The organism is Flavobacterium sp. (genome assembly GCF_004211145.1).
Lineage (GTDB): Bacteria > Bacteroidota > Bacteroidia > Flavobacteriales > Flavobacteriaceae > Flavobacterium.
In genome coordinates, this window is record NZ_SEBS01000031.1 from 1 (window position 1) to 41,143 (window position 41,143).

A 41,143-nucleotide genomic window follows, 5' to 3' on the forward strand; every position below is an offset into this window, starting at 1 on the left:
TGCCGAAGCAATTACAATTTTTCTTATTTTTGGAAAGTTCTTAGAAATGGTTACTAGCGCTTTGAAGAAACTCAAAGCCTAGTCAAAGGTATGGTTAGAGTATGAAAACTATGGGAAGGCGTATATGCATCACCACAAACGACGTAGAACTCGTTACTGGTCAAAGCTACCGCCAAAGTCTTAGACTATTGCATGAGATCGCAAACAGCCTAAATAAAGCCGTAAAGTTTGTTACTATACAAGAATTCTGTAATCACACAGGGTTAAATATTGAACAGGTTGAAAAGACAATATTTGGGTGATGCTGATAAATGCCAAAAGCGGAGAAAATAAACGTCTCCCGAACCTTTGAACGATTCGCAAACCCATTCATTTTTTAGTGTAGTTCTTGCCATTTCATTTGGATAATACCTTATTAATCAGTAAATTTACATCATAAGATTTAGTGATGTTTGCAGTTCGCTGAGGTGCAAAATCGAGACCCTTAGATTTTAAACTTTTCAATGTATTGATATAGGCGGGATTACAACAACGGTTCGAATCCCTCATCGCCCACAAGAAAAGCTTCACTTTTGTGAAGCTTTTTTTATTTCCAAAAATTGCGTCGAAAGCTTTTTTCAGCTTTCGTAAGTAAATTTTGGAAATAAAAAGAAAGCCACCTTTTCGGTGGGTTTTCTTGTGTAAAGCCAACCAACTTGGGCATCACCGGAGCAAAGCGTAGGTAACCCCTCATCGCCCACAAGAAAGTCATTTTGCTTCGGCTTTTTTTATTTGCGTAAAACCGCGCTCTTGTGAAACCTTCCTCTCCTATTTTTCTATCACAAATTTTGTGAGGATTATTTCAATTTCATTTTTCTCTCACAAATCTTGTTGCCCTTTTATAATTTCAAAAAAATTGCCACAAGATTTCATCTCAGCGGTAGACTCAATGCTACTTCATCGCCTCATCCAAAACCCTTCTTACTTTCCAGTTCAGGATCACCCATGAAATACCGCCTTTGACGTACCATCCGGAATTGAATTCCACGTCGGCGATCCGGTCGCGCGCGGGATCGTTGACTTCGACGAGTCGGCCCTTCATGGCATAACGGTAACCGCCTTGTACTGTAAGCAGAATCGATTTCGAAAAGAAAAGTTTGTCGTATCCGATGTTGGGCGTAATCTCATTGAACGCACTTTCATAGCTCGCCGATTGTCCCGGGACATTTCGGATGAAGAAACTCGGAGACACGAGATCGGCACCCGCTGAAACCCATCCTTTCCCGATATTGGAGCGACGGATCTTTGCAGTCTGCGGAAAGATGACGTCGAGTTCCCAACGCGGATCGTCGAAACGATGCCAATAGGTTGCCGCGGGAATTACCGGAAGCGGCGCCGACGGATCGATCAGCCCCGCAAGACCAACCGAATAAATCGTCCTCGGACTGTCTTTGAGTATCAGCAATCCATAAACGGAACCTGTGAGCTTCTGGTACTCGAACGCGGGCGACGTCCCCACGAACACCGATCCGTTCAACACCAATTGTTTCGAAAACAACTTGGTTCGGTAATTCACGTTAATCGAAGTGTTGAAATCCTCGAGCGTCTCGTTTCCATTCACGTAAACGCCTGATGGATTCACGACGTTGCGCAATGTGATGTCTTCGCGCGTATATGTTTCGGCGAGGCTTACGGTGATTTTCCTCTTTTGGATGATCGGAATCCACGCGTAAACCTGCATACGAGAACGTGTAAATTCGCCACTTTCATCGATGTCGGTGTCTTTGAAATCTACCTTATAGTCGCTCTTCCCTGCGTAATCATAGGAAACCGACAGTATTTTCAACAACGGATAACTCGGAAAGCGATCGTATTTGATCGTATCCTTTCGGACCGGATCGCCAAAAGTCTGCGATTGGCAAGGAGAAAAAATTGCCGCCAAAAGGATAAAGGTGATGGCAAAAATGTTTTTATTTGTATTTGTACAGGTCATATCGATTTAACGTGTTAAGTGCGAGGGACAATTTTATCCCAGTTAAAAATAGATTACCGATATCGCGTTCGCGTTATGCCGAAATTCAAAAAGATTGCAGGATTCACGTAACTTCTTTCCCGATTTCACCCTAACAATAATAGCAAGACATGAAAAGATTTATTCCGCTATCTCTCTTGTTCCTCTTCACCAATATTCTATTTGCCCAAAAAATTGACATGCCCAATGATTCCCTGAGCAGTTTACTTTGCAGGACATGGAAGATCAATTTTGCTTTCGCCGAAGGAATAAAACACGAACGCAATGAAATTCCGAAAAGCGGTATTTATGAAGTTGTCTTTAATCGTGATTCGACTTTCCAGATCATCGGCGAAAGGACAACCACGGGCCGATGGTGTCATGACCAAGAAAAAAAGTATGTCGAACTTGAGCTGAGAGGCCGAATCAACCTCGTGGTTTTTTCAATAAACAAAAACGAGATGATCATTACCTACATCGAAAATCTGAGAAAAAAGATTTCGAATTTACCCGATAGCTTCATTTATTTTGTTCCGAAATAATGAAACGCGACATTTTCCTTTTAATAGGAACGATCAAATTTCTAAAGAACGACCCATTTCCGCGTAAATTAGGCGCTCACGATTATATGGAATACGACGCGTCGGAAATCGACAACATAAAAGAAACGTAGTCCGCGGCAAAATTCGCGAACCTGACACTCAAAAATGACAAAACTCAAATTATATAAATCGGGTTGGAAAGGCATCAGGCTACTCGCGTTGACATTGCCTTTCGTCCTGATCGGGATTTTGATAATCTCTAAAGAACAAGCCGGAACATTCGATTACGCGATGGGTTGGTTTTGCGTCTCGTTCTTTGGCCTCGGAATCCCCTTAGGATTGTTCCTGCTGCTCGACCGCAGGCCTCAGATCGTAATCGACGAGGACGGCGTTTGGGATCGAAGCCTTAAGCAAGACGCGATAAAATGGGAACAGATCGTCGAAACGTACGCGATCGACATACACGGCCAAAAATTCATCTCGGTCGTCGTGGACGAATCATTCGAACCGAAGCGAAAAACCGTCAAATGGGCACGAAAATTAAATGAATTCGTCGGCGCGCAAACCACGAACCTCAACGTAAGCCAAATAAAAATCGACGCAAATAAATTGTCGGACTTACTGAACAAAATCAAGAATTCCGACAAACACGAACGCGCAAGCCACTTGAGGATTTTTTCGTCGGAACAACGGCTCACGCCCAATTTCGAATTCCAAAATTATGTGACGTATCTCATCATATTGGCGATTTTCATGCTGATTTCGTTAAGTGGGGAAATGGGTTTCATGTCGATCATGGTGATTATGGGAGTGTCGGCCGTGATCGCGCGTTGGCATGGCGGAACAAACAACAAATCGTCACTTTACAAATACGCGCGAATCACGACGTTTTTGGGTTTTGCAAACATGGTTGTGCTGTTCCTGATGTTCACGATCCACGACGCGGTTTCAGACAAATTGGGCGCCGAATTGACCCAAAAAATTGAAAAATATAAAAGCAAATTCGGAAAATATCCAACCAGCATTCAACCTATTCGCGAAAAAATGCATCTCAACCTTATTCAGGATCATATCTTCGACGAAATTGCCTACCGAAATCTTGGCGCGCGCTATGAATTGACACTGGAATTCCTGAACCGAAACCAAAAAGAATTCGACGTCGAATCGAATCGATGGAACTAAAATGAAAGTCATGAAAACATATTCGATTCTTTGCCTGTCGCTGATCGCGTTGATCACATCGTCTTTTTCCGAACCCGAGAATGGGGCCGTAAATTCGAATTCGTGGAGCATAAGCATCGGCAAAAAGGAAATTCTTGCGTCATACAAGGGCAACAAAATGGGTGATTTGGCGACTATTGAAACGGCATCGGTCAAGCCAACCGACGTTTTGGTCGCGAAACGATATCTGTGCGGAATGTCGGCCCAAGATGCGACTTCGACATTGATATTCAAAAATAGCAGCAACGATATCATTAACGAAACCCAAAATACAGATGACGGAATGACGTTTTTTGTACGACTGCCGATGGCTAAAATACTCGAATCACCTAATTTCGAAAAAGGAATCGTCGACGTCTATTTCGTAATCGACACGAAAGTGAAAACCGAAAAAAAGGACGCCGTTCTTCTCGGTCGATTGAACTTCAAATAACTCAACATCTAACTAATTACCCAAAGTTTAACCGAAAGTAGAATATCATGAAACCCGGTTCCCGCTTGATCAAAATTCTCATCGCGCTGGTTTCAATCGTGTTTTCGAGTTGTGATACGTTCGGGAAAAAGGAAATCGTCGGAACGTATCAAATCGATAAAACAAACGTAAACGAACGCGTAATTCCAAGTGACGATCGGATCGCGCGATTCGGAATTTCAACGATCGCGCTCGACGATAATTCCTTTATATTTACGTACCGAGACGCAATCAAAAAAGGAACATGGTCTCTCGGAACCCGAGATGGCGAAAATCAGTTCCTGAATTTCAAATTGCAAACACAAATTCAAAGCGCGAATGAATGGTTCAATCTTATATTTCGACGAGCCGAACGTGTTGTACGACGGTGTTTTCGCGACGGCTTTATTCGTTAAACTTCGAAAATCCGACAAACCATGAAACGCGCGGCATTCAGGGCCAGTATTTTCTTTTCGTTCGCCGTGCTTACGCTTTCGATAGCGGTGTTTTACTTCAGTTCGGCTTTCGTATTTTGCAAGCCGTGCTCGTTGCGAATCGATGCCTACGATCCCAATTTTGGAGAACTTTATGATTTTACGCTCATCGCCGATGCGAGCTACGTCTATCACGATGACGATCTTTGGATACTGAGTGGTCGCGTCGAAAACAAACAAAACAAACATTTGTTCAACATTCCATTTCACGCAATGATACGCGAGTAAGAACACTATTATGAGGACAACCAAAATGCGGATCGCGTTGATATTATTGGTGATGGCGACATCCCGATTATTCGCGCAATCGGCCCAAAAGGATACGACATTTATAGTCAACGAAACGATTGACGGTGAACGGCACGCGATTTTCATCGACAACAATCAAAAAAGCGAATACTACGCGGCGATTTCGAATTTTAATTTTCAGCAATTCGACGACGAAAGCTACAAACGATCGACTGATTATCTAAGCGAAAATAAACTGTCGTTGACCAAAGCAAAACCTGTCGTTCCTTGGCGAGATTGGGTCACGTTGAAACAATACGATTCGAAATTTTATGCGTATTATCCGTGTGATTTCCTGTTTCATTTCAGGCAATCCATAAATGATTCGACATTCATCGACTGGACCGGAGAAGGCCCGGAAGCCAATAAAATCATCCATCAGAGGAAAATCGACAAGAACACTTACGAGATGAAATTGTCGGGAATAAGTTACGCCGACAGGAAAATCACGATCCACATCATCGACCCGAAAAAGGGAATCGCGGTGTTCGAGCAAACATCAACCGGAACCGACAAAAAATACTACCTTATGATTTCGGCCCCCGACATAACGAGCGTCCCGATCATCGTAAACGTCTGCCCGACCCAAAAACAAATGGAACTTAAATTTGAAGATCCCGACTTCGAAAAACTGTTGGAAAAATGAGAAATACTAAAAAATGAGAGCCGAATTCCTAGTGCCGGTCGTATTCTTACTGACATTGTCGACATCATGTGAGCAATCGAAAAAAACCGAAAAATCACAAACGGAAAATGATTCGGCATCCACGATCGTTCAAGAAATCATAAAGCCAAAAAAATATTTCGACTTACATTCCACGATCAAAAATGGAGATACGCTGTCGTTTGTCACGTGTTCCGAATTCGTGTATTCGCCGTTTGGCGATCTGAAAAGTAAGGCTTCGGTCGAATCGGGGCTGCTCAAACGGTTTTCGGTGACAAACAGGATCGATACCGTTGACATCGGGCCGGTCGAGTTCCAAACCTTAACATCGGGGAACAGTCATTTGTTGATTTACTTGCCGACATCGCTTCTCAATACGAGCCGCGGAAAATTTTGGAAGTACTATAAAAGATTATCCACGAATGCACGAATTTAACCTAGTATTCGTGCATTCGTGGCTAAAAACATTTACAAAGTAAAATCCTCGAAATCCGTGTAAATCCGTGTATCCGTGGCTTTTAAAAAAAATTTCTTAAAAATTCAAAATTTTAAATCCGCGGCACAAAAGAATAGAACCTATCCGCAACCGGAAAGACTTTCTGAAACCTAAAAGGAGAAATCGTCGACAAAAACATAAAGCTTCTTTACGGAATCGAACTCGGCATGACGCGAGACGAATTCCTCTCGCGATTTTTCGACCGATATCCGATCATGCGTTTCAGTATCTACGATGTGATCTGTCTCGAATCCTGCGTCGCGGGTACGAAGCATTCCTATCGTTTCAAGGACAACCGATTGACTTCAATCCACTTTTCTATCGATACATATTGGAAAGTGGATTTCTAATGATTTCCAACTGGTTTTTTGCGTCCGAAAATCGCCTTCGCGCCCAACACGATGCCGACGACCAACATCCCGATAACCAATCCTGCCGCAAATTCCCTCAAGATCGAAGGAGCGTCAGGCAAAATGTGATGTAGGTAGTCGATGTTGTGTACGAAAATTCCGCCCGCGACGAGCAGCAACGCGATGGTTCCCACGAATGCCAATATCTTGATCAATATCGGAAGCGACTTCACGAGCGCGTTGCCCAGGCTGTACAAGATGCCTTTGTTGGGTGAGCGTTTGATCAGGCTCAAACCCGCGTCGTCCATGCGTACGATCAGCGCGACGATTCCGTAGACGCCTACTGTAGCCAATATCGCGACAATCGAAACCGTGACGATCTGCAAGGTCTGGCTTTGGTCGAGTACGCTGCCCAGAGCGATGATAACTATTTCGACCGACAGGATAAAATCAGTCATGACCGCCGACTTCACCTTCGCTTTCTCAGCCTCGCGGTCGTCTTTGATCTCCTCGACGACTTCATGCCCTTTTTTCTCTTTGTGAAACAGGAATTCGACGATTTTCTCAGCGCCTTCATACGCCAGATACAATCCGCCGAGCACGAGTATGAACTTTATCGCAACCGGAAAAAACGCGTTTAGCAGCAGCGCTATGGGAACGATGATCACCTTGTTCAGGAACGAACCTTTTGTGATCGCCCAAAGTACGGGCAGTTCGCGCGATGACAGAAAACCCGTGGCTTTCTCGGCATTCACGGCCAAATCGTCGCCCAAAATCCCCGCGGTCTTACGTGTTGCGAGTTTTGCGGTTACGGCGACATCGTCCATTAATGCTGCGATGTCGTCTAGAATTGCGAAAAAGCCTGATGCCATGTTTTGAGTGTTTGGAGGTGTAAAAGTACGAAAAGCCTTAGACAGTCTTAAGATCTTAAAAGTCTTAAAGTCGAAAAGCTGAGGCAAAATTGACGTGTCATTTGGTGAATCAGCGAAAAATCAAATCGCGATATCGATTCGCCGACCTTCGACTTTAAGACCGTACGACCTTCGACTAGACTAATTTGCGTCCTGCATATACATTTCGCGCGACAACACAAATTCGTTATCGCCTCTTTTCAAATCCATTTTCATCACGGTTTTCAATGCGTGCGTCAAATCCCAGAAACTGTTCGGTTTAACCAGAAACAGGTTCGCGCCCAACGCCTTTGATTTTTCAACGGTCGACTCATCCTGTGAGGTCGTAAACATGATAACGGGCAACTCGCTGGCCGAATATTGGTTTCGGATACTTTCGAGAATCTCAAAACCCGTGCGTTTCGGCATGTTGATGTCGAGGAAAACCACCGACTGTTTCGTCAAATGATCCTCGATGTTCTCGCCGCTGTAAAACACCTCGAATTCCTGTTTGAGGTCTTCCATGGCTTGGGCAAAAAGTAAAAGGTCATCTGGATCGTCGTCGGCAAAGAATATTTTGTTCATGGTGAAAAATTTTCTTCAAAGGTAGCTTCGACGTCGGCTTAACTTTTATACGATGGCGGTTATGGTTTGCAACTTATGAATGTGGCGCGGCCTAATTCGCCGGCATGACCAGATAGTCGGGATCGTCGGGTTCGACTTCTATGACGACTTCGGCGTTTTTTAGAAGTTGTATGCAATCGTTGCTCAGGTGCTTCAGCCGAACGATTTTGCCTTCGTTCCTGTACCGATTGGAGAGCGCGTTTACGGCATCTATCGCCGACATATCGGCAATGCGGCTATCCTTGAAATCGATGACAATCTGTGCGGGATCGCCAACGACGTCGAACTTCTCCATGAATCCCGCTACCGAACCAAAAAACAACGGCCCGTAGATCTCATAATGTTTCACGCCTTGCGCGTCGATGAATTTGCGCGCACGGATTCGTTTTGCGTTGTCCCAAGCGAACACCAAAGCTGAAATTATGACGCCGATAAAGACCGCGAGCGCCAAATTGTGCAGCACGATCGTGATCAGCGTGACGGCAATCATTACGAATACGTCGGATCCCGGCATGCGACGAAACGTCTTGAAACTCGCCCATTCGAACGTGCCGATCGCGACCATGATCATCACGCCCGTGAGTGCGGCCAGCGGCAACATTTCGATTACAGGCGCTCCGAAAAGGATTATGCACGAAATCGTCAATGCCGCGATGATTCCCGACAGTCGCGCCCTTGAACCCGCCGAAAGATTCACCAACGTCTGCGCGATCATCGGGCAACCGCCCATGCCCGAGAAAAATCCGTTGAGCATGTTCGCGCTTCCCTGGGCGATACATTCACGGTTGCTTTTGCCTTTCGTGCCCGTGATTTCGTCGACGAGATTGAGCGTGAGCAACCCTTCGGTCAACCCGACGGCCGCCATGACCAAAGCATACGGAAATATGATCTGGAGATTTTCGAGAGTGAATGCGAAATCCGGGATGTGGAACGGCGGCAAACCTCCGCTCACCGATGCGATGTCGATTACTTTTTTGGTTTCGATCCCGAATGCCGAAACTAAAGCGAAAACGACCAGAATCGCCACGAGCGATGCGGGAACGGCCTTTGTGATTTTCGGAAAAAGCAATACGATTGCGATCGTCAATGCGGCCAATCCGGCCATGATCAGCAGCGGCAACCCTGAAAGCCATTGGGATTCTCCGTTGACGACTGTTTTGAATTGTTCGATCTGCGACATGAAAATAATCACGGCCAACCCGTTTACGAACCCGAACATTACGGGTTGCGGCACCAATCGGATGAATTTCCCGAGCTTGAACAAACCGACGATAATCTGGATCACACCCGCCAATGCCACGGCGCCGAACACGAATTCGAGACCGTGCGATTTCATGAGCGCGATCAAAACGATCACGGTCGCACCCGCGCCTCCTGAGATCAATCCGGGACGTCCGCCGAAAATCGCCGTCACCAAACCCATGATGAACGCGCCATACAGCCCGACGAGAGGCGGAAAACCCGCGAGGATCGCGAACGAAAGCGATTCGGGAATCATCGTCATGGCGACGGTCAATCCCGCAAATATTTCGGTTCTATAGTTTACTTTTTGGGTGAGGTCGAAAAGGTTTAGCACTTGCTTCATGATGGAAAACCGACTTTTTTTGGGTCGTCGGATCGAAGCGGCAAAAATACGGTTCCTTAATTTGTCTTCGTGAAATAAAAAAACCGCTTTTTCAAGCGGCTTCTTTACACAGTATCATTGGATAATCAATCAGGGATTCGTAGACCAAAGCCCGATTTCCTTCACGAACGCGCGTTGCGGCAACTTTAAATTATTGACCACGAGAAATGCCAGATCCTCAGGTTGCAGCACTTTTTCGACGTTTCCATCGGTGAATCCTGCGGTCAATGTCATGTCGGTGGCGATCGTGCTTGGGTTTACGGTCGTGACCCTGATGTTCGACTTTCGGACTTCCTGCATCAACGATTCGGTGAGGTTGATCACGGCAGCTTTGGAAGCTCCATATGCGCTCATCTTGGCCGCGCCTTTCAAGCCCGCCGTCGACGCGATGTTTATGATGTCGCCCTTTCCCTGCGCGAGGATGAACGGCAGTGTTTCGTGGATCGTGTAATAGGTTCCCAACACGTTGATCTGGAATATTTGTTCCCATTCTTCAACGGGTAATTCCAGGAAACCGCCGACTTTGAGCACTCCCGCGTTGTTTACGAGAATGTCGATTGTTTTCAATGTTTCCGCAACCGACGCGATCGCCGTCCTGACTTCGTGATAATTCCCGATGTTGGCCGTTGCAACCGCCACGATGATTTCGGGGTTGGATTGCTTGATCGTTTGCGCCAGGTTTTCGAGGTCCGAAGTGGTCCGACCTACAAGGCCAAGATTCACGCCTTCAGCAGCCAACGCCAACGCGATCGCCTTCCCAAGACCTTTACCGGCTCCCGTTATTATTGCTGTTTTTCCTTTTAGTGATTGCATTTTGTTTTTATTAAGTCGTTGCAAAGGTCAATACAATTTGTTCAAATCCAAGATTCTCTAAAAAGAAAATATGACAATCAAAAAAATCAAAATGGAATTGTAGCAACTTATTCGGGCGACGGTACTTCTATTTATCGAATCTCGAAATTCGAAGTTGCTGAACCAGATCGGCTAAAATCATTTATTGCTCACAACGACCAAATCCATAGGCTTTACTTCGACATTTTTTACGCTTTTATTCGTAAACGCGTCCTTGAATTTACCTTTAGCGAACAGCTCGTTCGTGAACGTCACGGGCTTGTCGGAGCGATTTATGATGACGATGATTTCCTCTCCATTCAATTTCCGACTGAACACGTACAGCTTTTTCGCATCGTCTTTTTCGATTGTCGTGTAATCGCCGAGCCGGATCGCTTTGAATTTATGGCGCAGCGTCATGAACTTTTGGTACCAGTCGAACAAATCCTTGTTGAACGCCACGACATCGGGGTCGTGTTTGGTTTGGTCGGGATTGAAGGTTTCGGCTTCGTATTTCTTGTCGGCCCAGATCATCGGTTTGCGGCAATCGGGATCGTTCGCGCCCCAGATTCCGGCTTCGTCCCCGTAGAAAATCATCGGAGAACCCAGATACAGAATTTGGAAAGCGGCGATAAGTTTTTGTTTTTGGACTTGTTCCGCATTCGGTTTCCGGGCGTTGTAGTTCTTGTTGTTGCTTTTTTGGCTCCAGTTGAAATACTTGCCCCAATCCCCGAATTTGGTTCCGTCAGGATTCGCGACCGCACTCGCCAATCGCGTCGCATCGTGGCTGTTCATCAAATTTTGCATGTTCAAGGCGACATCGTTTCCGAAAGCGTCGCGCAGTTCCTTGAGCCTTGCATCGAATTGCGTCACCGTCGCCGCCGACTTTTCCTGGATGAAGAAATCGTGTACGATGAACGCGAAATTGTAGTTCATCGTCGCATCGAATTCGTCGCCTTGCAGGTATAGTTTTGTCTTTTCGATCGGGTCGACGAGTTCGGCCGTCATGTACGCCTCGGCATTTATCGAACGCACCCATTTGCGCCAGTCTTTCCAGAACGGATGCGCGACGTCATACGCAACGTCGAGTCGCCAACCGTCGATTCCGTCTTTCGTGCCTTTGTCCATCGGGTTCATCCAGCGTTTGGTCGCATTGAAAATGTATTGCTTCGGCCCCGAAACGATTCCGCCCGCGTCTTCCTTGAATTCAGGCAATGTCTTTACGCCGAACCAGCCTTTGTACTCGAACTTCATCCCTTTCGCGGCATCGTCCCAGCTCTTGATGTCGAACCAATCGGCGTAAGGCGACGCTTGCTGGTTCTTTTCAACGTCCTGAAACGCGAAACTCTTCACGCCCATGTGGTTGAAAACGCCATCGAAAATGATGCGCATGTTTCTCGCGTGGGCTTCTTTTATCAATTTGAGCGCGAGCAGGTCGGCTTTGGTCCAAACCCAGGTTTTGGCATCGAGTGGATTCTCTTTTTTCATCATTTCGACGTCGCCGGCGGGATCGGGCCCGAATGTCGGATCGACGTGATGATAGCAAAGCGCATCGTATTTGTGCGATGAAGGCGACCAGAAAATCGGAGTCAGGTAAATCGCATCGACTCCGAGCGACTTTATATAATCGAGCTTGTCGATGATTCCCTGCAAATCGCCACCGTAACGACGGCGTTGGATGTTGTAGTAAATGTCTTTCCCATTTTGCTTTTCGTACGGCTGCAGTTCATACCAGTCGCTCATCCACGGATGAATTTGGAATGCCGACGTGTCGTCAAATGGATATGCGCCGTTCTGATCGGCGACTTTCGGGTCGTTCGATGGATCGCCGTTGTTGAAGCGTTCGGGAAAAATCTGGTACCAGACGATTCCTTTGCTCCAATCGGGCGTGAATTGTTGGGCTGTTGCCGAAATAGAAACTAGAAAAAGCGTGAGGAAAACTAATTTGGATATACGCAGCATAGATTGTCTGTTCAGGATTTGCAATAGTGCAGCGTAAAGATAAGCAGTAGTCTCTAACGAATACTTGTATTTTTTTCTATCGCAACAGCCGCGCTATTGCTTACAGAATCACGGTTTAACATTATCAAACAAAATAATTTAAAATTTAGGAACGATTATTCCAGAATAGTTTTTACATTTGCGGAACGTTCATTCCAAAATTAATATTTAATAAGAATCAAAATGAAATTATCAAATAAAGTCGCGATAATAACCGGAGCATCTAAAGGAATCGGAGCCGGAATCGCCATAAGTTTAGCCGCCGAAGGCGCAGCCGTCGTCGTAAATTATGCATCGTCGAAAGAAGGCGCTGAAAAAGTCGTCGCCGAAATCACGAAGAACGGAGGCCGTGCCGTCGCAATAAAAGGCGATGTATCGAATCCCGAAGACGTGAACCAGATTTTCGCCGCGACGCAAGAAGCGTTCGGAGGCGTCGACATTCTCGTCAACAACGCCGGAGTTTACGCATTCGGAGCGATCGAAGACATCACGCCCGAAGAATTTCACCGCCAATTCAACACCAACGTTCTAGGTTTACTGCTGACTACGCAAGGCGCCGTGAAAGCGTTTGGTGACAAAGGCGGAAGCATTATCAACATCAGCTCGACGGTGACGCGCATCACACCGCCCGCAAGCTCGGTTTACACGGGAACAAAGGGCGCGGTCGATTCGATCACGCAGGTATTGTCGAAAGAATTGGGTCCGAAAAAGATTCGTGTAAACGCCATCAATCCCGGAATGGTGGAAACCGAAGGAACGCACACGGCGGGATTCATCGGCAGCGATTTCCATCACGAAGCTGAGAAAACCGCTCCGCTCGGACGCATCGGACAACCTGAAGACATTGCGCTCGTGGCCGTATTTTTGGCTTCGGAAGATTCACGTTGGCTAACCGGTGAAACCATTATCGCAAGCGGCGGGATCAGGTAACGATTCGTTAAATCTATGCCTTATCGGGCGTGACATCGAATAATAAAATTTAAAATGAATAGCTTTGCCGTACTGGTAAAGCTATTCTCGCATTATGGCAAGGACGAAGGATTTTGATGAAAGTGACGTATTGGGTAAGGCCGTTTGTCTTTTTTGGCATAAGGGCTACAACGGCACGTCAATGCAGGAACTCGTCGACCATCTTGGAATCAGCAGGTCAAGTTTGTACGACACGTTTACCGACAAACACAATCTGTACTTGAAATCCCTGGAACACTACCAACAATCTTCGAGCGGCCGGATGTGCACGATCGTGAACAACGCGACGTCATTCAAAGACGCGATTAAACAATTGTTGGAACTCCTGACGAGTGACTTGCTCAAAGACGAACAAAGCAAAGGCTGTTTCCTTGTCAATGCCGAAGTCGAAGTCGCGGCCCACGACGAAAAAGTAAAAGAGATCATCGCCAAAAACGAACAGGGAATCGAGGACGCGTTCCATTGCGCCATCAAGAAAGGACAGGATAACGGTGAAATCCCGAAAAGACAGGAAGCACGAGCTCTCGCCCGTTTCATCATGAATAACGTCAAAGGAATTCAAGTCTCGTCGAAATCAGTTGCCGACAAGCAGTTTTTTGCCGACATCATCGATACTACACTCTCGGTACTGGACTAATCCCGATTCGTTTACGGTTGCGCGAAGGATCGCAGCGGACATCCTGTTGCGAAAAAATCGTGACGGCGCGCGGTTTTTTGGGCGACCGAAGGAAGCCGAAAAAACCGCAGCGACAGCCGATTTTTTAAGACAGATGGAAGCGCAGAGCCTGACGGCGGCTACGAATTTTACCACTTATCGAAAATGCTGTTGCCGCCGGCGCGCCATAAAAAAACTCCCAATTACGGGAGTTCTTCACAAATATATCTAACTAACAAATTAATTGGTCTTGAACTGGAACACCGGAGATGTCGAGGAATTTCCGGCCGCGTCGGTCGTGACGATTTTCCAATAGAACGTCGTGTTTCCGGTCACGGCCACGCCCGCGAGTTCAGGTGCGGAGACCGTCGCCTTGAGCGTAGTCGGATTGGCGTTGGTATCCATGTAGATTTTGTAGCTCGCGATGTCGTTGTCGATATCGCTGGCTTCCCATTGCAAGGTGATGCTCGGTCCGGTTACCGTGGCGCTCATGCCCGGAAAAGTCGCCTCGGCGGGGAATGGCGCGTAATTGGTCACGCCTTCGCCTGCGTTATAGAATTTCCAGGTCGCGCTGTTCATCGAACCGCCGCCTTCGTTTTTGGCCGAAACGTACCATGAATACGGAACGCCTTTCTGTAGCGTGACTTCAAGCGTTACGGCATCGCCTGCATTGAATTGCTGGACGGCGCTTTGGGTGAGCAGGTTCTTTACGTAGACGAAATAGGTGTCGGCGTTTTCAGCGGGATTCCATTCGAACGTGACCTTGCTTTGCGTAGTCGAGACGCTCGTTCCCGTGATACATTCGGAATTGTTTATCGGGGCGATGAGCGCCGCTTCACCCGGATTTCCCGAGCCGCCGCCGTTGTCGCTGTCACCGCAGGATATCGCAAGTGCCGCGAGTGCGATCGTCAAATATCGTGCTTTCATTGTTTGATGAATTTAGTGTTGTAGGTTCCGGTTTCTGAAACGATTTTGAGCGCGTATGTACCTGACGCCAACGAGGAAGTGTTGAGCGCAACGGTGCGTTCCTGTGACATTCCGGTTTCAGAAATCACTTTCTTTCCCAAAAGCGAAAACACTTCGAGGGAAACGAGTTCGCTCTTCGCGTTCGGAAGCGCGACGTAGATCATGTCTTGGTGTACGGGATTCGGATAAACCGTGATCGTGTCGTCCATGACGATGGTTTCGCGGTAAATGCCTTGACATTCTTTGTCGGTTTTGACGACAAGATCGTTTTTGCCCGCAACCAAGTCGAATGAAATCGCATTCTGGTCAGTCAAATATTGGACGCCGTTAAGCTCGATGCGATATTGGTCGCTGCCTTCGAGGTTCAGCTTCAATTTATAGTCGTCGTTGGTCGCGCGCGAGAATACCGCCAAGTCTTCAGGTTGTTGGATCGTGACTTCGAAACACTGTGAATACGCGGGCGCTTCCGGCAATGTGATGCAAACTTGGTACGTTCCCGATTGCAAATTCGCTAGTGTCGCAGATGTCGTGAACGCAGATGTCTGGTTTGTGCCGTTTCCTGAAATCGTCGCGACGTAATCGTGATTGGCCGACGCGTTGATGGTCACGCTTCCGTTGCTCGAGTTGCGACAGGTTTCGCCCGTTCCCATAACCGTGAAATTGTTCGCGGGAAGGCTGAAGATCGTGCAGCCAGTAAAATCGACGACGTCGTTGGCGGGCGTGTTGGCGCAAAGGTCGGTGCCGTCGGCTACGTTATCGCCATCGGAATCGGGAATCGCATACGTGAACCGGATGTAATTCATGTTGAATCCGCCGCTCAGGATATTGACGCGCAGAATGTAACGACCTGCAGGCAAAGTTCCCTGGGCCGTTACGGTTTGCCAGGTTTGCCAGCCACCCGATGGAGGCAGGCTCACGCTCGAAATGGTTTCGGTCGTTTCGTTTATCAATTGCAGGCTCACGGCTCCGGTTTGGCTTTCGCCTGAAACACGGTATTCGATCGTGTAATCGCCCGTGGCTTGCACATTTACTAAATAATCGAGTGAATCGCCAGCATCGGTGTAGCCGATGTTTTGGCCGCCGCCTGTGTCGGACGTGGTTTCAAGTTGGAGACCGTTGTTCACGTAAAAGTTCTCCGCCTGGATCGTGCCCGAAATCCCGAGGATATTTCCCGTGCGGTTCGTGACGGGCATACTCGTGAATGTGGGTTGAACCGTCGCGTCGGTTGCGATGACGTTCGTTCCGGCGTAGGTCAATGTGACGACATCGGACGGATTGATAGCCGTTGCGGGAACCAGGACCAAAGTGCTGTTGTCGGCCGATGAATAACTGATCGTCGCGGCAATGTTCGTTCCGTTTACTTTTAGCGTGAACGCGCTCGATGCGAAGTCAATTCCGGTTTGCAGTTGCTTGTTGAAGACCACGTTTACCTTGTCGCCCAAAACAGATGTTGCCGCGTCAATCACCTTAAAAGCCGCCGATGATGAAGCGTGTGGATTTTTGAGTTCGAACCAGTTCAGGTTGTAGCCCGCGGTTTCGAAATAGATTTTCACGTGGTTTACGCCAGCGTTCAGCAAGACATCGGTGACGGTTGCGGTTTGGAAGGTCGTGAGGTTTCCGGTGCTTGGAAGTGTGATGGTTTCGGAAATTTTCCCGTCAGCGTCCTCGAAATAGAGCTTTCCTCCTGTTCCGCTATATCGGATGTCGATGTCGTAGGCCATGAGCGACGGAGCGGTCAACGAATACGAAAGCCATTCGCTGGGTTCGATCCATCCGACCTGGAAACCGTTGCTGACCGCGTCGGAACATCCCTGGATATCGACGCCGTCGTTGCGCATCGCCCAACCGTTGTTCCAGGCTTCGAAAGTTCCAGTGTCAGTGCGGTAGTTCGCGACGTTCTTGTCGTAATATGCGACTCCGTTTCGGCCCATATCGAATTCGGTCGCGAAGACTTTTCCGGGCAGCGGATGGTTTTTGTATGTCTTGGTGTCGGCAGTTTGAACCTGTCGGAACATCGCGTCCATCACGTCGTAACGAAGCGTCACGTTCTGCATTTTGTAGTTTTCGGCAATCAGCATGAGCGCGTTGAATGCGAACGTCTGCGTGGGTTGCGTTCCTCCGTTCTGCCAGTAATTGAGCAAGGTTTGGTAGTCGGCGGTTTTTGTTACCGACGCCGGGCCTGCGATGTTGTCGATTTTTTTCATCGGCCACCATGCCCATCCGATGTTGTTCGATTCGCACAACGCAATCGCATCCTTGAACCAGACGTTCGAATTTTCGCCGCTTTCTCCGAGCCAAATCGGCAAGTTGTACGTCGAACGTAAATTTAAAATTCCCTGGATCGAACCTTGGGTGTTGTAGTTCCAATATTTATGGAAACTCAGCGCCATGTTCGTGTCCCATGGCTGATTGGTCGCCGAAAGGATTCCGTTGTAGTTGTTGCCCCAACAGTTGCCTTCGATGATGATCATGTGATTGATATCGACCTCGCGGATCGCGTTCGTGATCTGGATGTAGAGCGAACGAAGCGGCCCGTTCGAATTCTCGTCGCAACCGTTTTGGTTGGTTCCCGAAAACGCCCAGTTCGGTTCGTTGATCAAATCGTAACCGCCGATCCATGGGTTGTTTTTGTAACGGTCGGCGAGTTTCCTCCAGAGTGCGATGAGTTTGGTCCTGTTGGCCTCGCTTTCCCAAAGTGATGGTTTCGTCGCGTCGTAATCAGAGATGTTCGCGTCTTTCCCTTGGCCTCCGGGCGTGGCGTGCATGTCGAGGATCAGGTACATTTGATTGTCGGTACACCATTGCAAGAGTTCGTCGGTTCGGTTGAAACCTTCGTCGAGCCAGGTGTTCGTGGTTTGGTTCGGCTCCTGCTCGATCGGCAAGGTGTAAAGGTTGTAATGCATCGGCAATCGGATCGAATTGAATCCCCAGGCTTTGAGCGAGTCGATGTCGCGTTTGGTGATGCCGTTGTCGCGATATGCCTGATAGAATGTTTCGGTATTCGTAGCCCCGACGAGCTGCGTGATTTTTTCGCGGATCTTATGTTGCGGCCCGGCAAAAGCGTCGGTCTGCAACATATAACCTTCCTGGACCATCCAACCGCCAAGCCCAAGTCCTCGCAGTAGTATGGGCTGGCCGTTGTGATCGATGATGTTTTGCCCGTCGCGATGCATGTATTGGCCGAAAGCCGTTACTGAAAGCGATAGCAACAACAGGTTAAAGAGTTTTCTCATTGATGTCTTGTTGTGTTGTTTTTTTGAGGTTTTCAAGCGTTAGTACACGACCGTCTGTATAGCGTGCGCGGGAATCTTGATCGTGGTTTTCGACGATTCGACGATCAGGTTGTACGTGACTTCCTTGTCGCTTTGGTTCATTACGACCGTCGCGATTTTCCCGTCTTTGTTGATGTATGACGTGCTCAACATTTGGCTGCGGCTTACGACGGTGCTCACGCGTTTCGCTTCAGGTCGGATGAATTTCGAGAAATGCCCGATGTAGTAATACGATGGCGTGTAGATGACTTCGCCTGTCTTGCTGTCGGCATGGATAGGTGAAAAGCAGAAATTGCCTACGTGGTTCGGCCCGCCTTTTTCGTCGAGAAGGATGTTCCAGTCGGTCCAGGCTACCGTTCCATTGTTGAAGTCGTGGATCATCGATTGGCCGTAACGTTCGCCGTTCGCCCAGAATTGGTATCTCGATGCATCGAATTTTTCTACGCAGCCTTCAGTGAAAATGAGGTTCTTGTCAGGATAGGCTTCGTGGACTTTTTGGACGTTCTCGAACATCGGAGCGCCGCCTGTCCATGTTTCATACCAGTGGAATCCCATTCCCCATGCGTATTTTGAAGCTTCGGGGTCGCCGAAAATGATGTTCGCCCTGTAGTTCATCAAGTCACGATTGTGATCCCAAACGATGATCTTCTTGTCGCCCAATTCTTTTTTGATCGTCGGCCCGAGGTAATTTTTGAGGAAGTCGCGCTCGTCTTCAGCCGTGTAAATACACGATTCCCAGGTTTGCGTGGCCATCGGTTCGTTTTGTACGCTCAATCCCCAAACCGGGACGCCTTCTTTTTCAAGCGCCTGAATGTATTTCACGTAGTAATTCGCCCACGGTTGCATGAATTCAGAAAGCAATTTCCCTCCTTTAAGCATGTTTTTACTGTCTTTCATAAAAGCCGGCGGACTCCACGGGCTTACGTACAACGGGATTTTTCCGGCTGTCGCCAATGCCTTTTTAAGCAACGGCAAGCGATATTTCCTGTCGTGATCGATACTGAATGTCTTTAAGTCTTTGTCACCTTCTTTGATGTAGGTATAACTTCCGCTTGAAAAGTCGGAACTGTGGATCGTCGTTCTGATAAGAGAATATCCGATCCCGTTTTCAGTACTGTAATAAGCGTCGATGAATTCTTTTTGTTTCTGTGGAGAAAGTCGGGCGAAAACTTCGGCACTGGCGTCGGTGATCGCACCGCCGATTCCCATCATCGATTGGAATGTCTTTTTAGGTTCCACGAATACGCAGATTTCAGTTTCAAGTGGTTGTTTCGATGGTACGAACGTTACATCGTCGGTTTTTGAAAGGCGTAATTTTGTGTTTTCGGCAGTCGTGTAGACGGTTGCGCTTTTTGGCTGGCTCTGTTGAGAAAAGGCAATGGAATACACTACTGACAACATCAGTATGGTGATAGGTTTCTTCATATTGATAATAAATTTGGTTCCGGAGAGAGTTCCCCGATTGTGGCTTGCGATGGCAATACCGAAAGAAATTGGAATGTACTTTTTAAAAAATAGCCTGTAATCGCAATGAATACAGGCTATTTAAAACTAACCCAAACAAAATTTTAGTCGATACGACGTACTTCTACGTTATCGATTGTAACTGAAAATGGTGTGTTTGACGCCTGTCCACTCGCTGAGCGAAGTACTACGTAAACTGTTCCGCTTGTAGGGAACGTTTTGAGTCCGAGAGACGTATCGCCTCCGCACCCGACAACTGAAAGCTGACCTTCGAATGGCCCAATGGCGCATCCGGCCCAAGTGTTCAGGGCAAGAATTTGTCCACCTTCGTTGTAATCGTTGCTAACAGGCGGATTGTATCCTGCATACCACTCCATGTACGTTTCCATAGTGTTGCCAAGACCTTTGACCTTCATATCGAACTTGTACGTCTTACCTGCTTCAACCTGGATCGCTTGATACAAGTGTTGGTGATTCCAGTTGACACTTCCTGTCATCGTAGCTTCACCGTTGGCGAATGTCCAGGCAGAACCTGCGATCGTCTCCGGGAAAACTTGCCATTCCGCGATGTCTTCAGCAGTTTCGAATTTACCACCACGGATAATATTTCCGGCAACCGGATCCGCAACCGTGACTTCGACTGTTTGTGAACTGCTGTAAGCTACGCCTCCAACTCCGGTCACCGTGTGCGTGATCGTGTAGGTCCCGACATCCGGAAGGAAAATTTCCTTTGTCGGTTGGCCTTTAACAGAGCCCGTTCCACTATCCCATTTGTGTGTGATAGTATTTGCATTGCTCATGGCAGTAACCGTAAATCGGTTGGCTGATACGGGAGTGACTGTGAACGACGCGTCAAGTTCTTGTGGTGTGGTGCCGTTTCCTGTGCTGTCGTCATTAGGCGAGCACGACCAAAACATTCCTGCCATTACAAGAGCGACTGCACCTATTTTATTAATTTTCATTTTCATTATCTAATTTTTTATCAGATTAATAATTAGGGTTTTGTACTAACAAAGTGTTTGCGATGTCGTTGAAAGGCAATGGCAAAATCTCGTTTTTACCAGCCACGAAACCGTAAGGTACCAACGGAGCAGTATTACCCGTGCGCACAAGGTCAAAGAAACGGTGGCCTTCACCAGCGAGTTCGATACGGCGCTCATTAGCAATATTTTGTAGCGTGGCAGGAACAGATCCGAGACCTACACGATCACGAACCGCATCGAGAAGTGCCTGCGCACGAGCTGCATTTCCACCTGAGTTGATAAGCGCTTCGGCTTCCATCAAATACGTATCAGCCAAACGGATATAGTATGTGTTTTGACGATAGTTCAACTCTGCGTTACCTCCACCTGTAGATGTTTCAGAAGTTATCGGCATGTACTTTTTAAGGAAATATCCCGTATCCTGATCTGCTGGAGCGTAACCCAATGGGAGAGCAGTAGTCGCAGCAAGCTCACCGGCGGCAAGTAAAGCCGGAGCATCAAAGATTGTAGCTGCGTAGCGCGGATCTCCTACCATTAGATTTCTAAGTTCCGGAGTTACAGGATTAAACGACCAGCCTGAAATATAGGTTGGAGTTGTATGGCCCTCTGCGAAATTAAGACCACGAGGTCCTACCATTTGATTGACAGAGTTTCCTTCATCATTACCGCCACCCCAGTTACCCCAACCGGCGTTGCTCAAATTAGTATGCGCTACCTCAAGGATAGATTCGCTGTTGAACTTATTACCGATGCTCCAAAGGCTGGCGAAGTCGTCAACCAATGCATAACCGTACATGCTTGTTCCTCCAGGAGTTCCGTTTACGTCAGCGAATTGCGCAGCCGCTTCGGCCCATTTGTCCTGGTACAGATACGCTTTGCCTAACATAGCTTTCGCAGCCCCTTGGGTAAGACGACCCAATTCTATGTTAGCTGTAACAACCGGCGGAAGATCCGCGATCGAAGCTAGCAATTCCGATTCGATGAACGCGTATACTTCAGCTGGAGTAGACTGCGGAACATTGTAAGCATCGGCAGTATTTACAGGCTCAGTGATCAATGGGATATTTCCGAATAGATTCACCAATTCAAAATAATAGAAAGCACGCAACGTACGAGCCTCGGCTGTGAAACGGGCTTTAGTCGCCTCGTCCATCTGCGTGTTCGGCAATTTAATGATAAGGATATTCGCACGTGCGATCCCTGCATAGAAATCTCCGAAATAACTTCTTGGAACTGTCAAATCATTGATCGTAAAGTTGTCGAAACCATGGATTCCGGCACCATCGGACGGGCTACCGCCACCTGCAAAAAAGTCATCAGACCCTGCGTTGAGCATCGTGATCATGTTTTCGAATCCGCCTGAGTTCTTTCTCAAGACATCATACACCGAAACCAAACCAGAAAAAGCCTGTTCTTCATTAGTGTAATAGTTTTCTTCGATAAACGACCCTTTTGGCGTTTCCGAAATGAAGTCGTCACCGCAACTTGCGGCAATCATGGCAGCACCTGCCAATCCCCATAAAATTTTACTTTTGTACATTTTCATTTTCATTTTTTTTTTAGAATTGTAGATTTACTCCTAGCATGTAGCTACGTGCCTGCGGATAGTATCCTCTATCGATACCAACCGTATTTCCTCCTCCGATTTCCGGATCGTATCCTGAGTACTTAGTAAATGTCACCAAGTTCTCTCCCATCAAATATATTCTCATTCTTGACATACCTGCTTTTGCAATCAGGTCGGTCGGAAGCGAATATCCAAGTTGCATTGTCTTAAGTCTCAAATAATCTCCGTTCTCAAGATAGAAGTTTGACGATCTTGAATAGTTACCATTGGGATCATCTGCCGTCAAACGCGGATATGAATTCGAAGTTCCTTCTCCTGTCCAACGGTTCAAGGCATTTGTCTGCCAGTTGGCATCCTGAAGTTCCAAACGACGAAGTGCGTTGAAAATTTTATTTCCGGCGGCTCCTTGTGCCATCATATTGAAATCAAAATTCTTCCACTCGAGGCTGATCGTGAATCCGTAAGTGTAATCAGGAAGCGACTGCCCTAAGAATTCGCGGTCATCGTTCGAAATTTCACCGTCTCCATTGACGTCTTTCCATCTGAAATCACCAGGTACGGCGTTTGGTTGGATCGGCGTACCGTCTTGCCCCACGTATGCATCGATTTCAGCCTGATTCTGGAAAACGCCCAAATGACGGAATCCGTAGAATTCACCGAAACCGTGACCGACCGCGTTACGCTGTACTTCGCCAACGAGCGATTGAACTCCTGCGCCAGATTGGAAGTCCAATGTAGGTGAAATATTATTGATCGTATTTTTGAACATTGAAATGTTACCGTTTAGGCCAATGGTAAACTCGCCAATTTTCCTGCGGTATCCAAGTTCAAAGTCGATACCTTTATTTTCTACTTCGCCCAAGTTGGCAATTGGCGAGCTGAGCCCAACATAACCTGGAATTTGAAGTACTGTTAGAATTCCTGTAGTTTTACTATTCCAAAGATCAACTGTCAGGTTTAAGTCGCGGAAAAGCTGAATTTCAGCAGCCACGTTGCGTTTCGTGGTTTCTTCCCACTTCAAATCCGGATTTGGAGGTGTTGAGATCGTACTTCCTGTAACGATAGTCGTGTTACTACCGTTTCCAAACGTGTAATTATACCCACCGTTGATAATAGATGCATAAAGAAAATCACCGATCTGGTCATTACCCGAAACACCGTAGCTTCCCCTGAACTTAAGCTGGGTCACTACATTGTTTTCAGGCCAGAATGATTCCTTGCTCGCAACCCAACCCGCAGAAATCGATGGGAAGTTTCCGTACTTGTTGTTCGCACCGAACTTGGTGGATCCGTCACGACGGATAAAAGCCTGCAAAAGATAACGCTCATCATAATCATACGTTAAACGTGCGAATAATGAAGATGTTTTTTTATCAGCTCCTTGATAAGCGTAGGTCGTGCGATCCGCGTCTGGGATACTAAAGTTGAACGAAGCATCCTGCCAGCTGTCGATAGGGAGATTTCTATATGTCGTACCCTGTCCTCGTTCACCCTCCTGTGCATAAGCACCTTGTCCCAAAAGTACATTTAGGTTGTGTTTATCCAAAAAGCGCTTCGTGTACGATGCGGTATTTTCAACACTCCAATAGAAATTGCTGTTCGTGATTCTCGTGATGTTGTTCACGTCGTTATTTCCGGGAGGCCCGTTATTGAAATAGTATTCCGGCGTAAACGATTCACTTCCGTAAAAAGATTTTTTACCCACGACAGTGCTTCTGATCTTAAGTCCAGCCAAAGGTTGTACTTCCAAAAATGCAGTTCCGACAATGTTATCCGCATAACCGTAACCACCCAATCTCGATGCCTGGTAAGCTAACGGGTTTGACATTTCATTCGTTACAAGACTGGAAATTCCATAAGGCTGTCCGAGTGCATTCGTAAAAATACCGTTCTGACCGCTTGGGCCACCGTAAGGAGCTGAATTTGCCACATCCGGATCCGTTATGACCAATGGTGTGATCGGATCAAGGTTCAATGCTGAAGACAGCGCTCCTCCAAACTCACTGTTCGTGTTCCCTACTCCAAGATTTTTCTCGCGCGTGTATGTAGCCGTTTGGCCAACAACAACGTATTTACCGATCTTATGATCTGAGTTCAAACGGAACGTCTTACGATTGTAACGTGAAATGCTTGGGAGAACCACACCTTCTTGGTCTACCAAGCTGAATGAACTATAGAATTTCGAATTTTCAGAACCTCCGCTGATGCTTACATCGTGAGATTCGCGGAAAGCATTTTGGAAGATTACATCTTGCCAGTCTGTGCCGCGACCAAGTGAAGCCGGATCGGCGTAAACAATCGCATTACCATCATTTACCTCACGCTCGTTAATCAAAGTAGCATATTGTGTGGCGTTCAAAAGACCAACTCTACGAGATTCTTCTGAGAAACCTGAGAAACCGTTATAGCTAACAGTTATCTTACCCGATTTCCCTTTTTTAGTCGTAATCAAAATTACACCGTTTCCTGCTCTAGTTCCATAAACCGAAGCCGATGCATCCTTCAAAACCTCTACCGATTCGATGTCAAATTGGTTGATGAATTGTACAGCGCTCTGCTCCACGAGAATTCCATCCACAACGTAAAGCGGGTCGTTGTTATTCAAAGTGCCGACTCCACGGATACGAACTGTGGCCGAAGAACCCGGCTGTCCCGCATTTGCCGCCACATAAACACCCGAAGTACGACCCTGAAGCGTCTGTTCAATACGCGTAACTGGCTGACCTTCGAGATCTTTGCCCTTTACCTGCGAAATCGCGCCGGTTACCACGCTTTTCTTTTGCGTACCGTAACCTACGACGACAACTTCCTCAAGGCTTTCGGCAGACGGCAAGATCTTCGCATTGACCGTCGCCTGACCATTTACCGCCATTTCCAGGTCGGCAAAGCCTATAAATGTGAAAACCAACGTGCCGTCTGAGGGCGCGCTGATCTGATAATTACCATCAATGTCAGTCATTGACGCGGTTTTTGTTCCTTTAACTGTAACAGTAGCGCCCGGAACCGGCAACCCTGTGTCATCTGTAACTTTACCGGACACGTTAATGTCTTGGGCATACCCGGCAATCGTTAACAGAAAGGACGAAATACAAAAAAATAATAGTTTTTTTAATTTCATTTTTCTGATTTTTTTGGTTAGTTAATTATTGATTTGCCACAATATTATATCATTTTTTTCACACTTCATAATCAAAATCCCTACAAAAACACATCAAAAAAGAAATTTAAGCTTTACAAAAACACATCAATTATTTTATAAACCTTTGTAAATCAAAATTCTATTTATATATTTACCTTGTTATATAAATGTTAATTCAACTATACAAACCTTACAATTAACCACACTTATAATTACAACGTTGTAGTGAATAATCTTTTCAAAATCACCACTTTATTGAGAATTACCGATATCCGGTCTATTCTTAAAATCTTCGCTGTTATTTCAATTTTAAGCAATTTTAACAGCTATTCGCAAATCAAAAATACCGGCGTTCCTGAGATAAATAACTTCAGTCGCACCGATTATCGCGCCGGAACGCAAAATTGGCGTATCGATCAGGATAAAAACGGCACGATGTATTTCGCGAATAACGATGGTTTGTTAAGTTTTGACGGATCTTCGTGGCACACATATCGGCTTCCGAGCAACACGGCGATCAGGAGTCTAAAAATCTCGAATGAAAAAATATTCGTTGGAGGCTACAACGAATTCGGATATTTCAAAGCCGACAAGAAAGGAAAACTTCAATATACCTCGCTCGCCCTGCTTGTCAGCGAAAGCAACAGGCAGCAAATAGATCTGATCTGGAAAATCCATTCCTATAAAAACGAAATCATTTTTCAATCGTTTGAGAAGAATTACGTATTCAATGGTAAATCGCTAATTCAGATCGAAGCGCCCAATCGGTTTCAATTTTCGTTTGACATGGGCGATTCGATAATTTATCAGGATGTGGTTTTAGGCCTGTTTGAGTACAAAAACGGAAAACTCCGGGCTTTGCCCAATACCTCGACGTTGAGCAATACCGAGGTTTGGGGAATTGTCGCGATCTCCAAAACCAGGTTGCTCATCGCGACTTTAGACAAAGGGCTTTTCATTTACGAAAAAAACATTCTTACTCCTTGGCTTACCGAGGCCGACCAGTTCGTCAAGAAAAACAGCTGTCTCGGGGGCGAACTTATCCGTGAGAATTTCATCGTATTGAATTCGGTGCTCGACGGCATGATCATATGCGATAAAAACGGGAAAATCATCCAACACATAGATCGCAAAAAAGGATTGCAAAACAATACCGTCCTTTCCTCGTTCGTCGACAACAAAAATAATCTGTGGCTCGGGCTCGACAACGGTATCGCATTCATCAATGAAAATTCCCCTTTCACTTACTTCGGGTCCAGTTACGAATTGAGTACCGTGTATGCGTCGACGGTTTTTGACGGCAATTTATATGTCGCGACGAACCAAGGATTATTCTATCACAAATGGAACAAGCCATTCCGCGAGAATTCATTTGAGCTCATAGAGGGAACGACGGGCCAAACGTGGAATATCCAAGTCGTGGACGGTCAGCTGATTTGCGGACACAACCGGGGATTGCTGCTTATCTCAGGGAATAAAGTCGTCAAGAATCTCGATCCGAACGGCTATTGGGGAATTAAAAAAATCCCCGATTTTAAAGACTATTACATCGGATGCAACTACAAAGGTTTTACGATATTCAAAAAAACAGGCGCAACTTGGGAATTCGTCAATTATGTCGATGGCACGAACAAGTCGGCGAGCACATTTGAGGTCGACGGAAATACGGTCTGGCTCAAAAAAGACAATTCGCTTTACCGACTGAAACTAAGCAGCGATCTCAAAAAATTCAGCTCGGTTAAAATGTACGAGAGCCTCGCGAAAAATTCGGCAGGAATCGGCAGCATGCAACGCCTCGAAGGAAAAATATACTTCCAGTCAGGCAATAAATTCTACAACTACGCGGGAGAAATAGACGGTTTCCTGCCTGAAAAACGATTTACCGCAATTTTTAAAAATCTTCCCGTCGTTCGCGCGATCCACCAGGACAAACTCGGCAATCTCTGGTACGTATTCAATGAGTCCATTGGAACGTTACGCAAGAATCCCGACGGGAATTACGAAAACGTCGTTTCAGGACTCTCAAATATCACCGGCTATTTGGTAAACGATTACGTCTCTATAAATTCGGTCGACCAAAATGACATCCTCATCGGGCTGACCAATGGAATCGCACATTATGATTCGGCGCTGATCAGAAATCTCGAATCGAAGCCGAAAGCATATATCAGGAGTTTTTCATTTGCGGGAGACACTTTACAAGTCGCCAATATCGGAAATCGAATCGATGACATTGTCGTAAAATACCGCAACAACAACGTCAAATTCGTATTCTCGTCACCTCTGTATGAAAATCTTGACAATATTGAATATTCCTATCTGCTCAAAGGATTCGATGAGAAATGGAGTCATTGGACCAATATGTCGGTAAAGGAATACACGAATCTGCACGAAGGCGATTACACGATGTTGGTGAAAGTCCGAAATTCGTATGGCGTGCAATCGGATCCGAATTCGTTTGAATTCAGCGTTTCTCCGCCGTGGTACCGACATTGGCTCGCGTACATTTGCTATTTCGGTTGCTTGGTCCTCGCGATTTTTTACGTGCGACGTCGCGTCCGATTACAAATCCGTCGAAACAAATACTTCGAAACGGTCGAACAGAGGAAAATTTATCTCGAAAAGGAAGCGAAAATTCGTCAGGAACAATACGAGCTTGAAAAAGAGATCGAGCGTCTGCAAAACGATAAACTCAAAATCAAAATCCTTTCGAAGGACAAGGAACTCGTGAACAATTCGCTTCAGGTCGCCAAGAAGAACAAGATTCTGAACGGCATCATCTACAAGATGAAGGAAATCGACGTGGAAAGCATGGACGAAGCCGCGAAATTCCAGCTTACGAAGCTCAACAAAAGCATCATCAAGGAAGTGAACGCCGACAAAAGCTGGCACGACCTCGAGAAACACATTCGGAACGTCCACTTCGACTTCTTGAAACGACTCAAGGACAAACACCCGGATATCACGCCCAGAGAACTCGATTTATCGACCTATCTGCTCATGAACATGTCGACCAAAGAAATCGCCGAAATCATGAACATTTCGAACGGAGGCGTCGAACTCGCACGTTACAGGTTGCGCAAAAAACTCAATTTGACCAAGAAAGAAAACCTTACCGGATTCCTGATGCGGATTTGATCACAAGTGGTCGAGTATGCGCTCGAGCGCCATGCCACGCGAACCTTTTATAAGTAACGTTTTTCCGTTCAACTTTTCGAGTTCGCCCGAATTCAGGAACGCGTCGAAGTCTTCATGAAAAGACAGATTCGGATTGTCGACTTTATTTGAGAAAAAATCCTTACCGATAAAATGCGTCTGCGTATCCGACTCGTTCTCGAGCGTGGCGATCAAGTTTTTATGTTCGGCGAGGCTTTCATCGCCCAACTCGAACATGTCGCCCAGAATCATCACCTTATTCGGCTTGTCGAGTTGCAGGAAGTTCACCGTCGCGGCCGACATGCTGCTCGGGTTCGCGTTATACGCGTCGAGGATAATCTGGTTCCCGCCTTTCTGGAGCATTTGCGAACGATTGTTCTCGGGCACGTAACCTTCGATCGCCGATTTGATCTCGCTTGGCGAAATCCTGAAATACGTTCCGATGCACGTCGCCGCGTTTATGTTGTTCGCATTGTACAATCCGATGAGATGTGACGAGATTTCAACGTCGAGAAAAGCCGTTTGTACGAACGGATTCGCAACTACGGAATCGATGATGACATCGGCGGGATTTGCAACCGCGAACGTATATCGTTGCAACTGTTCGGTTTTGCCTGATTGTATCGCATCGTCAAGGTTTACGAACGCCATTTTGCCGGCACTTTGAAGATAGGCATACAATTCACTCTTTCCTTTGATCACGCCTTCGACGCCTCCGAAACCTTCGAGATGCGCTTTCCCGAAATTCGTAATATATCCGAAGTCTGGCTGCGCAATCTCACACAGGAATTCAATTTCCTTTTGATGGTTCGCTCCCATTTCCACGATTCCGATCTCAGTGCTTTTTGAAAATGAGAGCAACGTCAACGGAACGCCGATGTGGTTGTTCAGGTTTCCGATGGTCGCCACCGTCTTGAATTTCGCCGACAGCACGACATTGATCAACTCTTTCGTTGTCGTCTTCCCATTGCTTCCCGTGAGCGCGATGATCGGCAAACCGAGATAGCGCCTGTGAAACGCCGACAATTGCTGCAGTGCGACCAAACTGTCTTCGACGACGATCGTTCGGTCATCGATATAGAAGTCGGCATTGTCGATCAATACGTATGACGCGCCTTTTTGCAACGCTTCGGCAGCGAACGTGTTGGCATCGAAACGATCGCCCTTGATCGCGACGAACATCGAGTTCTCGGTGATTTTGCGCGTGTCGATGGAAATAGAGGAACACTTTAGAAAAAGGCCGTGAATGTAAGCGGTATCCATATTGGTATAAATAACAAAAGCCCTAAAATTAGGGCTTTTGAAGTATTGTTTCAAGAATTAATTTCTTGCTCTTTTCTTTTTGTCTGATTTAGGACCGACCCTCGACATCGCACAACGGAAACCGATATAATCAGTTGCCATGTCTTGTGGGAAATATCTTCTTTGAGCCGGATCGAGCCAGTAAGCACGGTCTCTCCAAGAACCTCCTTTGTACACACGAACGTCGTCGTTGATCAAAGTAGTTCTCTTGTTTGACTGGTCATACGCGCGATTCATAACACCTAAACTGTCAACAGAAACGTTGTGTTGAGGAGAATCGTACATCTGGTTGCTGTTCTCCTTAGCGTTCGGATCTTTCGCAGCCGCTCCGTCTTCAGAACCGAATTCGAAGTAACGAGTCGATTGCTTGTCTCCATCGCGATAGTTACGGTTGTCGCTCTTGCTGAAGTTGACTCTGAGGTATGTTTCTTTTTCGTCAACAGGTACGCGGGCAATTTCTCCAGGGAAGTTTCTCGCAACGATTTTACCGTTTGGCAATGTATCGTATGTGATCGTTTCAGCCGTTACGATTTCAACTTTTCCGTCCTCACCGATTTTGTTCTTGGTATAGACGTTACCACGATAGTAGTTGAAGTCACTCGCTTCATCGTCAACGATTGGACGATAGACGTCGGCAACCCATTCTGCTACGTTACCAGCCATATCGTAAAGACCGAAGTCGTTTGGCGGATATGATTTCACGACGTTCGTGATATCGGCACCGTCATCAGACCAACCTGCGATTCCACCGTAGTCACCTTTACCTTGCTTGAAGTTAGCCAATTGATCACCACGCACCTGACGTTTGCCAGAACGTGTGTAGCTTCCAGACCAAGGATATTTCTTTTGACCTTTGTAGATGTTGTATTCGCGTTGACCTACGTCGGCAGCAGCGGCATATTCCCACTCAGCTTCGGTCGGAAGGCGATATTCAGGAAGGATAAGACCTGAACTTCTTTGTGCGTAAACGTTTTTAGGTTCTCCGACAGTTCCGTCGGCACCTTTCGTTCCTTGTGGCTTCGAGCGACCGTTCGCGCCTCTTTTAAGGACAACTTCTTCGTTACCACCGTAAGTCTTCGTCGGGGCGTTCAAATATGTCTCGGTAGAGAACATTCCATCAGGAGTAGCTGCCAATTTAGCATCTTTCTTGATGTATTTCTGATCTTCGAGAGTCTTCTCATTCACACGGTCGGTTCTCCATTTGCTGAATTCAACAGCCTGGATCCAGTTCACACCAACTACCGGGTAGTTCGCATACGCCGGGTGACGCAGGTAGTTGTTCGTCATGGTTTCATTGTAACCCAAACGGTTTCTCCAAACCAATGTATCAGGACAAGCGCCTTCGTAAATGTGTTGGTAATTTTCCTGATCCGGTGGGAAAACGCGTTTCAGCCAGTCAAGGTATTCCATGTACATAAGGTTTGTAACCTCAGTTTCGTCCATGTAGAAAGACTGCACGTGTTGCTGGTTTGGGGAGTTGTTCCAGTCGTGCATGATGTCATCCTGAACCTTACCCATGGTAAACGTTCCGCCTTCAACCATTACAAGGCCAGGAGCAGTCGCCTGCTTCTTGAACTTCGAGTTGTACTGGAAGCCGCCTTTTTTGTCGTTGATCTTCCATCCGGTAGCGCTCGAGGTATTTTTAGAGCTCGAACTCTTACTGCAAGATGCAAAACCAAACACTATTACTGAAGCCAGTAACAGTCTGATAGCCATAATTTTGTTTACTTTCATACTTTAGTAGGTGTAAATTTCGTGGCGCAATATAATAACAAATCGTTAAACTGCAACACAATTTTAAAAATAATCGCCCTTTATCGGCATTTACCGCCGCATAATCGATGAAAACGGAAAAATTATTCAAATATTATATAGTCAGCGTTAATTAAATTATTTTTACCCTCCGTAATAATTACAGCCTGCCCGCGTTACTATACCTGATGAAAAAAGCAGTACTTCTTATTTTTATTTTCACGTCAATTCTTTGTGCGGCCCAACAAAATGGAGCGGTCACGATAAATTGGCTTGAAAAGACCGAATATTATTTCGGCGAGAACAAAATCAACATTCCTCAGTTCGACGCCACGAATATGTTGTTTGTTTCGTCCGAAAAAGCGCTTTACTACAGGATTTCCATCCCGCAATCGGGCCCGGTGAATTCGAATTCGATCCAGATCACCGACGCCGTTTATGAAACGCTTACCAATTCAGGATTGGGCGATCTGGCCGCAAATAAAGTCCCGACATCCTTAAAACCGACATTAAAAAGCAGCAACGGACGCGGAACTTACTTCGCGATCCTAACGCTCTCTCCTATCATTAAAGACGGAAGCGGTTACAAAAGACTCAAATCTTTCACGTATTCCTTTTCAAACGGAAGCGCGGCGCGACCTCAATCGGCGAACGCGGTTTCGGCGATAACGAGTTCGGTGCTGGCCACGGGCGACTGGTATCGGTTCTACGTAGAGAAGTCGGGCGTTTACAGAATTTCCAAAAGCTTTCTTTCGAGCCTCGGCATGAACACCAACGTCGACCCAAGGAAAATCAAGATTTACGGCAACGGCGGACGCATGGTCCCGCTTCGCAATGACAGCGCCTATCCCGACGACCTCGCCGAGAATGCGATCACGATCGTCGGCGAATCTGATGGAAGTTTCGATTCGAGCGACTACATCTTATTCTATGCCGAAGGTGTCGATACCTGGAACACCGAAACCCAAACGCACATCAACCAGTTCTCGAACCGTTCCTATTATTATGTAACCGCGAGAGGCGATAATGGAAAGCGCATATTGCCAATGGCGCAACCGAGTTCCCCAACGGTCACGACAAACATGTTCGAGGACCATAAACATCACGAAGTCGACGACGTGAATATAGTGCGATTGGGCCGACGTTGGTTCGGAGAACAATTCAACATAGAAAACGAACAGGAATTCGAATTTGAATTTCCGGGCGTCGTAACGTCCGAACCCGCGTCATTAAAGGTTTACACGGCCGCGGCGGCTTTTACGGTCACTAATTTCGGGGTTGAAGTGAACGGCCAGCAAGCCGGAAATATTTCAATGGGTGCGATTACGACGACAGGATCGGCCAAGGCCATCAAAGGCGTGCTCAACGCCAATGTCACGGCCGCCGAAACTATGAAGGTCAAGCTTTCGTATGACAATGCCGGCGTTCCCGGTTCGCTTGGCTATCTCGACTACATCATCTTGAACGCGAAACGCACGCTCAAAGGTTATGGCGACCAATACCAGTTTACGGCGAACAATTCGGCGAATACGGGCGTCATTGAATACCAATTCAGTACCGCGACGCATATTCCGCAGGTTTGGGACGTGACCGACATCTTCAATGTGAGCCAGGCACCGAATTCGTCGGGAGCCGCATTTTCATTTACCGCTTCGATGGGCGACGTCCGAAAATACGCCGTCGTCGACGATACCGATTATTTCACACCTTTAAAAGAATCGAAGGCGAAAGTCGCGAACCAGGACCTGAAAGGCACGATCTTCAAAAATCAGCAAGGCCAATTCCAGAACATAGATTATTTGATCATTACGCCTGCTTCACTCAATGCCGCGGCTGAGAAACTCGCGACGTTTCACCGCTCCTATTCGGGCATGAACGTGAAAGTCGTGAACCTCGAGACGATTTATCCTGAATTCTCGTCGGGAAAACAGGATGTCGCAGCGATTCGCAATTTCATCCGATACGTGTATTTCAACGCGTCGACGCCTGAAAGCCGCGTGAAATATGTGAACCTTTTTGGCGATGCGTCTTTCGATTTCAAGAATCGCATACCGAACAACACGAATATCGTTCCCATCTACCAATCGCTTGACTCTTACGAAACGGGCGAGGCTTCGTTTATCACCGACGATTTCTTCGGGATGATGGACGATGACGAAGGATTGTTGGACCCGTACAGTGAAGTGTCGGACAGCCAGCTTTCGTATAATATCGGCGGCATCGACATCGCAGTCGGACGAATGGTCGTATCGTCGACAACCCAGGCCGATCAATTGGTCACGAAAGTCATCGATTACCACGACTTGAAATCGTACGGAAGCTGGAGGAACAATTACATTTTGATATCCGACGATGCCGACAAACCCGGCGACGTGCAGCTCCAACAAAGGCAAGATCAACTTGCGAATGCTATTTTGGGTGTCAAGCCGTTCTTGAATCTCGAGAAAATCTACATCGACTCATACGAACAGGAAACATCATCGGGAGGCGCGCGTTATGAAAAAGCCCGGGCCGATATTTTCAACGCGTTCGAAAAAGGCGCGCTCGTCTTCAATTACTTGGGCCACGGAAACGAAGACGGACTTTCAGCCGAACGCATCTGGATCAAAGAAGACGGAGAAACGTTGAGCCATCGCTACAAATACCCATTGTTCATTACCGTAACGTGCGAATTCACGCGGTTCGATAACCCATACCGTCCGACGGCGGGTGAATATACGTATTGGAATCCGATCGGTGGCGCGGTTTCGATGCTCACGACGGTGCGATCGATCTTCCAGGATCCGGCGCAAAACTTCAACGACAGGCTTTCGCAATATTTGTTGTCGTATGTGAACAATACGCCGACGAACAATTATACGTCAATCGCCGAGGCATTGCGTCTCGCGAAAAACAGCAATTCGAATTATTCGACGAACATCGTGACGTATTTGGGCGATCCTGCGATGGTGCTCGCGATCGCGAAACCTCAGATCCGATTGACTAAAATAAACGACGCTCCGGTTACCGGCCCGGTCGATGCCATGGAATCACTCGCCTACGTCAAGGTTTCGGGCGACATCACCGACGAATTCAATACCCCGCTCACAAACTATACGGGCGAAGTTGCGGTCAATATTTACGACAAGAATATTTCCCGGACGACATTGAACAACGACAACCAAGGCAGCATCCTGACCTTTAGCACCTTGGGCGAAACGATATTCCGAGGAAACGCGACGGTCAGCAACGGCCAGTTCGAATTCGGGTTCGTCGTACCGCGCGACATCAGGATTCCACTTGGAAACGGACGCATCAGTTTCTACGCGAAACGCAACCAAATCCTGCTCGACAAGACAGGTTATGACAACACGATCCAGATTGGAGGCATCAACGAAAATGCCGCCGAGGACAATATCGGGCCAACGGTTAAGTTATATATGAATGACCAGACGTTCGTGAACGGCGGAATTACGAACGAATCTCCGTTTTTCCTCGCGTTTCTCGAAGACGAAAACGGGATCAATACGGCAAGCGGAATCGGGCATGACATCATCGCGATCCTCGACGGGGACGAGACGAATCCGTATACGTTGAACGATTATTATGAGGCCGAACTCGACAATTACAAGAAAGGAAAATTGCGTTTCCCTTTCCGAAATTTAGAAAAAGGTTTGCACACGATCACGTTCAAAGCCTGGGACGTGTACAACAACCCGATTACGGCCGAGATTCAATTCGTGGTCGTCGGAGACGATAAAATCACGCTTACGAACGTGCTCAATTACCCGAATCCGTTCACGAGTTACACGCAATTCTGGTTCTCGCACAACAAACCGTTCGAGCCGCTCGACGTTCAGGTCCAGGTCATGACGGTTACCGGAAAAGTCGTCTGGACGCGTAACCAGGTGGTAAATACTGAAGGATTTTTGTCGCGCGAAGTGACTTGGGACGGCAAGGATGATTTTGGCGACCGAATCGGTAAAGGCGTTTACATTTATAAGCTCACGGTTCGATCGACGCTCACAGGCACGAAGTCGGAAAAAATCGAGAAACTTGTGATACTTTAATAAAACACTATATTTGTTAATACTAATTGAAAATACAGAATGAGAAAAATTGCTATCTCTTTACTTTGTTTGTTTGCCATACAACTTTCCTTTTCACAAGCTACGACACCTGAACTTCCTGACCGCGTAATCACGACGGGTGTTCCGTTCCTTTTGATTGCCGGAGATGCGCGTTCAGCCGGTATGGCCGACCAAGGTGTCGCGACATCGCCCGATGCGTATTCACAACAATACAACCCTGCGAAGTTCGCGTTCTCTTTGGACAAACAAGGTTTCTCAGTAAACTACACGCCGTATTTGACCGAATTGGTAAACGACATCTCGTTGGGTCAGGTCACGTATTTTAACCGAATCAGCGAAAAAAGCGCATTCGCGGGAACGTTGCGTTACTTCTCGCTCGGTGAAATCGAATTGCGTCAAAACTTTGACGATCCGGCTCAGGTCGTGAAACCGAATGAATTGGCGGTCGACCTTTCGTACTCCTTGAAACTGAGCGAAAGATTTTCAATGGCGGTTGCCGGACGTTACATCCGTTCGCAGTTGAAAATTCCTACCGAAAACATAGACGCGAAAGCGGCAAGCACATTTGCCGTTGACGTTGCGGGTTACTATCAGTCAGAAGAAATCGCATACAACGACTTCAACGGTCGTTGGAGATTGGGTTTCAACTTCCAGAACATGGGCCCGAAAATCAAATACGACATTACCGAAGACGACAGCAATGCCAACTTCTTGCCTGCTAACCTGAGACTCGGTGGTGGATTCGATTTCATCCTTGACGATTACAATAAAGTGTCGGTCGGTCTTGAAGTGACCAAGCTTTTGGTTCCGACGCCTCAAATTCCTGATTACTCGAAGGATTACGACGGAAACGGAGAGATCGATTCTGAGGATTTCGATTTGGCCGAAGCTGAAAACAACCAGGAATACCGCGACATCAGCTGGGTTTCGGGAATCTTCCAATCGTTCGGCGATGCGCCCGACGGTTTCAGCGAAGAGCTAAAAGAATTCACGTATTCAGTCGGTGCCGAATATTCGTACCAGGATTCATTCGCGTTCCGTCTCGGATATTTCAACGAAAGCGAAGTCAAAGGTGCGCGTAAGTTCGTTTCGATGGGCGCGGGCTTCAAATATAACATCGTGAAGATCGACGTTTCATACTTGTTCTCGGCATCGAAAGTCAGGAACCCGCTTGAAGGAACATTGCGATTCTCGCTTGCGTTCGCGTTCGGAGACAAATACGAAGAGAACTAGACTTCCGACATAACAAAATATGAATCCAAATATCCGAAAGGGCATTTGGATTTTTTTTCCGCTTTATTTTGAGAAAAAAGATAATAGACTGATAGATAACAGGCCGACAGATTAGACGATGAGAGAAATCAACCATACCACTTCATTTACCGCTTTTGATTCGATTGACGAACTTCCGTCAGACGCCAAGTCGCTGATGCAAAAAGCGATCGATATCCGCAAGAATGCATACGCACCGTATTCGAAATTTCGTGTCGGAGTGGCGTTACTGCTTGACAATGGCGAGGTGATTTCAGGATCAAACCAGGAAAACGCAGCGTATCCGTCAGGACTTTGTGCCGAACGCGTGGCGATTTTTTATTCGGGCGCGAACTATCCTGAGGCGAAGATATTGAAGATGGCGATTTCAGCCGCTTCCGACACGAATCCGACCACGGCCCCAATTCCTCCTTGCGGCGCTTGCCGACAATCTATCGCCGAATACGAATTCAAGCAAAACCAGCCGATCGAGATTTATTTCATGGGTGAAACGGGCGAGGTTTTCAAGTCGGATTCGCTTAAGAATCTACTTCCGTTTACGTTCGACAAAAACTTCCTGTAGCGTAAAAAAATAACGGTTCTTTAAATTTTTGTTCTGCATGGAATGTGTTATTTTTGCGTTTCGCAAATTTGTGTGAGGCAACTTTTTGCGTTCCGCTTCGGCAACTAAAATACACACTAACATTAGCATTAAATTTAGCAGATGAAAGAAGTAACTAAGGATGTTTATCTGAAATGGTATGAAGAAATGCTGTTCTGGCGCAAGTTCGAAGACAAGCTCGCAGCGCTTTACATCCAACAAAAAGTAAGAGGATTTCTTCACTTATACAACGGGCAGGAAGCCGTTCTCGCGGGAGCTCTTCACGCCATGGACCTCACGAAAGACAAAATGATCACCGCGTATCGCAACCACGTCCAGCCGATCGGAATGGGTGTAGATCCCAAAAAAGTGATGGCCGAATTGCTTGGAAAGGCAACCGGAACCTCAAAAGGTATGGGCGGTTCGATGCACATATTCTCTAAAGAAAAAGGATTTTACGGCGGGCACGGAATCGTTGGGGCGCAAATCCCCGTGGGAGCCGGAATCGCTTTTGCCGACAAATATTTCAACACTGGTGGCGTTACCTTGACCTATTTCGGTGATGGAGCCGCTCGTCAGGGATCGCTTCACGAGGCGTTCAACATGGCGATGTTGTGGAAACTTCCGGTCGTGTTCATCGTTGAAAACAACGGATACGCGATGGGAACCTCGGTTGAAAGAACCGCGAACCACACCGATATCTGGAAACTCGGATTGGGTTACGAAATGCCATGTGGCCCAGTCGACGGCATGAACCCGGTAAAAGTTGCCGAAGCCATGCACGAGGCGATCGATCGCGCTCGTCGCGGAGACGGACCGACGTTCCTCGAAATGAAAACCTACCGTTACCGCGGACATTCGATGAGTGACGCGCAATTGTACCGCACGAAAGAAGAAGTTGAAGAATATCGCAAGATCGACCCGATCACGCAAGTTCTCGACGTGATCAAAGACCAAAAGTTCGCTACCGACGAAGAAATCGCCGCGATGGACGAAAGAGTGAAAAACCTTGTCGAGGAATGTGAAAAATTCGCCGAGGAATCTCCATTCCCTGAAGTCCAGCAGCTTTACGACGTCGTTTACGAACAAGAAAATTATCCATTCATTCCACACAGACTTTAATATATGGCAACAGTTGTAACTATGCCGCGCCTGAGCGATACTATGACCGAAGGCACTGTGGCGACCTGGCTTAAAAAAGTGGGCGACAAAATCAGCGAAGGCGACATCCTTGCTGAAATCGAAACCGACAAAGCTACCATGGAATTCGAATCGTTCAACTCAGGAACGTTGCTCCACATTGGCATACAAGCCGGAGAAACGGCCCCGGTTGATTCGCTTTTGGCCGTAATCGGTGAAGAAGGCGAAGACATCGCTGAGCTTTTGAAAGGCGGAGGCGCTGCGAAATCGGACGAGAAAAAAGAAGACAAAAAAGAAGAAGCTCCAAAAGAGGATGCGAAATCTGAAGACCAAAAGTCGGACGAGGAAAGCACGCCTGCTGCCGAAGCGAAATCTGAAGATAAAAAAGACGAACCGAAAGCCGAGGCTTCAGCACCAGCTTCATTGCCGGAAGGCGTTTCAGTCGTAACCATGCCGCGTTTGAGCGACACGATGACCGACGGAACCGTTGCCACCTGGATCAAAAAAGTTGGCGACAAAGTAGCTGAAGGTGATATTCTCGCTGAAATCGAAACCGACAAGGCGACGATGGAATTCGAATCGTTCCAGTCAGGAACTTTGCTTTTCGTCGGCGTGAAAGAAGGAGAGACCGCTCCGGTCGACAGTGTTTTGGCAATCATCGGCCCTGAAGGAACCGACGTGACGGGAATCGCTGAAAACTATAAAAAAGGTGGTGCCGCTCCTGCTGCGTCTTCGGACAAGAAAGAAGAAGCGAAACCTGAAGCGAAGACCGAGGAGAAATCTGAGAAATCAGCCGAAACGTCTGAGAAGAAAGAAGAAGCTCCGGTAGAAGTTGTTTCAGACGGACGTCGTATTTTCATCTCGCCTCTTGCCAAGAAAATGGCTGAGGAAAAAGGAATCAACATTTCACAAGTTAAAGGTTCGGGCGAAAACGGCCGAATCGTGAAAGCCGATATCGAGAATTACAAACCTGCAGCCCAGGCCGCTCCGGCTCAAGCGTCAGCCGATGCTCCGAAAACCGAAGCAGCCGCGGCGAAACCATTCGTTCCTGCAGGCGAAACGTATACTGAAGAAATCAAGAACTCCCAGATGCGTAAGACGATCGCGCGTCGTTTGAGCGAGTCTAAATTCACCGCACCGCATTATTATTTGACTATCGAACTCGATATGGATAATGCAATTGCTGCGAGAAACGCTATCAACGCGATTCCTAACACCAAAGTGTCATTCAATGACATGGTGATCAAGGCGTGTGCGATGGCGCTTAAAAAGCATCCGAAAGTAAATTCAACCTGGAAAGACGATGTAACTTTGATTCATCATCACGTAAATATTGGTGTTGCGGTTGCCGTTGAAGACGGATTGCTTGTTCCTGTGTTGAAGTTCGCCGACCAATTGTCGCTGACGCAAATCGGAACCAATGTGAAAGACGTCGCGGGCCGTGCGAAAAATAAGAAATTACAACCTGCCGAAATGGACGGAAGCACGTTTACGGTTTCCAACTTGGGTATGTTTGGAATTTCCGAATTTACATCGATCATCAACCAACCGAACTCGGCCATCCTTTCAGTAGGAGCGATCGTGCAACAGCCGGTCGTGAAAAACGGTCAAATCGTGGTTGGAAGCGTGATGAAAGTGACGTTGGCTTGTGATCACCGCACCGTTGACGGAGCGACGGGATCCGAGTTCCTTCAGACATTGCGTCAATATCTTGAAAACCCGGTCACCATGCTGGCGTAATCAAAATGATTATAAAAGAAAAATCCCGTTCAATGAGCGGGATTTTTTATTTTACGAAATAACGATATTATTGTTCAGTAGTGATCCACATGCCGTCGCGTTTTACTTTGACGGTCGTAGTTTGTGGAGCTGCCGGCTTTTCCATTGCAGGATCGATTACCTTCAACGGCACTTTCGATTTCACTTTGATAACCGGTTTGATTTTCGGGGATTTAAGTGGCGTTTTCTCAGAAGCAGGGAACACGAATTGTTGCGCCTGGGCGAAAATTTTCTCCGTGATGCTAAACAACACGGACGGTGCTGGAATTTCTTTGCAGAACCCTTTTGAACCCACCAATAACGCGATTACCAAGAGATATTTTTTCATAATTTGAGCAAATGTTCCCAAATATATGAATTTAGCTTGAAATCCAGTCTTTTAGAAGTGTTAATTTGAGGGCGTGCCGGCGGCGTGGGCGTTTTCGTTAACCTGACGATTTCGTTCACCGCCGTCGGGCTGGCCCGCTGCTATCTTTTTGCCTTGCACGTCTTCGGTAAGCGGACATTTGACTTCGGCAAAAAGGATATCCGCTTGCATCCCTCACGCTTTTTGAGTGCCTGAGTGCCTGAGTGCCTGAGTGCCTGAGTGCCTGAGTGCCTGAGTGCCTGAG

General features: G+C 47.0%; 32 protein-coding genes. 16 read left to right on the plus strand and 16 right to left on the minus strand.

Annotated features, from left to right (window positions below; genetic code table 11):
• Positions 1–931: 931 nt before the first annotated feature.
• Positions 932–1,921, minus strand: a complete 990-nt coding sequence (locus EOO50_RS13435) for a hypothetical protein (RefSeq protein ID WP_290840790.1) — start codon at positions 1,919–1,921, stop codon at positions 932–934.
• Positions 1,922–2,190: 269 nt separating this feature from the next.
• Between EOO50_RS13435 and EOO50_RS13440 the strand changes: the two genes are divergently transcribed.
• The 8 genes from EOO50_RS13440 (at position 2,191) to EOO50_RS13475 (ending at position 6,496) form a co-directional block, all read left to right on the plus strand.
• Entirely contained in the window at positions 2,191–2,532 is a 342-nt protein-coding gene (locus EOO50_RS13440; RefSeq protein WP_290840791.1) for a hypothetical protein, read from the plus strand.
• Positions 2,532–2,663, plus strand: coding sequence for a hypothetical protein (locus tag EOO50_RS13445; protein WP_290840792.1), 132 nt, complete (start codon positions 2,532–2,534; stop codon positions 2,661–2,663). The genes EOO50_RS13440 and EOO50_RS13445 overlap by 1 nt, the downstream gene beginning before the upstream one ends.
• A 34-nt stretch (positions 2,664–2,697) precedes the next feature.
• Positions 2,698–3,714, plus strand: coding sequence for an STM3941 family protein (locus EOO50_RS13450; RefSeq protein ID WP_290840793.1), 1,017 nt, complete (start codon positions 2,698–2,700; stop codon positions 3,712–3,714).
• Positions 3,715–3,724: 10 nt separating this feature from the next.
• Entirely contained in the window at positions 3,725–4,186 is a 462-nt protein-coding gene (locus EOO50_RS13455; protein ID WP_290840794.1) for a hypothetical protein, read from the plus strand.
• A gap of 455 nt (positions 4,187–4,641) precedes the next feature.
• On the plus strand, positions 4,642–4,926 hold the full coding sequence (locus EOO50_RS13460; protein WP_290840795.1) for a hypothetical protein: 285 nt from the start codon (positions 4,642–4,644) through the stop codon (positions 4,924–4,926).
• 10 nt (positions 4,927–4,936) lie between these two features.
• Positions 4,937–5,632 (plus strand): hypothetical protein, encoded by a 696-nt coding sequence (locus tag EOO50_RS13465; protein ID WP_290840796.1) that lies wholly within the window; start codon positions 4,937–4,939, stop codon positions 5,630–5,632.
• Between the two features lie 13 nt (positions 5,633–5,645).
• Positions 5,646–6,086, plus strand: a complete 441-nt coding sequence (locus tag EOO50_RS13470) for a hypothetical protein (RefSeq protein WP_290840797.1) — start codon at positions 5,646–5,648, stop codon at positions 6,084–6,086.
• 227 nt (positions 6,087–6,313) lie between these two features.
• Complete coding sequence (locus EOO50_RS13475; RefSeq protein WP_290840798.1) at positions 6,314–6,496, plus strand: hypothetical protein; 183 nt, start codon at positions 6,314–6,316, stop codon at positions 6,494–6,496.
• Here the strand turns inward: EOO50_RS13475 and EOO50_RS13480 are convergent.
• The 5 genes from EOO50_RS13480 to EOO50_RS13500 form a co-directional block, all read right to left on the minus strand.
• Positions 6,493–7,368, minus strand: coding sequence for a DUF808 domain-containing protein (locus EOO50_RS13480; protein WP_290840799.1), 876 nt, complete (start codon positions 7,366–7,368; stop codon positions 6,493–6,495). The two genes, EOO50_RS13475 and EOO50_RS13480, sit on opposite strands and share 4 nt — an antisense overlap.
• Before the next feature lie 180 nt (positions 7,369–7,548).
• Positions 7,549–7,971, minus strand: coding sequence for a response regulator (locus EOO50_RS13485; RefSeq protein ID WP_290840800.1), 423 nt, complete (start codon positions 7,969–7,971; stop codon positions 7,549–7,551).
• Positions 7,972–8,062: 91 nt separating this feature from the next.
• Positions 8,063–9,595: a SulP family inorganic anion transporter gene (locus EOO50_RS13490; RefSeq protein ID WP_290840801.1), complete on the minus strand. Its 1,533-nt coding sequence runs from the start codon at positions 9,593–9,595 to the stop codon at positions 8,063–8,065.
• A gap of 129 nt (positions 9,596–9,724) precedes the next feature.
• Positions 9,725–10,447 carry a 3-ketoacyl-ACP reductase gene (locus EOO50_RS13495; RefSeq protein ID WP_290840802.1) on the minus strand — a complete coding sequence of 241 codons (723 nt, stop codon included), beginning with the start codon at positions 10,445–10,447 and terminating at the stop codon, positions 9,725–9,727.
• A gap of 177 nt (positions 10,448–10,624) precedes the next feature.
• Positions 10,625–12,427: a glycoside hydrolase family 13 protein gene (locus tag EOO50_RS13500; protein ID WP_290840803.1), complete on the minus strand. Its 1,803-nt coding sequence runs from the start codon at positions 12,425–12,427 to the stop codon at positions 10,625–10,627.
• A gap of 222 nt (positions 12,428–12,649) precedes the next feature.
• Here EOO50_RS13500 and EOO50_RS13505 point away from each other — a divergent pair, with 222 nt between their 5' ends.
• Positions 12,650–13,396 carry a glucose 1-dehydrogenase gene (locus EOO50_RS13505; protein ID WP_290840804.1) on the plus strand — a complete coding sequence of 249 codons (747 nt, stop codon included), beginning with the start codon at positions 12,650–12,652 and terminating at the stop codon, positions 13,394–13,396.
• 94 nt (positions 13,397–13,490) lie between these two features.
• Positions 13,491–14,072: a TetR/AcrR family transcriptional regulator gene (locus tag EOO50_RS13510; protein ID WP_290840805.1), complete on the plus strand. Its 582-nt coding sequence runs from the start codon at positions 13,491–13,493 to the stop codon at positions 14,070–14,072.
• A gap of 258 nt (positions 14,073–14,330) precedes the next feature.
• Here the strand turns inward: EOO50_RS13510 and EOO50_RS13515 are convergent, their stop codons facing one another.
• The 6 genes from EOO50_RS13515 to EOO50_RS13540 all read right to left on the minus strand — a co-directional run bounded on the left by EOO50_RS13515 (position 14,331) and on the right by EOO50_RS13540 (position 25,460).
• Positions 14,331–15,017, minus strand: coding sequence for a hypothetical protein (locus EOO50_RS13515; RefSeq protein ID WP_290840806.1), 687 nt, complete (start codon positions 15,015–15,017; stop codon positions 14,331–14,333).
• A complete protein-coding gene (locus tag EOO50_RS13520; protein ID WP_290840807.1) occupies positions 15,014–18,289 on the minus strand; it encodes a carbohydrate-binding protein in 3,276 nt (1,091 codons plus the stop codon). Before EOO50_RS13520 ends, EOO50_RS13515 begins: the two co-directional genes overlap by 4 nt.
• A gap of 39 nt (positions 18,290–18,328) precedes the next feature.
• Positions 18,329–19,753 carry a glycoside hydrolase family 30 protein gene (locus EOO50_RS13525; protein WP_290840808.1) on the minus strand — a complete coding sequence of 475 codons (1,425 nt, stop codon included), beginning with the start codon at positions 19,751–19,753 and terminating at the stop codon, positions 18,329–18,331.
• A 143-nt stretch (positions 19,754–19,896) separates the two neighbouring features.
• Positions 19,897–20,760: a hypothetical protein gene (locus EOO50_RS13530; RefSeq protein ID WP_290840809.1), complete on the minus strand. Its 864-nt coding sequence runs from the start codon at positions 20,758–20,760 to the stop codon at positions 19,897–19,899.
• Positions 20,761–20,779: 19 nt separating this feature from the next.
• A complete protein-coding gene (locus tag EOO50_RS13535) occupies positions 20,780–22,321 on the minus strand; it encodes a RagB/SusD family nutrient uptake outer membrane protein (protein WP_363331761.1) in 1,542 nt (513 codons plus the stop codon).
• 13 nt (positions 22,322–22,334) lie between these two features.
• Complete coding sequence (locus EOO50_RS13540; RefSeq protein WP_290840811.1) at positions 22,335–25,460, minus strand: TonB-dependent receptor; 3,126 nt, start codon at positions 25,458–25,460, stop codon at positions 22,335–22,337.
• A 276-nt stretch (positions 25,461–25,736) separates the two neighbouring features.
• Between EOO50_RS13540 and EOO50_RS13545 the strand changes: the two genes are divergently transcribed.
• On the plus strand, positions 25,737–28,619 hold the full coding sequence (locus EOO50_RS13545; protein WP_290840812.1) for a triple tyrosine motif-containing protein: 2,883 nt from the start codon (positions 25,737–25,739) through the stop codon (positions 28,617–28,619).
• Here the strand turns inward: EOO50_RS13545 and murF are convergent, their stop codons facing one another.
• Positions 28,620–29,900 (minus strand): UDP-N-acetylmuramoyl-tripeptide--D-alanyl-D-alanine ligase, encoded by a 1,281-nt coding sequence (gene murF, locus EOO50_RS13550; RefSeq protein WP_290840813.1) that lies wholly within the window; start codon positions 29,898–29,900, stop codon positions 28,620–28,622.
• A gap of 57 nt (positions 29,901–29,957) precedes the next feature.
• A complete protein-coding gene (gene gldJ, locus EOO50_RS13555; protein WP_290840814.1) occupies positions 29,958–31,673 on the minus strand; it encodes a gliding motility lipoprotein GldJ in 1,716 nt (571 codons plus the stop codon).
• Between the two features lie 206 nt (positions 31,674–31,879).
• Between gldJ and porU the strand changes: the two genes are divergently transcribed.
• From porU to EOO50_RS13580, 5 genes are all read left to right on the plus strand, one after another.
• A complete protein-coding gene (gene porU / locus EOO50_RS13560; protein ID WP_290840815.1) occupies positions 31,880–35,740 on the plus strand; it encodes a type IX secretion system sortase PorU in 3,861 nt (1,286 codons plus the stop codon).
• A 39-nt stretch (positions 35,741–35,779) separates the two neighbouring features.
• A complete protein-coding gene (gene porV, locus EOO50_RS13565; RefSeq protein ID WP_290840816.1) occupies positions 35,780–36,994 on the plus strand; it encodes a type IX secretion system outer membrane channel protein PorV in 1,215 nt (404 codons plus the stop codon).
• Positions 36,995–37,112: 118 nt separating this feature from the next.
• Positions 37,113–37,595, plus strand: a complete 483-nt coding sequence (gene cdd, locus EOO50_RS13570; RefSeq protein ID WP_290840817.1) for a cytidine deaminase — start codon at positions 37,113–37,115, stop codon at positions 37,593–37,595.
• 141 nt (positions 37,596–37,736) lie between these two features.
• On the plus strand, positions 37,737–38,735 hold the full coding sequence (pdhA, locus tag EOO50_RS13575; RefSeq protein WP_290840818.1) for a pyruvate dehydrogenase (acetyl-transferring) E1 component subunit alpha: 999 nt from the start codon (positions 37,737–37,739) through the stop codon (positions 38,733–38,735).
• 3 nt (positions 38,736–38,738) lie between these two features.
• The gene (locus tag EOO50_RS13580) at positions 38,739–40,493 is read left to right on the plus strand and encodes a pyruvate dehydrogenase complex dihydrolipoamide acetyltransferase (RefSeq protein ID WP_290840819.1); all 1,755 of its coding nucleotides are present in this window, start codon (positions 38,739–38,741) and stop codon (positions 40,491–40,493) included.
• A gap of 67 nt (positions 40,494–40,560) precedes the next feature.
• Here EOO50_RS13580 and EOO50_RS13585 read toward each other — a convergent pair whose 3' ends face one another.
• Both EOO50_RS13585 and EOO50_RS13590 read right to left on the minus strand, forming a co-directional pair.
• Positions 40,561–40,860: a hypothetical protein gene (locus EOO50_RS13585; RefSeq protein WP_290840820.1), complete on the minus strand. Its 300-nt coding sequence runs from the start codon at positions 40,858–40,860 to the stop codon at positions 40,561–40,563.
• Between the two features lie 60 nt (positions 40,861–40,920).
• Positions 40,921–41,070, minus strand: a complete 150-nt coding sequence (locus EOO50_RS13590; RefSeq protein WP_290840821.1) for a hypothetical protein — start codon at positions 41,068–41,070, stop codon at positions 40,921–40,923.
• Positions 41,071–41,143: the final 73 nt, after the last annotated feature.

Coding starts and splice junctions, on each gene's coding strand:
- EOO50_RS13440 (WP_290840791.1), top strand. CDS start 2,191: ATGCCCAATGATTCCCTGAGCAGTTTACTTTGCAGGACATGGAAGATC.
- EOO50_RS13445 (WP_290840792.1), top strand. CDS start 2,532: ATGAAACGCGACATTTTCCTTTTAATAGGAACGATCAAATTTCTAAAG.
- EOO50_RS13450 (WP_290840793.1), top strand. CDS start 2,698: ATGACAAAACTCAAATTATATAAATCGGGTTGGAAAGGCATCAGGCTA.
- EOO50_RS13455 (WP_290840794.1), top strand. CDS start 3,725: ATGAAAACATATTCGATTCTTTGCCTGTCGCTGATCGCGTTGATCACA.
- EOO50_RS13460 (WP_290840795.1), top strand. CDS start 4,642: ATGAAACGCGCGGCATTCAGGGCCAGTATTTTCTTTTCGTTCGCCGTG.
- EOO50_RS13465 (WP_290840796.1), top strand. CDS start 4,937: ATGAGGACAACCAAAATGCGGATCGCGTTGATATTATTGGTGATGGCG.
- EOO50_RS13470 (WP_290840797.1), top strand. CDS start 5,646: ATGAGAGCCGAATTCCTAGTGCCGGTCGTATTCTTACTGACATTGTCG.
- EOO50_RS13475 (WP_290840798.1), top strand. CDS start 6,314: ATGACGCGAGACGAATTCCTCTCGCGATTTTTCGACCGATATCCGATC.
- EOO50_RS13480 (WP_290840799.1), bottom strand. CDS start 7,368: ATGGCATCAGGCTTTTTCGCAATTCTAGACGACATCGCAGCATTAATG.
- EOO50_RS13485 (WP_290840800.1), bottom strand. CDS start 7,971: ATGAACAAAATATTCTTTGCCGACGACGATCCAGATGACCTTTTACTT.
- EOO50_RS13490 (WP_290840801.1), bottom strand. CDS start 9,595: ATGAAGCAAGTGCTAAACCTTTTCGACCTCACCCAAAAAGTAAACTAT.
- EOO50_RS13495 (WP_290840802.1), bottom strand. CDS start 10,447: ATGCAATCACTAAAAGGAAAAACAGCAATAATAACGGGAGCCGGTAAA.
- EOO50_RS13500 (WP_290840803.1), bottom strand. CDS start 12,427: ATGCTGCGTATATCCAAATTAGTTTTCCTCACGCTTTTTCTAGTTTCT.
- EOO50_RS13505 (WP_290840804.1), top strand. CDS start 12,650: ATGAAATTATCAAATAAAGTCGCGATAATAACCGGAGCATCTAAAGGA.
- EOO50_RS13510 (WP_290840805.1), top strand. CDS start 13,491: ATGGCAAGGACGAAGGATTTTGATGAAAGTGACGTATTGGGTAAGGCC.
- EOO50_RS13515 (WP_290840806.1), bottom strand. CDS start 15,017: ATGAAAGCACGATATTTGACGATCGCACTCGCGGCACTTGCGATATCC.
- EOO50_RS13520 (WP_290840807.1), bottom strand. CDS start 18,289: ATGAGAAAACTCTTTAACCTGTTGTTGCTATCGCTTTCAGTAACGGCT.
- EOO50_RS13525 (WP_290840808.1), bottom strand. CDS start 19,753: ATGAAGAAACCTATCACCATACTGATGTTGTCAGTAGTGTATTCCATT.
- EOO50_RS13530 (WP_290840809.1), bottom strand. CDS start 20,760: ATGAAAATGAAAATTAATAAAATAGGTGCAGTCGCTCTTGTAATGGCA.
- EOO50_RS13535 (WP_363331761.1), bottom strand. CDS start 22,321: ATGAAAATGTACAAAAGTAAAATTTTATGGGGATTGGCAGGTGCTGCC.
- EOO50_RS13540 (WP_290840811.1), bottom strand. CDS start 25,460: ATGAAATTAAAAAAACTATTATTTTTTTGTATTTCGTCCTTTCTGTTA.
- murF (WP_290840813.1), bottom strand. CDS start 29,900: ATGGATACCGCTTACATTCACGGCCTTTTTCTAAAGTGTTCCTCTATT.
- gldJ (WP_290840814.1), bottom strand. CDS start 31,673: ATGAAAGTAAACAAAATTATGGCTATCAGACTGTTACTGGCTTCAGTA.
- porU (WP_290840815.1), top strand. CDS start 31,880: ATGAAAAAAGCAGTACTTCTTATTTTTATTTTCACGTCAATTCTTTGT.
- porV (WP_290840816.1), top strand. CDS start 35,780: ATGAGAAAAATTGCTATCTCTTTACTTTGTTTGTTTGCCATACAACTT.
- cdd (WP_290840817.1), top strand. CDS start 37,113: ATGAGAGAAATCAACCATACCACTTCATTTACCGCTTTTGATTCGATT.
- pdhA (WP_290840818.1), top strand. CDS start 37,737: ATGAAAGAAGTAACTAAGGATGTTTATCTGAAATGGTATGAAGAAATG.
- EOO50_RS13580 (WP_290840819.1), top strand. CDS start 38,739: ATGGCAACAGTTGTAACTATGCCGCGCCTGAGCGATACTATGACCGAA.
- EOO50_RS13585 (WP_290840820.1), bottom strand. CDS start 40,860: ATGAAAAAATATCTCTTGGTAATCGCGTTATTGGTGGGTTCAAAAGGG.
- EOO50_RS13590 (WP_290840821.1), bottom strand. CDS start 41,070: ATGCAAGCGGATATCCTTTTTGCCGAAGTCAAATGTCCGCTTACCGAA.